This window comes from Methylobacterium sp. D54C, assembly GCF_053345595.1.
Window position 1 is genome coordinate 1 of sequence record NZ_JBKFAK010000026.1, and the last position, 55,321, is coordinate 55,321.

Annotated in this window: 50 protein-coding genes, 1 pseudogene and 2 riboswitches (1 of these 53 cut by a window edge); of the genes and pseudogenes, 24 read left to right on the top strand and 27 right to left on the bottom strand. The window is 73.4% G+C overall.

Annotation, left to right across the window (positions count from 1 at the left end):
* Together ACLBYB_RS28125 and ACLBYB_RS28130 are read left to right on the top strand one after the other, a co-directional pair.
* Positions 1 to 783, top strand: a pseudogene (locus tag ACLBYB_RS28125) (glycosyltransferase); the annotation flags it as partial.
* Complete coding sequence (locus tag ACLBYB_RS28130; RefSeq protein ID WP_042671319.1) at positions 780 to 1,499, top strand: CatB-related O-acetyltransferase; 720 nt, start codon at positions 780 to 782, stop codon at positions 1,497 to 1,499. The pseudogene ACLBYB_RS28125 and the gene ACLBYB_RS28130, both read left to right, overlap by 4 nt.
* A gap of 46 nt (positions 1,500 to 1,545) precedes the next feature.
* On the opposite strand, the gene ACLBYB_RS28135 is transcribed toward ACLBYB_RS28130, so the two are convergent.
* From ACLBYB_RS28135 to uvrA, 7 genes are all read right to left on the bottom strand, one after another.
* On the bottom strand, positions 1,546 to 2,748 hold the full coding sequence (locus ACLBYB_RS28135) for a Zn-dependent hydrolase (RefSeq protein WP_091677322.1): 1,203 nt from the start codon (positions 2,746 to 2,748) through the stop codon (positions 1,546 to 1,548).
* A 102-nt stretch (positions 2,749 to 2,850) separates the two neighbouring features.
* A complete protein-coding gene (gene trmFO, locus ACLBYB_RS28140) occupies positions 2,851 to 4,314 on the bottom strand; it encodes a methylenetetrahydrofolate--tRNA-(uracil(54)-C(5))-methyltransferase (FADH(2)-oxidizing) TrmFO (protein WP_447700742.1) in 1,464 nt (487 codons plus the stop codon).
* Between the two features lie 90 nt (positions 4,315 to 4,404).
* Entirely contained in the window at positions 4,405 to 4,551 is a 147-nt protein-coding gene (locus ACLBYB_RS28145; RefSeq protein ID WP_020095497.1) for a DUF1127 domain-containing protein, read from the bottom strand.
* Between the two features lie 283 nt (positions 4,552 to 4,834).
* Positions 4,835 to 5,104, bottom strand: a complete 270-nt coding sequence (locus ACLBYB_RS28150) for a GCG_CRPN prefix-to-repeats domain-containing protein (RefSeq protein ID WP_020095498.1) — start codon at positions 5,102 to 5,104, stop codon at positions 4,835 to 4,837.
* Positions 5,105 to 5,270: 166 nt separating this feature from the next.
* Positions 5,271 to 6,245, bottom strand: a complete 975-nt coding sequence (locus tag ACLBYB_RS28155) for a S1C family serine protease (RefSeq protein WP_447696669.1) — start codon at positions 6,243 to 6,245, stop codon at positions 5,271 to 5,273.
* 284 nt (positions 6,246 to 6,529) lie between these two features.
* Positions 6,530 to 7,510 (bottom strand): transporter, encoded by a 981-nt coding sequence (locus ACLBYB_RS28160; protein WP_020095500.1) that lies wholly within the window; start codon positions 7,508 to 7,510, stop codon positions 6,530 to 6,532.
* 613 nt (positions 7,511 to 8,123) lie between these two features.
* Positions 8,124 to 11,255 (bottom strand): excinuclease ABC subunit UvrA, encoded by a 3,132-nt coding sequence (gene uvrA, locus ACLBYB_RS28165; RefSeq protein WP_447700743.1) that lies wholly within the window; start codon positions 11,253 to 11,255, stop codon positions 8,124 to 8,126.
* Between the two features lie 286 nt (positions 11,256 to 11,541).
* On the opposite strand from uvrA, the gene ACLBYB_RS28170 reads away from it, so the two are divergent.
* The 3 genes from ACLBYB_RS28170 (at position 11,542) to ACLBYB_RS28180 (ending at position 13,345) form a co-directional block, all read left to right on the top strand.
* Positions 11,542 to 11,811 carry a type II toxin-antitoxin system ParD family antitoxin gene (locus ACLBYB_RS28170; protein WP_331318819.1) on the top strand — a complete coding sequence of 90 codons (270 nt, stop codon included), beginning with the start codon at positions 11,542 to 11,544 and terminating at the stop codon, positions 11,809 to 11,811.
* On the top strand, positions 11,804 to 12,094 hold the full coding sequence (locus ACLBYB_RS28175) for a type II toxin-antitoxin system RelE/ParE family toxin (RefSeq protein ID WP_447700744.1): 291 nt from the start codon (positions 11,804 to 11,806) through the stop codon (positions 12,092 to 12,094). The genes ACLBYB_RS28170 and ACLBYB_RS28175 overlap by 8 nt, the downstream gene beginning before the upstream one ends.
* A gap of 66 nt (positions 12,095 to 12,160) precedes the next feature.
* Positions 12,161 to 13,345: an MFS transporter gene (locus ACLBYB_RS28180; RefSeq protein WP_447700769.1), complete on the top strand. Its 1,185-nt coding sequence runs from the start codon at positions 12,161 to 12,163 to the stop codon at positions 13,343 to 13,345.
* Positions 13,346 to 13,349: 4 nt separating this feature from the next.
* Here the strand turns inward: ACLBYB_RS28180 and ACLBYB_RS28185 are convergent, their stop codons facing one another.
* A complete protein-coding gene (locus tag ACLBYB_RS28185; RefSeq protein WP_091677311.1) occupies positions 13,350 to 13,775 on the bottom strand; it encodes a cupin domain-containing protein in 426 nt (141 codons plus the stop codon).
* 10 nt (positions 13,776 to 13,785) lie between these two features.
* Complete coding sequence (locus tag ACLBYB_RS28190; RefSeq protein WP_447700745.1) at positions 13,786 to 14,805, bottom strand: zinc-binding alcohol dehydrogenase family protein; 1,020 nt, start codon at positions 14,803 to 14,805, stop codon at positions 13,786 to 13,788.
* Positions 14,806 to 14,914: 109 nt separating this feature from the next.
* On the opposite strand from ACLBYB_RS28190, the gene ACLBYB_RS28195 reads away from it, so the two are divergent.
* Together ACLBYB_RS28195 and ACLBYB_RS28200 are read left to right on the top strand one after the other, a co-directional pair.
* Positions 14,915 to 15,274 carry a winged helix-turn-helix transcriptional regulator gene (locus ACLBYB_RS28195; RefSeq protein WP_447700746.1) on the top strand — a complete coding sequence of 120 codons (360 nt, stop codon included), beginning with the start codon at positions 14,915 to 14,917 and terminating at the stop codon, positions 15,272 to 15,274.
* A 102-nt stretch (positions 15,275 to 15,376) separates the two neighbouring features.
* Positions 15,377 to 17,425: a methyl-accepting chemotaxis protein gene (locus ACLBYB_RS28200; protein WP_447700747.1), complete on the top strand. Its 2,049-nt coding sequence runs from the start codon at positions 15,377 to 15,379 to the stop codon at positions 17,423 to 17,425.
* Positions 17,426 to 17,700: 275 nt separating this feature from the next.
* Here the strand turns inward: ACLBYB_RS28200 and ACLBYB_RS28205 are convergent, their stop codons facing one another.
* Positions 17,701 to 17,955 carry a hypothetical protein gene (locus ACLBYB_RS28205; RefSeq protein WP_026605300.1) on the bottom strand — a complete coding sequence of 85 codons (255 nt, stop codon included), beginning with the start codon at positions 17,953 to 17,955 and terminating at the stop codon, positions 17,701 to 17,703.
* Positions 17,956 to 18,164: 209 nt separating this feature from the next.
* Positions 18,165 to 19,010, bottom strand: coding sequence for a TrmH family RNA methyltransferase (locus ACLBYB_RS28210; RefSeq protein WP_447700748.1), 846 nt, complete (start codon positions 19,008 to 19,010; stop codon positions 18,165 to 18,167).
* A gap of 890 nt (positions 19,011 to 19,900) precedes the next feature.
* Between ACLBYB_RS28210 and ACLBYB_RS28215 the strand changes: the two genes are divergently transcribed.
* The 3 genes from ACLBYB_RS28215 (at position 19,901) to ACLBYB_RS28225 (ending at position 22,158) form a co-directional block, all read left to right on the top strand.
* The gene (locus ACLBYB_RS28215) at positions 19,901 to 20,995 is read left to right on the top strand and encodes a replication protein RepA (protein ID WP_091677303.1); all 1,095 of its coding nucleotides are present in this window, start codon (positions 19,901 to 19,903) and stop codon (positions 20,993 to 20,995) included.
* Positions 20,996 to 21,117: 122 nt separating this feature from the next.
* Positions 21,118 to 21,777, top strand: a complete 660-nt coding sequence (locus tag ACLBYB_RS28220) for a hypothetical protein (protein ID WP_447700749.1) — start codon at positions 21,118 to 21,120, stop codon at positions 21,775 to 21,777.
* 165 nt (positions 21,778 to 21,942) lie between these two features.
* Entirely contained in the window at positions 21,943 to 22,158 is a 216-nt protein-coding gene (locus ACLBYB_RS28225) for a hypothetical protein (protein WP_103985046.1), read from the top strand.
* Between the two features lie 41 nt (positions 22,159 to 22,199).
* Here ACLBYB_RS28225 and ACLBYB_RS28230 read toward each other — a convergent pair whose 3' ends face one another.
* From ACLBYB_RS28230 to ACLBYB_RS28260, 7 genes are all read right to left on the bottom strand, one after another.
* Positions 22,200 to 22,574 (bottom strand): hypothetical protein, encoded by a 375-nt coding sequence (locus ACLBYB_RS28230; protein WP_091926290.1) that lies wholly within the window; start codon positions 22,572 to 22,574, stop codon positions 22,200 to 22,202.
* A 366-nt stretch (positions 22,575 to 22,940) separates the two neighbouring features.
* On the bottom strand, positions 22,941 to 24,521 hold the full coding sequence (locus ACLBYB_RS28235; RefSeq protein WP_244540042.1) for a SulP family inorganic anion transporter: 1,581 nt from the start codon (positions 24,519 to 24,521) through the stop codon (positions 22,941 to 22,943).
* A gap of 2 nt (positions 24,522 to 24,523) precedes the next feature.
* On the bottom strand, positions 24,524 to 25,201 hold the full coding sequence (locus ACLBYB_RS28240; RefSeq protein ID WP_020095513.1) for a carbonic anhydrase: 678 nt from the start codon (positions 25,199 to 25,201) through the stop codon (positions 24,524 to 24,526).
* A gap of 212 nt (positions 25,202 to 25,413) precedes the next feature.
* Positions 25,414 to 25,767, bottom strand: coding sequence for a hypothetical protein (locus ACLBYB_RS28245; RefSeq protein ID WP_244435330.1), 354 nt, complete (start codon positions 25,765 to 25,767; stop codon positions 25,414 to 25,416).
* 335 nt (positions 25,768 to 26,102) lie between these two features.
* Positions 26,103 to 28,028: a sensor histidine kinase gene (locus ACLBYB_RS28250; RefSeq protein ID WP_447700750.1), complete on the bottom strand. Its 1,926-nt coding sequence runs from the start codon at positions 28,026 to 28,028 to the stop codon at positions 26,103 to 26,105.
* 190 nt (positions 28,029 to 28,218) lie between these two features.
* The gene (locus ACLBYB_RS28255) at positions 28,219 to 29,085 is read right to left on the bottom strand and encodes an alpha/beta hydrolase (RefSeq protein WP_020095516.1); all 867 of its coding nucleotides are present in this window, start codon (positions 29,083 to 29,085) and stop codon (positions 28,219 to 28,221) included.
* A 67-nt stretch (positions 29,086 to 29,152) separates the two neighbouring features.
* Entirely contained in the window at positions 29,153 to 29,488 is a 336-nt protein-coding gene (locus ACLBYB_RS28260) for a hypothetical protein (RefSeq protein WP_447700751.1), read from the bottom strand.
* A 250-nt stretch (positions 29,489 to 29,738) separates the two neighbouring features.
* Here ACLBYB_RS28260 and argE point away from each other — a divergent pair, with 250 nt between their 5' ends.
* Positions 29,739 to 30,971, top strand: a complete 1,233-nt coding sequence (gene argE / locus ACLBYB_RS28265) for an acetylornithine deacetylase (protein ID WP_103985050.1) — start codon at positions 29,739 to 29,741, stop codon at positions 30,969 to 30,971.
* Between the two features lie 91 nt (positions 30,972 to 31,062).
* Here argE and ACLBYB_RS28270 read toward each other — a convergent pair whose 3' ends face one another.
* Complete coding sequence (locus ACLBYB_RS28270) at positions 31,063 to 31,860, bottom strand: glycosyltransferase family 2 protein (RefSeq protein ID WP_132367795.1); 798 nt, start codon at positions 31,858 to 31,860, stop codon at positions 31,063 to 31,065.
* Between the two features lie 471 nt (positions 31,861 to 32,331).
* On the opposite strand from ACLBYB_RS28270, the gene ACLBYB_RS28275 reads away from it, so the two are divergent.
* Positions 32,332 to 32,805 carry a DoxX family membrane protein gene (locus tag ACLBYB_RS28275; RefSeq protein ID WP_447683475.1) on the top strand — a complete coding sequence of 158 codons (474 nt, stop codon included), beginning with the start codon at positions 32,332 to 32,334 and terminating at the stop codon, positions 32,803 to 32,805.
* A 37-nt stretch (positions 32,806 to 32,842) separates the two neighbouring features.
* Here the strand turns inward: ACLBYB_RS28275 and ACLBYB_RS28280 are convergent, their stop codons facing one another.
* From ACLBYB_RS28280 to ACLBYB_RS28290, 3 genes are all read right to left on the bottom strand, one after another.
* Positions 32,843 to 33,448 carry a glutathione S-transferase gene (locus ACLBYB_RS28280; protein WP_447700752.1) on the bottom strand — a complete coding sequence of 202 codons (606 nt, stop codon included), beginning with the start codon at positions 33,446 to 33,448 and terminating at the stop codon, positions 32,843 to 32,845.
* A gap of 97 nt (positions 33,449 to 33,545) precedes the next feature.
* The gene (locus ACLBYB_RS28285) at positions 33,546 to 33,803 is read right to left on the bottom strand and encodes a hypothetical protein (RefSeq protein ID WP_026605306.1); all 258 of its coding nucleotides are present in this window, start codon (positions 33,801 to 33,803) and stop codon (positions 33,546 to 33,548) included.
* Between the two features lie 188 nt (positions 33,804 to 33,991).
* Entirely contained in the window at positions 33,992 to 34,327 is a 336-nt protein-coding gene (locus ACLBYB_RS28290) for a hypothetical protein (protein ID WP_447700753.1), read from the bottom strand.
* Positions 34,328 to 34,556: 229 nt separating this feature from the next.
* Positions 34,557 to 34,659: riboswitch (glycine riboswitch) on the top strand.
* 3 nt (positions 34,660 to 34,662) lie between these two features.
* Positions 34,663 to 34,772, top strand: a riboswitch (glycine riboswitch).
* A 65-nt stretch (positions 34,773 to 34,837) separates the two neighbouring features.
* Between ACLBYB_RS28290 and ACLBYB_RS28295 the strand changes: the two genes are divergently transcribed.
* The 6 genes from ACLBYB_RS28295 to ACLBYB_RS28320 all read left to right on the top strand — a co-directional run bounded on the left by ACLBYB_RS28295 (position 34,838) and on the right by ACLBYB_RS28320 (position 42,194).
* A complete protein-coding gene (locus ACLBYB_RS28295; RefSeq protein ID WP_447700754.1) occupies positions 34,838 to 36,100 on the top strand; it encodes a D-amino acid dehydrogenase in 1,263 nt (420 codons plus the stop codon).
* Between the two features lie 154 nt (positions 36,101 to 36,254).
* Entirely contained in the window at positions 36,255 to 37,394 is a 1,140-nt protein-coding gene (locus tag ACLBYB_RS28300) for a pyridoxal-phosphate dependent enzyme (RefSeq protein ID WP_447700755.1), read from the top strand.
* A 48-nt stretch (positions 37,395 to 37,442) separates the two neighbouring features.
* On the top strand, positions 37,443 to 38,564 hold the full coding sequence (locus tag ACLBYB_RS28305) for a DSD1 family PLP-dependent enzyme (RefSeq protein WP_447700756.1): 1,122 nt from the start codon (positions 37,443 to 37,445) through the stop codon (positions 38,562 to 38,564).
* Positions 38,565 to 38,689: 125 nt separating this feature from the next.
* Entirely contained in the window at positions 38,690 to 39,628 is a 939-nt protein-coding gene (locus ACLBYB_RS28310) for an ornithine cyclodeaminase family protein (RefSeq protein WP_447700757.1), read from the top strand.
* Positions 39,629 to 39,671: 43 nt separating this feature from the next.
* On the top strand, positions 39,672 to 40,460 hold the full coding sequence (gene cobF / locus ACLBYB_RS28315; protein ID WP_447700758.1) for a precorrin-6A synthase (deacetylating): 789 nt from the start codon (positions 39,672 to 39,674) through the stop codon (positions 40,458 to 40,460).
* A gap of 9 nt (positions 40,461 to 40,469) precedes the next feature.
* Entirely contained in the window at positions 40,470 to 42,194 is a 1,725-nt protein-coding gene (locus tag ACLBYB_RS28320) for a DEAD/DEAH box helicase (RefSeq protein ID WP_447700759.1), read from the top strand.
* Positions 42,195 to 42,996: 802 nt separating this feature from the next.
* On the opposite strand, the gene ACLBYB_RS28325 is transcribed toward ACLBYB_RS28320, so the two are convergent.
* The 3 genes from ACLBYB_RS28325 to ACLBYB_RS28335 all read right to left on the bottom strand — a co-directional run bounded on the left by ACLBYB_RS28325 (position 42,997) and on the right by ACLBYB_RS28335 (position 46,518).
* Entirely contained in the window at positions 42,997 to 43,941 is a 945-nt protein-coding gene (locus ACLBYB_RS28325; RefSeq protein WP_447683469.1) for an alpha/beta hydrolase, read from the bottom strand.
* Between the two features lie 89 nt (positions 43,942 to 44,030).
* Complete coding sequence (locus ACLBYB_RS28330) at positions 44,031 to 45,164, bottom strand: hypothetical protein (protein WP_447700760.1); 1,134 nt, start codon at positions 45,162 to 45,164, stop codon at positions 44,031 to 44,033.
* Between the two features lie 97 nt (positions 45,165 to 45,261).
* Complete coding sequence (locus tag ACLBYB_RS28335) at positions 45,262 to 46,518, bottom strand: sensor histidine kinase (RefSeq protein WP_447700761.1); 1,257 nt, start codon at positions 46,516 to 46,518, stop codon at positions 45,262 to 45,264.
* A 219-nt stretch (positions 46,519 to 46,737) separates the two neighbouring features.
* On the opposite strand from ACLBYB_RS28335, the gene ACLBYB_RS28340 reads away from it, so the two are divergent.
* The 6 genes from ACLBYB_RS28340 to ACLBYB_RS28365 all read left to right on the top strand — a co-directional run bounded on the left by ACLBYB_RS28340 (position 46,738) and on the right by ACLBYB_RS28365 (position 52,474).
* Positions 46,738 to 47,001 (top strand): hypothetical protein, encoded by a 264-nt coding sequence (locus tag ACLBYB_RS28340; RefSeq protein WP_020095533.1) that lies wholly within the window; start codon positions 46,738 to 46,740, stop codon positions 46,999 to 47,001.
* A gap of 103 nt (positions 47,002 to 47,104) precedes the next feature.
* Complete coding sequence (locus tag ACLBYB_RS28345) at positions 47,105 to 47,335, top strand: hypervirulence associated TUDOR domain-containing protein (protein WP_042673358.1); 231 nt, start codon at positions 47,105 to 47,107, stop codon at positions 47,333 to 47,335.
* Between the two features lie 116 nt (positions 47,336 to 47,451).
* On the top strand, positions 47,452 to 47,946 hold the full coding sequence (locus ACLBYB_RS28350; protein ID WP_447700762.1) for a (2Fe-2S)-binding protein: 495 nt from the start codon (positions 47,452 to 47,454) through the stop codon (positions 47,944 to 47,946).
* Positions 47,943 to 48,986 (top strand): FAD binding domain-containing protein, encoded by a 1,044-nt coding sequence (locus ACLBYB_RS28355; RefSeq protein ID WP_091677259.1) that lies wholly within the window; start codon positions 47,943 to 47,945, stop codon positions 48,984 to 48,986. Before ACLBYB_RS28350 ends, ACLBYB_RS28355 begins: the two co-directional genes overlap by 4 nt.
* 172 nt (positions 48,987 to 49,158) lie before the next feature.
* Entirely contained in the window at positions 49,159 to 51,423 is a 2,265-nt protein-coding gene (locus ACLBYB_RS28360; protein ID WP_447700763.1) for a xanthine dehydrogenase family protein molybdopterin-binding subunit, read from the top strand.
* A 115-nt stretch (positions 51,424 to 51,538) separates the two neighbouring features.
* Positions 51,539 to 52,474: a dihydrodipicolinate synthase family protein gene (locus ACLBYB_RS28365; RefSeq protein WP_100253330.1), complete on the top strand. Its 936-nt coding sequence runs from the start codon at positions 51,539 to 51,541 to the stop codon at positions 52,472 to 52,474.
* Between the two features lie 76 nt (positions 52,475 to 52,550).
* On the opposite strand, the gene ACLBYB_RS28370 is transcribed toward ACLBYB_RS28365, so the two are convergent.
* Complete coding sequence (locus tag ACLBYB_RS28370; protein WP_447700764.1) at positions 52,551 to 54,980, bottom strand: membrane-bound PQQ-dependent dehydrogenase, glucose/quinate/shikimate family; 2,430 nt, start codon at positions 54,978 to 54,980, stop codon at positions 52,551 to 52,553.
* Positions 54,981 to 55,117: 137 nt separating this feature from the next.
* Positions 55,118 to 55,321: the 3' end of an efflux RND transporter periplasmic adaptor subunit gene (locus ACLBYB_RS28375; protein WP_447700765.1), read on the bottom strand. 1,065 nt of this gene lie beyond the right edge of the window; 204 of the gene's 1,269 nt are visible here — the last part of the coding sequence; its start codon lies beyond the right edge, outside the window — the gene reads right to left on this strand; its stop codon occupies positions 55,118 to 55,120.

Genomic DNA, 55,321 nt, shown 5'->3' on the forward strand with positions numbered 1-55,321 from the left:
TGCCGGTCGTGCCTGGCGGTGGACGCGGACGGGTTCGAGGAGCCGGATCCGGGCGAGCGGCGGGCGGCGTTCGGGGCGTTCCTGGCGGGCGCCGCGCGGGTGTTCGCGCCGTCCTCCGACACGGCGGGCCGGATCCGGACGGTGTACCCGGATCTGTCGGTCACGGTGCGGCCGCACGTCGAGCCGGAGCGGTCGGTGCGCTCGACCGCCCTCCAGCGGCCCGGTCGAATCCGCCGCGTCGCCGTGCTCGGCGCGATCAGCGCCACGAAGGGCGGCCTGTTCCTGCAGGCGCTCGCCACCGACGCGCAGGACCGCGACCTGCCGCTGCACTTCGCGATCGTGGGCTACTCGGACCCGGCCCTGGCGATCGGCCTGGAGCGCGTCGGGGTCGCCCAGACCGGGCGCTATTCCGGGGACCACGAGGCCCTGGACCTGGTCTGGCGGCTCTCGGCCGACCTCGTGCTGCTGCCGGCGATCTGGCCCGAGACCTACTCGTACGCGCTGACCCTGGCGCTGCGCACCGGCCTGCCGGTGGCGGCCTTCGACCTCGGCGCGCCGGCCGAGCGGCTGCGCGCCTACCCGAACGGGCACCTGCTCCCCGGCGCGCTGGCCACCGATCCGGCCGCCTTCAACGACCGCCTGCTCGCCATCGACGTCTCGGCCGCGGGCCGGCTCACCGTGCCGATCCGGGCCGCCACCTACGGCGACCTGATGGGCGACTATTACGGCCTGGACCCGGCGCCGGCCGGGACCGGGCACCCCAGCGACGAGGACGCCGCATGATCTCCGTCAACGAGGACATGAAGCAGGAGATGCTGCGCCGCGGCATCTCGGTGCTGCACCCGGCCCCGTTCGGCCTGCCGGAGGATTGCGTCTTCGAGCCGCCGTGCAGCATCAAGTGGATGGGCGTCGATTACTGCCTCACCATGGGGGCGTTCTCGTACGCGGTCAGCGGCTACTATTTCGGGGCCGACATCGCCCGTTACTGCTCGATCGGCGAGAGCGTCCAGGTCGGGCGCGGCAGCCACCCGGTCCAGTGCGGCTCGACCTCGCCGCTGTTCTACACGCACCACTCGGCCGTGTTCGACCGCATCGACCCGCGGGCGGAGGATTACGAGATCTCCGGCCCGTATCTCTGGCCCAAGCGCGTGCGCATCGGCAACGACGTCTATATCGGCCACGGCGCCTTCCTGATGCCCGACATCACGATCGGCGACGGGGCGGTGATCGGCGCCATGGCGGTGGTGACCAAGGACGTGCCGCCCTACGCGATCGTGGCCGGCAGCCCCGCCCGGATCGTGAAGATGCGCTTCCCGGACGCGCTGATCGAGCGCTACCTGAAGGTGCAATGGTGGCGCTACGCCTTCTGGGACCTGCGCCAGTGCTCGATCACCGACCCGGAGACGTTCATCGACGCCGTCGAGGAGCGGATCGCCGGGGGCATGCAGGAATACCGGCCGGAGCTAATCCCGATCCGGTCGCTGGTGCCGGGCGCCTGAGGCCGGGCGCCCGCCGGGACGCGCCGGGGCGTCCGGAGCGGCACGCTCAGCCCGCCAGCACCCGCGCCGCCGCGTCGCCGAGGGCCCGCACGCCGAGGGCGAGGTCGGCGTCGCTGGTATCCTCCGCCCAGTGGTGGCTGATGCCGCCGATCGAGGGCACGAACAGCATCGCGGCCGGCAGGATCCGGGCGACGTTCTGGGCGTCGTGCCCGGCCCCCGACGGCATCACCTGCCACCCGCCGGGGCAGACGCTCTCGGCCGCCTCCGAGAGGGCGCGCATCAGGGCCGGGTCGCAGGGGGCGGGGATCGCCTTGGCCAGGGCCGTCAGCGTGGCCGGGCAGCGCTCGCGCCGGTTCGAGTCCCGCACCAGCGCCTCCAGGCAGGCCTCCATCCGCTCCAGCACGGGCATCGCCACGTCGCGGAACTGGAAATACACCTCGGCCCGCCCCGGGATGATGCTGAAGCCGCCGGGATCCAGGGTGATCCGTCCCGTGGTCCAGGTGCTGCGCGGCCCGCAGACCTTCGGGAATTCCCGGTCGATCGCCGCGAGCAGCCGCACCGCCGAGAGACCCGCGTCCCGGCGCTCCGCCATGGTGGTGCCGCCCGCGTGGTCCTGGTTGCCGGCGAAGTCGATCCGGAACTGCCAGATCGCCACGATGCCGCTCACCACGCCGAGATGCAGGCCGGCGGATTCGAGCTGCGTGCCCTGCTCGATGTGCATCTCGAGGAAGCCGCGGTAGCGGTCCGGGTCGAGCCGCGTCCGGGGCAGGCCGGCGAGGCCGGCGCTCGCGAGCGCCGCGCGGAGCGGCGTGCCGTCGGTGCGGTTGCGGGCCTCGTCGATCTCGGCCTCGGTCAGGTCGCCGATCGCCGAGCGGCTGCCCAGGAAGCCCCCCGAGAAGTGCCCCTCCTCGTCGGCGAAGGCGACGACGTCGACGGGCAGCCCGGCGCGGGCCAGCGCGACCCCGGCCACGACGCCCAGCGCCCCGTCGAGCCAGCCGGCCTCGTTCTGCGTCTCGATGTGGCTGCCGACCAGCAGGTGCGGGCCCGGCCCGCGGTGGCGCCCGAGCACGTTGCCGATCCCGTCGATGGAGGCCTCCAGGCCGCAGGCCTCGAGCCGGGCCATCAGCCAGCGCCGGGATTCCATGTCGTCGGCCGAGAAGGTCGGCCGGTGGACGCCGGTGCGGAACCGGCCGATCTCGCGCAGTTCGTACAGGTCGGCCAGGAAGGCCCGGGTGTCGATCGCGGTCATGGTGAGCCCAGGCGATGAGGCCGAGTGTTGTGGCCAAGTGTTGTGGCCAAGTGTTGTGGCCACGTGAGGAGGCCTCCGGCGGTGCAAGCCCCGTGCGGCCCGCTATTCCGCCGCCGCAGGTCTCGAGGCCGCGCCCTGCGCGCCACCCCGCGCATCGCCCCGCGCCCCGCCCCCCGCGCCCTCCAGCCAGGCGGCGAGATCGGCCCGGGCCCGGTCGGTGAGCGCGCGCTTCTTCAGCGCCGCCTTCTCGGGTCCGCGCAGGCGCCGGCCGGTCTCGTTGCGGGGGGCCCGCTCGAGCGGCGGGAACAGGCCGAAATTCACGTTCATCGGCTGGAACGAGCGCGGGGCGTTGGCCTCCCCGTCCGCCATCAGGTGGCCGCCGGTGATGTGGGCGATGAGCGCGCCGAGGGCCGTGCTCTGGGGCAGGGGGGCGAGGGGGGCGCCGGCCGCCTCCGCGACGGCGAAGCGGCCGGCCATCAGCCCGACCGCGGCGCTCTCGACGTAGCCCTCGCAGCCGGTGATCTGCCCGGCGAAGCGCAAGGTCGGACGGGCCCGCAGCCGGAGGGTGGCGTCGAGGAGGCGCGGGCTGTCGAGGTAGGTGTTGCGGTGCAGGCCGCCGAGGCGGGCGAACTCGGCCCGCTCCAGGCCGGGGATCATGCGGAAGACCCGCACCTGCTCGGCGTAGGTCAGCTTCGTCTGGAAGCCGACCATGTTGTAGAGGGTGCCCAGCGCGTTGTCCTGGCGCAGCTGCACGACCGCGCAGGGCTTGACCAGCGGGTCGCGGGGATTGGTGAGCCCCACGGGCTTCATCGGCCCGTGGCGCAGCGTCTCGGGGCCGCGCTCGGCCATGACCTCGACGGGCAGGCAGCCGTCGAAATAGGGCGTGCCCTCCCACTGCTTGAACCCGATCTTCTCGCCCGCCACGAGGGCGGCCACGAAGGAATCGTACTGCTCCCGGGTCATCGGGCAGTTGAGGTAGTCCGCGCCCGTGCCGCCGGGTCCCGGCTTGTCGTAGCGGGACTGGAACCACGCCACGTCCATGTCGATCGAGTCGCGGTGGACGATCGGTGCGATCGCGTCGAAGAAGGCCAGCGACTCGGCGCCTGTGAGCCCGCGGATGCCCTCGGCCAGCGCCGGCGCGGTGAGCGGGCCGGTGGCGACGATGCAGGGCCCCCATTCCTCCGGCGGCAGGCCCTCGACCTCCCCGCGGACGAGGGTGACGTTCGGGTGCTGCTCCAGGGCCCGGGTCACCGCGGCGGAGAAGCCCTCGCGGTCGACCGCCAGCGCCCCGCCCGCCGGCACCTGGTTGGCGTCGGCCGCCCGCATGATCAGCGAGCTCAAGGAGCGCATCTCCTGGTGCAGCAGCCCGACGGCGTTGCCCTCGGGGTCGTCCGACCGGAACGAGTTGGAGCAGACGAGCTCGGCCAGCCCGTCGGTCCGGTGCGCCTCGGTGCCGCGCACCGGGCGCATCTCGTGGATCACGGCGCGGTGCCCGGCTTCGGCCACCTGCCAGGCGGCCTCGGATCCGGCGAGGCCGCCGCCGACGATGTGGATGGTCTGTGTCATGTCCGAGAATAGCGAAGGACCGCCGTCCGGATCAACGGGCGGCGGTCCTTCGAGGCATTCGTCTCGGGCGCTGTGACGCGGACGCGGGGATCAGACGCGGGCGACGCCGCGGATCTCGCTGCGGTTGATGCCGAGATCGGCAAGATCGCGGTCCGACAGGCGGGACAGCTGGGTGACGGTGTCGCGGTACCGGAGATAGGCGCGGACGCGGCTCAGGACGCTACGGGCGGCGGACATGGTGTGCTGTGACCTCTGCTCGGGCAGACGATGGCGCCCCATTGCGCATCGCTGCCTCTTGTTGGTGCAACGCACATATAATCGCGCCGCAGCGCAGCAGGAGTCGTAAGGTCAAGCACCAGACCTGCGAAAATCGCATAACCGGCTTAAGAAACCGGCAAGGTTTCCGGATGGTCATTCTTTGTGCGCATGCAGGGCGAAGAAGGGCCTTCCGCACGCGCGAAGGGCGCCCCGCCGGTCGGCGGGACGCCCTGCATGCCGTCTGACGGGCTCGGACGGGGGCTCAGTAGAACGGGCGCGGCCCGTAGAAGCCGTAGGGCCGGTAGAAGGGCCGCGGCCGGTAGTAACCGCCGTACCCGCCGTAATAGACCGGGCGCCGCCAGTAGCCGTAGGGCCGGGGGCCCCAGTTCGGCCGGCAGATGCCCCACGGATTGGGATGGAAGCCGGGGCCGCAGCCCCCGGCCGCCTCGGCAGACCCCGCGAGCCCGAGGCCGCCGGCGATCGCGGCGGCCATCACGAGTGCCTTCGCGCGCGGTGCGCTCAGAATCGTCATGACTGGATCTCCTCAACGTTTCCGGCGGATCGGGAGCCGGTCGTTCGAGATTCGGTCCCGCCACCTGAACCGTCGCTGAGCCGTAGGTTGTGTCCGGTACAGGCCCGCGACGGCGCCGCGGCAACGCCGTTCGGAGCGCGAAGGTTGCACGCTCCGGGTCGCGGCCTCAGTGCAGCGAGGGCGTGCGCAGGAACCGCTCCCGATCCCCGGAGACGAGGGCGAGCTTCACGCCGCGCCCCTCCCGGCGGATCGTGAGGGGGACCCGCACGCCGGCCTCGCCCAGGGCCCAGACGCTCCGGAACAGGGCGGCGAGGTCGGCCACCGGCTCGCCGGCCACCGCCTCGATCACGTCGCCGGCCTGGAGGCCGCCGGTCTCGGCCGGGCCGTTATCGGCGAGGCCCATCACGACGATGCCCTCCTCGCTCTCGGTGGCGTAGAGGCCGAGCCAGGGGCGGGGCGGCCGGTCGGCCCGCCCGCGCGTGGCGAGGTCCTCGAGGATCGGCGTCAGCAGATCGATGGGCACGACCATGTTGATCGGCCGCGCCGCGCCGCCGCCGCCCTGCTGCAGCTGCAGCGAGCCGATGCCCAGCAGGTCGCCCTGGGGGCCGATCAGCGCGGTCCCGCCCCAGTGCGGGTGCGCGGGGGCGGTGAACAGGGCCTCGTCGAGGACGTACTCCCAGTAGCCGGCGAATTCCTGCCGGGCCACGACCTCGACGGCGACGCAGCGCTGGCGCCCGCCCGCCCCGGCCAGCACGGCCCGGTCGCCGGTCTTGAGCCCGGCCGAGCGGCCGAGCGGGAGGGCCGGCACGCCGAGATCGCCGAGCGCCTGGACCAGGCCGAAGCCCGTGGCGGCGTCGAAGCCGAGGACGTGGCCGGGCACCGAGCGGCCGTCCCGGGTGGTGAGCCAGACGCTCTCGGCCTCGGTGACGAGGTAGCCGATGGTGAGCACCAGCCCGTCCTCGCGGATCACCACGCCGTTGCCGGCGCGCTCGGTGCCGAGCGTCTCGGCCGTGAACGCGCTGTCCGGGATCCGCGCCGACAGGGCCAGGACCGCGGAGAGCGCCCGGTCGAGGTCGTAGCCGTAATCCGCGGGCCTGGGCTGGGCCTGCGCGGGGATCTTCCACTCGCCCTGCGTCGCCATGACAATCCTTCGGCTCGTCCGCCTGCGCTCCGGTCGGCCCCGGAGCCGCGCCATCGGCACACCATAGGATGTCCGCGCCACCCGCGTCACCCGCAGCCGGCTGCGACCCGTGGCACGGGCCCGCCCGGGGCGGCCGGGGCGGCCGGGTGCGGCCCGCGGCGGCACCGGCACAAAGAAAAACCGCCCGGCGGAGCCGGGCGGCGCGCCGTCCCGGAGGACGGCCTGTCGGAGATCCGGGAGCCCCCGCCGCGCGGCGGCGGGGAGCCCGGTGTCTCGGAAGGATCTCAGTACTTGCGGACCAGCGGCGCCGGGACCGGCGCGGCGGCCGGGGTCGGCGAGTAGAGCGGCACGATGAACCGGATCCAGCCGTCGGTGGAGTAGTTGTCGCGGGTGCGGCCGAACGCGTTGGTGTACTGCGCGCCGGTCACGACGTCGCGGGCAACGTAGGCCTGGACGGTGAAGATCTTGAAGTCGTAGCCGATGAGGCCGCCGAGGGCGAACCGGCCACGGTTGCCGGCCGCGGCGCTGGCCTGGCTGATGTCGAAGTTGTAGGTGCCGTAGGCGATCGGGCCGATCTCGAAGTTGCCGAACTTCTTGGTCGCCGTGAGGTCGAAGTTCAGGGCGTCCGACAGGCGGATCGGGCCGATGGCGGCGCCGACCTGGCCGGGGAAGCGGCCGGGCGAGTCGTAGATGTTGGCGGTCAGGTTGGCGGTGATGTTCCAGCCGTCACCCGTGTAGCTGCCGGCGATGCCGAAGCGGTAGGTGTTGGAGGAGAGCTGCGGCAGGACCGGGGTGGCCGTCGTGCCGTTCGCGGTGATGATCGAGCCGCGATCGCCGTTCAGGTCGTTCAGGTAGGCGCCGCCGAGCAAGCTGACGCCGAAGTTGTTGCCGAGGTCGAAGGCCCAGATGCCGCCGACGAAGGTGCCGACGTTGATCGAGATGTCCTTGTTGCGCACGCCCGCCGGGTTGCGGGTGAAGGCGAACACGGTCGGGGGCGCCACGAGCAGCTCGACGCGGCCGCCGAACGGCACGAACGGGGTCGACCAGACCAGGACCGGGATGTTGACGGCCGTGTCGGGCGAGTTCGGCGCGTCGGTGCGGCGATAGGTGAACGTGTTGATCGCGTAGAGACCCTCCGGCAGCGGCGCGCCGACCGCGAGGCCGACCTGCTCGCCCGGAACCGTCGTGGTCTGCGCCTGCGCGATCGTCGAGGTCATGCCGACCGTGAGCGCGACCGTGCCGGCCGCGAGCCAGTTCTTCATCATTTTCTCATTCCTTCCCAAGGTCATACGGCGTCCGTCCCGCATTCGGCACTTCCCTGCCGGTCTGCTCGCCTATCGCGGCTGCCGGCTTCGGACCTGCCGAGCGCCCCCACGGAGCCTGCCCGTCTCAACGTCTGCGACTATTCTACAGAGACCTGCGGAAAGACAGTGGAATGCTCGCCGAAACGCCACAACCGGCCGAACCGTTGCGCAAAAGCCGCATTTTTGCGGCGATGCAACACTGTCCACAGACCCTGCTCGGACCGCGGTTTCGGCAAAATATCGTTGAACGGTCAAGCTGTTGCCGGCCCGGGCCGCGGGAGAATCCGGCAAAGGCGGGAAGGTGATCGGGCAGGCCGCCGGTCCGGACGCGCGGGCCGGGATCCGGCTCCGAGCCGGTCGGCGGCGGGTCCGGAGCCGGATCCGGCCGCTCGAATCACCGTCCGCGGGCGCGGGGTCCGGCCGAGACCCGGCAGAAACTGCCGCGCCGGCCCGGGAGCGGGTGATCGTCGCGTCGGACCCGCGCCCGCACTGCAGGGGCGGGGGCGCGTCCGGCACGGTCGCCGGTGCGTGCGATGCCCGCCCCCGGACGGTCCGCCCCCCCTCCGCCGCCGCGCTACTCCGCGGCGCGACCGCGGCTCGCGGGTGAGGCGGGCCGCCGCTCCAGCACCTCGCGCAGGAACCGGCCGGTATGGCTGGCCTTGGCGCGGGCGATCTCTTCCGGCGTGCCCTGCGCCACCACCCGGCCGCCGCCGTCGCCGCCCTCGGGGCCCATGTCGATCACCCAGTCGGCGGTCTTGATCACTTCGAGGTTGTGCTCGATCACCACCACGGTGTTGCCCTGGTCGACCAGCTCGTGGAGCACCTCCATGAGCTTGGCGACGTCGTGGAAGTGCAGGCCGGTGGTCGGCTCGTCGAGGATGTAGAGGGTGCGGCCGGTGGCGCGCTTCGACAGCTCCTTGGAGAGCTTCACGCGCTGCGCCTCGCCCCCCGACAGGGTGGTGGCCTGCTGGCCGACATGGACGTAGTGCAGGCCGACCCGCTTCAGGGTCTCGAGCTTGTCGCGGATCGCCGGCACCGCCTTGAACAGCTCGGCCGCCTCCTCGACGGTGGAGTCGAGCACGTCGGCGATGGACTTGCCCCGGTACTTCACCTCCAGGGTCTCGCGGTCGTAGCGCTTGCCCTTGCAGACGTCGCAGGTGACGTAGACGTCCGGCAGGAAGTGCATCTCGATCTTGATGACGCCGTCGCCCGAGCAGGCCTCGCAGCGCCCGCCCTTGACGTTGAACGAGAAGCGGCCGGGCTGGTAGCCCCGCGCCTTGGCCTCGGGGAGGCCCGCGAACCAGTCGCGGATCGGCGTGAAGGCGCCGATATAGGTGGCGGGGTTCGAGCGCGGCGTGCGGCCGATCGGCGACTGGTCGATGTCGATGACCTTGTCGAGGTGCTCCAGCCCCTCCAGCCGCCCGTAGGGGGCCGGGTGCTCCAGGGCGCCGTTCAGCTTCTTGGCGACGGCCTTGTAGAGGGTGTCGATCACCAGGGTGGACTTGCCGCCCCCCGAGACGCCGGTGATGCACGTGAAGGTGCCGAGCGGGATCTCGACGTCCACGTCCTTGAGATTGTTGCCCCGCGCGCCGAACAGGCCGAGCTTGCCCTTCCGGCCCTTGCGGCGGGCGGTCGGGGTGCGCACCGCCATCGCGCCCGTGAGATACTTGGCGGTGAGCGAGGCGGGGTTCGCCAGCACCTCCGCGGGGGTGCCCTGCGCGATGATCTCGCCGCCGTGGATGCCGGCGCCCGGGCCGACATCGACCACGTAATCGGCCTGCAGGATCGCGTCCTCGTCGTGCTCGACCACGATCACCGAGTTGCCGAGGTCGCGCAGGCGCTTGAGCGTGCCGAGCAGCCGCTCGTTGTCGCGCTGGTGCAGGCCGATCGAGGGCTCGTCCAGCACGTAGAGCACGCCGGTCAGGCCGGAGCCGATCTGCGAGGCGAGGCGGATGCGCTGGCTCTCGCCGCCCGAGAGCGAGCCGGAGCCGCGGGCGAGCGTCAGGTATTCCAGGCCGACATCCACCAGGAAGCTCAGCCGGTCGCGGATCTCTTTCAGGATCCGGACCGCGATCTCGTTCTGCTTCGCGGTCAGCTTCCCGGGCAGGTCCGAGAACCAGCGGTGCGCCTCGGAGACCGAGAGGGCGGTCACGTCGGCGATGTCCGCCATGGCGACCTTCACGGCCAGAGCCTCGGGCTTCAGCCGCTTGCCGCCGCAGGCGGCGCAGGGCGTCTCGCTCATGAAGCGCCCGATCTCCTCGCGCACGGCGTCCGAGTCGCTCTCCTTGTAGCGGCGCTCCAGGTTCGGGATCACGCCCTCGAACGGCTTGTTGACCGTGTACTTGCGCAAGCCGTCGTCGTAGGCGAAGCGCACCGCCTGCTTGCCCGAGCCGTAGAGCACGATGGCGCGGGCCGTCTCCGACAGGCTCTGCCAGGGGACGCCCGTCTTGAAGCCGAAATGCTCGGCGAGCGCCTCGAGCGTCTGGCCGTAATAGGGCGAGGTCGACTTCGCCCAGGGGCCGACCGCGCCGCGCTTCAGGCTCAAGGCCGGATCGGAGATCACCAGCTCGGGATCGATCCGCATCTCGTGGCCGATGCCGCTGCAGGTCGGGCAGGCGCCGAACGGGTTGTTGAACGAGAACAGCCGCGGCTCGATCTCCGCGATGGTGAAGCCCGAGACCGGGCAGGCGAAGCGCGACGAGAAGGTGACGGTCCGCGGCGCCTCGCCCTCGGGGGCGTCGGCGAACACGATCTCGGCGACGCCGTCGGCGAGTTCCAGCGCGGTCTCGAAGGACTCGGCCAGCCGCGAGCCGATATCGGCCCGGACCACGATCCGGTCCACCACCACGTCGATGTCGTGCTTGAACTTCTTGTCGAGCTTGGGCACATCGTCGATGGCGTAGTATTCGCCGTTCACGCGCAGCCGCTGGAAGCCTTTTTTCTGATATTCGGCGATCTCCTTGCGGTACTCGCCTTTCCGCCCGCGAACCACGGGCGCCAGCAGGTAGAGCCGGGTCTTCTCCGGCAGCTCCAGCACCCGGTCGACCATCTGCTGGACGGTCTGGCTCTCGATCGGCAGGCCGGTGGCCGGCGAGTAGGGGATGCCGACCCGCGCCCAGAGCAGGCGCATGTAGTCGTAGATCTCGGTCACCGTCCCCACGGTCGAGCGGGGGTTCTTCGAGGTGGTCTTCTGCTCGATCGAGATCGCCGGCGACAGCCCGTCGATCTGGTCGACGTCGGGCTTGGACATCATCTCCAGGAACTGGCGGGCGTAGGCCGAGAGCGACTCGACGTAGCGGCGCTGCCCCTCGGCGTAGATCGTGTCGAAGGCGAGCGACGACTTGCCCGAGCCCGAGAGCCCGGTGAAGACCACGAGCTTGTCCCGCGGGATGGTCAGGTCGACGTTCTTGAGATTGTGCTCCCGGGCGCCGCGGATCGCGATGACCCGCCGGTCCTCGACGGGGGCCGGCGCGGCGTCGAACAGGGCCTCCAGCTTGGCGTCGATGGCGGCCTCGGTCCGCGCAGCGGACGCCTCGCCCTTCGCGCGGGCCGGCTTGGGCTGGGCTGCCTTGGCCGGAACTGCCTTCACAGGGGCCACCTTGGCCGGAGCTGTCTTGGCCGGGACCGCCTTGACGGGCGACTTGGGAGCGGCTTTGGCGGCGTCGGCGCGGCTTGCGGCACGACTTCCAGCTTGGGCTTTGGCCATGAGGGCGGCGGTCTTTCGAGGCGTCGACGCGGTCAGATCGGATTCGCGCGCGGGCCAGCCGCCGCAACGGCCTCATGTCGAGCCCGACGGGGCTCACGGCAAGATGCGGCCGGCGGGACGCAGGCCCGTCATGCGCCGCCCTTGCTAGAACGAAACGCGTACGGCGGCAACACTTCGGTGTAGCGGCGGTGCGGGTGACGTCATCGACGCCTCAGCCTATAAGATAATTTGTGAAAAACGCTTATCGTCGGGCGCGTGATCCTTCCGGGCGAATAACGGAGACCCCATGGCGACCATGACGATTTCCCTGCCCGACCCGATGAAGGAGTGGATCGAAGCGCAGATCAGACAGGGCGATTATGCCAGCACGAGCGACTACGTCCGCGACCTCGTGCGCCGTGACCGCGAGAGACGAGCCCAGGCCGATTTGACGCTTGAGGATCTGCGCCGGATCGTCGACGAGGCCCGCGCCGGAGGACCGAGCCGCCGCAAGGTGCCCGAGATCCTCGCCCGGGCCAGGAAGCACGCGCAGTCTGACCAACCGCTAGATGAGTGACTATACCCTCACGGCGCGGGCTGAAGCGGATCTGTTCGACATCGCTGTCTATGGTTACCGGCAGTTCGGTATCCGCCAAGCGGAAGCCTATGCTGACGGGTTGGAACGCATCTTCCAGCTTCTTGCCGACAATCCCCGCATGGGCCGGACAGCTGCCGCGATCCGGCACGGCGTGCATCGGCACGAGTACGCCGCCCACGTCATCCTGTACGAGCCGGTGGAAGGCGGTGTCTTGATCCTGGCCATCGTCCACGGCCGCAGCGTGAGGGGGCTCGACCTGTAGCGTGGGTTTTCGCTGCGCTGCCCGAGCCGCCCGAGCCCCGAGATGCGACGCGATCGACAGGTGCCGATGCCAGCATGCGACGCGACCGATCCGGCCGCCCTCCGCGGTTCCGACGACCGCACGGCCACCCAGCAGCGCCTGTCCACGCGGCTCCTGTTCCTGATCGTGGGCATCGCCAACGCCACCTGGGCGCCCCTGGTGCCGCTGGTGAAGGACCGCGCCGGCCTCGACGAGGCCGGGCTCGGCCTGCTGCTCCTCACCTTCGGCATCGGCTCGCTCCTGGCGATGCCGAGCGCCGGGGCGGCGGCCGCGCGGCTGGGATACCGGCCGGTCCTGCTCGCCGGGACGCTGGCGCTCGGCCTGGCCCTGCCGGTCCTGGCCCTGGCCTCCGGGCTCGTCCCGCTCACCGGGGCGCTGCTGCTGTTCGGGGCCGGGATGGGGGCGGTGGACTGCGTCATGAACCTGCAGGCCGTCGCCGTCGAGCGCGCCGGCGGGCGGCCGATGATGTCGGGCTTCCACGGCCTCTACAGCCTCGGCTGCATCCTGGGGGCGCTGATCGCCAGCGTCCTGCTGGCCGCCGGGCTCGGCGCGGGCTGGAGCGCGCTGCTGCTCGTCGGGGGCATCGCGGCCCTGTTCGCGGCGGCCTGGCCCGGCATCCTGCGGACCGACCGGGCAGGAGGCGGCGACAGCGGCGGTCCCGCCCTCGCGCTGCCCCGGGGCCCGGTGCTGGTCCTCGGCCTGCTCTGCTGCGTGGTGTTCCTCACCGAGGGCTCGGCCCTCGACTGGAGCGCGGTGTTCCTGATCCAGCAGCGCGGGCTCGATCCGGCCTGGGCGGCGCTCGGCTACGCTTCCTTCTCGGTCACCATGACGGCCGGCCGGCTCGGCGGGGATGCGATCGTGGCCCGCCTCGGCCGGCGGCCCGTGGTGATCCTCGGCGGCCTGCTGGCGGCGGCCGGCCTCGCGCTCTCGGTCGTCATCCCGGCCTGGGAGGCGGCGCTCGCCGGCTACGCCCTGGTCGGGGCGGGCTGCGCCAACATCGTCCCGGTCCTGTTCACGGCGGCGGGGCGCCAGACCGCGATGCCCGCGCGCGTGGCGGTGCCGGCGGTGACGACGCTGGGCTATGCCGGGGTGCTGGCGGGGCCCGCGCTGATCGGCTTCGCCGCGCAGGCGCTCGGCCTGCCCGCGTCCCTGCTGATCGTGGCGGCGCTGCTCCTCGGCGTGGCGGCGGCCGGCCGGTCCCTGCGGGTGTGACCCCTCACGCCTCGGCGTTGCGCGCCATGAAGGTGGCGGGCGTCCCGTCCTCCGGGTTCACGAAGACGATGTCGGTCGGCGCCCGCCGGGGCGTGTCGATCGACAGGAACACCACCGGGTCCCCGGGCTCGAGCGCCGGCATCGCGTGGACCGTGCCCTTCTCGAAGAACAGGAGCTGGCCCGGGCCGAACGCCGTCTCGGCGGCCGGATCGCCCAGCCAGACCCGGCCCCGGCCCGAGAGGCAGTAGAGGTACTCGTCGCAGGTGGCGTGATAGTGCGGCGGGGTCGGCCGGTAGACCCGGAACACCCGGGCGCTCGCCGCCTCCCGGTCGGTCAGGTAGGTGTCGACCAAGAGGGTCTCGGCGCTGTCGGGCAGACCCGCCGCCAGCGCCGTCACGTCGAAGAGGCCGGTCCCCGCCGCGTCCGCCATCACGTCCTCCTCAATCGGAAAACCCTTCGAGCACGATCTTCCCCCTGGCGCGCCCGCTCTCGACCAGCGCGTGGGCGCGCCGCAGGTTCGCGGCGTCGATCCGCCCGTAATGCTCCCCCAGGGTGGTGCGCAGGCGCCCGGAATCAACGAGGCGGGATATCTCGTCGAGGAGCGCACCCTGGGCGGCGATGTCGGCGGTGGCGAACATCGAGCGGGTGAACATGAACTCCCAGTGCAGCGACAGGCTCTTGCGCTTGAGGAGCCCGACGTCGAGGCGCTCCGGATCGTCGATCAGGGCGAGGCGGCCCTGCGGGGCGATCAGTTCCACGATCGCGGCGAGGTGGGCGTCGGTGCTGGTCGTGGAGAAGACGAGGCCCGGCGCGCCGATCCCCAGGGCCGCCACCTCCGCCGCCAGGGATCTGGAATGGTCGACCACGTGGTGGGCGCCGAGGTCCCGGCACCAGGCCGCCGTCTCAGGCCGCGACGCGGTGGCGATCACGGTGAGGTCGGTGAGTTCCCGGGCGAGCTGGATCGCCACCGAGCCGACGCCCCCCGCGCCGCCGACGATCAGGATCGCCGGGGCCGCGCCCGGCACCGGCTTGTCCACGTCGAGCCGGTCGAACAGGGTCTCCCAGGCGGTGATCGCGGTGAGCGGCAGGGCGGCGGCCTGCGCCCAGTCGAGGCTCTCCGGCTTGTGCCCGACGATGCGGGCATCGACGCAATGGTATTCGGCGTTCGTCCCCGGCCGGGTGAGGTCGCCCGCGTAGAACACCGCGTCGCCCGCGGCGAAACCCTGGACCTCCGCGCCGGCGGCGACGACGGTGCCGGCCGCGTCCCAGCCGAGCACCTTGGTGCCGCCTTCCTCCGGCTCGGCCCGCCGCCGGACCTTGGTGTCGACCGGGTTCACCGAGACCGCCTCGACCTTCACCAGCAGGTCGCGCGGGCCGGGCTCGGGCTGGGGCAGGTCAAGGTCGACCAGGGCCTCGGGATCGGTGATCGGCAGGGACTTGCGGTAGCCGACGGCGCGCATGGTGATCTCCTCGGAGTGTCGCCGCAGGAGATGCCGCCCGCCTTCACGGGCCGCAAGTACGCACATAAAACGCCACTAGTGCCGGAAATGATACCGTCGGAGACAGCCCATGCCCCGCACCCGCCGCCACACGGGCGCCTGCAGCCCCGGCTGCGCCGTCGAGGCGACGCTCCGGCTCATCGACGGCAAGTGGAAGGGCGTGATCCTCTACCACCTGCTGGAGGGGACCCTGCGCTTCAACGAGATCCGGCGGCGCCTCGCCAGCGTGACCCAGCGCATGCTCACCAACCAGCTGCGCGAAATGGAATCCGACGGCCTGATCACCCGGACGGTCTACGCCGAGGTTCCTCCGAAGGTGGAATACAGCCTGACCGAGCGGGGGCGGTCCCTCGATCCGGTCATCCGCGCGCTGAAGACCTGGGGTGATCTGCACGCGGAATTGGCAGATACGGCTCAAAACGCCGCCTGATTGGGCAAACCGGTGCCGAATATGGGCGCGACCACATAACCGGATCTTTATGACTTGGCCGGAAGGTGGCGCATCTCCCGCCGGACGGTTCCAGAACTTCCGATGCCGATCCTCGCCTCGCTCCGCGCCCGCATCCTGGCGGTGGCGCTCGCCCCGTGCCTCGCCTTCGCGGGGGCGGCGGGCCTCGCCGTGTCGGACCAGTGGGCGCGCCGCGCCGAGATAGGCCGGGTGGAGGGCCTGGTCGGCCTCGCCTCCCGGATCAGCGCCTTCGTGCACGAGGCCCAGCGGGAGCGCGGCGCCTCGAGCCTGTTCCTGGGCGCGAAGGGCGCGCAGTTCGGCCCGGAACTGGCGGCCCAGCGCGAACGCACCGACGCGGCGCTTGCCGGGCTTCCCGAGGCCATGAAGGCCGCGACGGGCTTCGGGCCGGTCTTCCAGGCGCGCGGTGAGGGCTTCGCGCGGGCGCTCACCGGGCTGGCCGCGCAGCGCCGGGCGGTCGACGCCCTGACGGCGGCCCCGCCGCAGGCCGTGGCCTACTACACGGGCCTGATCGGGGAGGGGCTCGGCCTGGTGCGGGCCATGGGCGGCGCGATCGACGAGGCCGGCCTCGCCGCCCGGGCGAACGCCTACGCGGCCTTCCTGGCGCTGAAGGAGGCCGCCGGCCAGGAGCGGGCCGCCGCCTCGGCGGTCTTCGCCTCCGGCACCCTCGACCTCGCGGCCGCCCGCGGCCTCGCGACCCTCGCGGCCGACCAGGCGACCTATGCCGGCCTGTTCCGGGCCGGCGCCGAAGCGGGGCAGGCGAGCCTGCTCGACGCCGCGGAGGCGACCGAGCCGTCCCGCGCGGTCGCCCGCCTGCGCGCGGGCGTGCAGGAGACGATGCCGGGGACGCCCCCGGCCTTCCGCGACGCGCCGGGGTGGTTCCGCCTCGCCACGCAGCGGATCGACGCCCTCAAGGGCGTGGAGGATCGGCTCACCGCCGACCTGGTGGCGGCCGCGGGGGCGGCGCACGCCCGCGCCGAGCGGATGCTGGCCCTCTGGGCCGCCGGCGGGCTCGCCCTGTTCGCCCTCTCGGCCGGCCTCGCGGTCTGGCTCGGCACGGCCATCGCCCGGCCGCTCTCCCGGATGGCCGGGGTGCTGACCGCGATCGGCCGGGACGCGGGCACGGCCGACCTGACCATCCCGACCGGCGGGCCGCGCGAGGTCCGGGCGATCGCCGCGGCCGCCCTGGCGTTCCGCGACAGCGTCGCCGAGCGCCGGGCGGCCCGGGCCGCGCAGGAGCGGCTCGCCGCCGAGACCGCGGCGGCCCAGCGCGCGGCCGCCCTCGGCCTCGCCGACAGCTTCGAGCGCCAGGTCGGCGGGATCGTCGAGGCCGTCTCGGCGGCGGCGGCCCAGCTGGAGGCCTCCGCGCACGGGATGGCGCGGGCCGCCCAGGACACGACCGATCTGAGTCGGGCGGTGGCGGTGTCGGCCGATTCGGCCGCCCGCTCGGCCGACACGGTGGCGGCGGCCACCGAGGAGCTCACCGCCTCGGTCCGGGAGATCGGCGTGCAGGTCGGGTCCTCGGCGGACCTCGCGGCGAACGCCACGCGGAGCGCCGACGGCATGGCCGGGGAAGTCCACCGCCTCGCCCAGGCGGCCGGCAGCATCGGGGAGATCGTCGCGATCATCTCGCAGATCGCCGGCCAGACCAACCTGCTGGCGCTCAACGCCACCATCGAGGCGGCCCGCGCCGGGGAGGCCGGCCGCGGCTTCGCGGTGGTGGCCGCCGAGGTCAAGACGCTCGCGGAGCAGACCGCCAAGGCCACCGAGGAGATCGCCCGCAAGGTCGCGGAGATCACCGGATCGACCGAGGCCTCGGTCCGGTCGATCGGCGGCATCACGGCGGTGATCCGCGACCTCGCGCGGATCGGCGCCGAGATCGCCGCCATGGTCGAGCAGCAGGGGGCGGCCACCGCGGAGATCGCCCGGACCACCGCGCAGACCTCGCAGGACACACGCGGCGTCTCGGGCCACATGGCGGGTGTCGGCGCGGCGGCCGGCACGGCGAGCCAGGGTTCCGCCCAGGTGCTGCGGGCGGCGGCCGACCTGTCCCGGCAGGCGGGCGACCTGCGCGGCGCCGTCGAAGGCTTCCTGGCCCGGGTCCGCGCGGCCTGAAGAGAGGCTTCCGGCGGGTCGAGCCCCCTGGCGGTGTCGGGAACCGTCTCGGCGCGAGGCGGCCCGGGGATCCGATGACGGGCTTGCGGCCGCCACGACACGCCGCGCTCCCTGGGCGGCACGGCGATCCAGGACTTCGAGGCCGAACGCGCCGACCGCCACGAAGGCTCCGCGCCGGCCGCGAGAGGGCACGGGGACGGTGCACGCCCGGAACCCCGGGGCTTCAGCGCGGGATCCGGGCCGGATCGCCTCCGGGTTTCCGGCCCCGTCGGGAATCAGTCGGGAATCGCGAAGCCGATCGACAGACACAGGGCCGCGACGGCCGTCAGGGCCATGGCGGCCTGACGGACCTGACGCCAGCGCGCGCTGCGCGCGCGCTCCTCCGGGCTGGCGCCGAGCTGGAGCTCGTCGTCGAAGCCCGTCACGAAGGATTCGAAACTCGGGAAGGCGCGCCGCGCGAGCCAGATCCACACGCCGACGGCGATCAGGCCGAGGACCCAGCCGCCGTAGGTAAACGCATCGTCCAACATCCGGCGCAGCCCTCGAGACGACGCCCCCCTCGCGACTTATTCTACGGGAAGTTGCGAAGATTGCCTAGGCGGAAGAAGGGCTTCCGGTGGCGGTTCCGTGTTTCCGAACGTGTCTCGCCGGGACCGATCGGGTGCCGGTCCGGCCGCGTCCCCGTCGCGCGTCCGTCACGGCCCCGGCGGGTTCCTGTCGCTCCCCTGTCAGTCTCTTGTCAGTCTCTCGCGCGGCCGAGGGCGTAGAGGGTGATGGCGGCGGCGTTCGAGACGTTGAGGCTGCGGATCGCGCCCGAGAAGGGGATCCGGGCCAGGACGTCGCAGCAGCCCCGGGTCCGCTCGCGCAGGCCCTTGCCCTCGGCACCCAGCACGATCACCAGCGGCCGCGCGATCGTCAGCGCGTCGAGGCTCTCGGGCGCGTCCGAATCGAGGCCGACCCGGGTGAAGCCGCGCTCGCCCAGGGCGATCAGGGCCTCGGCGAGGTTCCGGACGGTCACGAAGGGCACGTGCTCCAGGCCGCCGGAGGCGGATTTCGCCAGGACCCCGGTGGCGCCCGGCGCGTGGCGCGCCGTGGTGACGATCCCGGCGACCCCGAAGGCCGCGGCGGTGCGCACGATCGCCCCGACATTGTGCGGGTCCGTGATCTGGTCGAGCGCCAGCAGCAGCGCGTCGGCGGGCAGGTCGTCGAGGCCGGGCGCGGGCAGGGGCTCGGCCTCCAGGTACAGGCCCTGGTGGACGGCGTCCGGCCCGAGCAGGCGGCCGATGTCGCTCGGCCGCACCAGCTCCGGGGTGATCCGCACGGCGCCCCCGAACTCGGCCTCCAGCCGCGCGGCCGCGTTCTCGGTGGCGAGCAGCCGGTGCAGGCCGCGCTGGGCGTTGCCCAGGGCCTGCACCACGGGATGCCAGCCGTAGAGTACGGTCGGCCCGTCGCCGCCCTCCTCCCACGGGCGGGACGCCCCGCCCGGGCGACCTCCGGACCGGGGGGCGGGGCGCCGGGGCCCGTGCGGGCGGGGCCGGGCGGGGCGTCCGCCGGGCGGCCGGCCGTCGTCGCGGCGATCCGTCATCGGGCCGCGATCGGCGAAGGGGCCCTGGATCGGGCGAGGCTGGGTCGGGCGAGGCTGGGCCAGACGAATTCGGGCAAGGGGGGCATCGGCGCGCTCTTCTCTGAGGGCCCTGTCGGAAGGAGCCGAGAAACCGGGCGGCATCGCGCGCGTCAAGCCGGCATCACACCGGGAGCTGCCGGCAGCCCTCGGGGATCCAGGGCCAGGACGATCGACGGAGCGCGCCGGCACGGCACCGGATTCCGTCGCCGACCCGTCAAGTCGGGACGGTCCTCCCGCGTAGGAATGTGGAAAACGAACTCATATTCCCTTTGTGACCTGTGCATGTGCGGGCGCGACACGGTCGTTCGTCAGAACGAACGGGCTGGTCCGCAGTAGGAAGATTATCTGGGAGAATCTCTCAGAGAGTCAGTTCAGCAAGTTATATGGGGTTGCGAATTCCGCATCTGTGCCAGGGCCTTGGCCTGCGTTCGCGCATTCGACTCTGCGCCGGCCCGCATCGGACTCTGCGTCGCGGCGTATCCGATTCTGCGCCCGGAGGGCCGGTCGGCGTATCGGAATCTGCGCGGCGGCGTATCCGATTCGGCGCGAATCCGGGCCCGGAGCGGTGAATAACGGGGACGGACACCGAGCGGTCCCGCGTATCGGACTCTGCGTGGGATCGCCGGGGGAGCGGGGCCCGTATCGAACTCTGCGCGTGCCGGCCCGGGAGCCGGCCGTGAAGGGAGCAGTGTCGGCCCGCTTTCGGGCGTATCCCCGCGACCGGGGAAGCGTGGATAGCCGGGACAAGGCCGATCGGACGGGGGCCGCGGCGGGCGAATCGTGGCATGGCAGGATCGGGCCGTCCGTCCGCCTGGCGGATCGACGGCCCGTGTACCGCGGGCCGAGGGGCGATGAGCATCGAGGAGAAGATCGCCGGGATCCACGACCCGGACCTGCGGGCCGAGATCGAGGCGGCGCGCGGCGGCTTCCTGTTCGCGCAGATCGTCGAGCACGTGCTGCACCGTCAGCGCGAGCGCGACGCACAGGCCGCCCTCCTGGGGGAGGAGGAGAGCCGCCGGGCCGGGCTGTCCCGCGACCAGCGCCGCCGCGACGCGGTGCGCCTCGTGATCGAGAACGAGCCGGCCGTCCCGTCGAGCCTCCAGCACATCCACTCGGTCCTGGCGCTGTGCGGCCTGCCCTACCGGGACCCCGGGCCGGTGCGGGAATTCTCCCGCAGCTACGGCCGCAACTCGCTCAACCTGATCGCCGGCCGGATCAAGGACCCGGAGACCGGCGCCTTCGAGCCCCAGGGGCTGCCCTACGGCCCGAAGGCCCGGCTGGTGCTGCTGCACCTCTGCACCGAGGCCGTGCGCCAGCGCAGCCCCACCGTGAAGGTGGCCGAGACCCTGTCGGGCTTCATGCGGGAGATGGGCTTCGCGGTCACGGGGGGCGAGCGGGGCACCATCCGCCAGTTCAAGGAGCAGCTGAACCGGCTGGCCGCCTGCTCCATGCAGATCGGCCTCTGGGACGGGCGCGACAGCGCGACCACCCTCAACGTCCCGCCGTTCCGCAGCCTGGAACTGTGGCGCCCCCGCGCCGGGGAGGGGGACGACGAGGCCGGCCGCACGGTGCGCTTCGATCCCGAATTCTACGAGACCCTGATCCGGCACGCCCTGCCGGTGGACCTGCGGGCGGCCCGGGCCTTCTCGGGCTCGGCGCGCAAGCTCGACCTGCTGTTCTGGACCGGCTACCGCCTGCGGTCCCTGCAGCGGCCGCTCCGCCTGACCTGGGCCAACCTCCACGCGCAGTTCGGGGCCGAGAACGCCTCGATCCGCAGCTTCCGCCAGGCGTTCAAGGCCGATCTCGCGCATCTGCGCGAGGTGTTTCCGCGGCTGCCGCTGGTGCTCGACGACGGCGGGCTGACCCTGCACCCGGCCGATCCCAGCACGCTGCTCGTGCCGCCTCGCCCTGCGGCTAAGGGAATACGGAAGCGCCTCAAGGAATAGAACAGGGATCGCTGCCTCTCATTCCCTCAGGGAATGGCTGCCTGACGGAATATGTGACGGTGGCTATTCCCTGAATGGCGCGGAATGAGATATGTGTTCCGTCCGCCTGGAAGGAACATCACGTGGCCCTGTCGGATTCCGAGATCGCGGCGCGGCTCGCCGCGCTGCGACGCCAGCGCGAGGCGCTCGATCGGGAGATCGCCGATCTCGTCCTCTACCAGGAGCTCGGCCGCCGGCTCGCGGCCGGCGGAGCGGACGCGCGGCCGGACCCGGCCCCGAAGCCCGAACCGCCGGCAGGGCCACGCCGAGACCCGGCCGACGAGCCGCCGCGGGGGCGGGACGTACGGGACGTCCTAGAGGCCCGGTCCGGATCGCTTGCCGACGCGGCGGGCGCGGACCCCGGGCACTGGGGCGCGCGGACCGGTCCGGCGGCGCGGTCCGCGGGGGCGCCCGGTCCCGTCGGCGCCGCCGGACCGATCCCGCCGGCGATCGCCTTCACGGAGGACGCCGCCGGCGCCCGCCGCTACGGCCGGGCCTTGGTGCAGGCGGCCTGCGCGGCGATCGCGCGGGCGGGCCGGCCGCTGCACGCGGCCGAGATCCTGGAGGTGCTCGCCGGGCAGGGCTTCACCCTTCCCGGCCGGGATCCGGTGGCGGCCCTCAACACGCGCCTGTGGAAGCGGTCCGGGCCGGGCGGCCCCCTGAACCGGGTCGCCGAGGCCACCTACGCCCTGGCATCCATCCCGGGATCCGCCCCGGCATGGCCGGGGCCGGAGCCCGCCTGAGGGGCGCCGGTCACGAAGACGTGAGGCCGGACCCCGCCGGCTCCCCCATATTGGGGGGGCGCCGCGACGGGCGATCTGCTTGGCTGCGCGCCGGCAGACGGCGTCCCGGCCGGGGAGGACGTGCATGGACAGGATCGGCCGTGATCGGATGATCGGGCGGGCGCGATGACCGCGGCGCTCGCCGCGCCGGCCACGCAGGTCTGCGCCTTCATGCTCGGCTGCGCGCTGATCCACGTCGCCCGCGGCCACGCCGATCTGATCACGCGGCTCCTCGCCGTCACGGCGGTCGGCGCGGCCGTGCTGGTGCTTCTCGTCGCTTCCCTCGACTACGCGCCGGAAGGCGGAACCTTCGACGAGGTCACCGTCTACGCGGCCTCCTGATCCGGCCGCCCGATCCGGCCGCTTGGCCCATCAGGGGCCGCTCAGTTGACCAGGCAGAAGCCCTGACCGGTGCCGATCCGGCGCTCCTGCGCGCACCAGGGCTTGGACGCGCCGGGGCCGGTCGCCGGAACCTTCAGGCTGGCGGTCGTCTGCGCGGGGTCGGCGGCGGTGCCGCGGAGGGTGAGGCTGCCGACGGGCACCCGGCCGGGCGCGGGCCGGAGCGCGACCGGATCGGGGCCGGCCTCCGCTCGCGATCCCGGCGCGACCGCGCCGTCCGGTGCCGGGAGCGCGGGGCTCGCCGCCACCGGTTGCACCGGGTCGGGCGGGCTCAGGGTCGCGAGGCCGGGCATGTCCTGCGCCGCCGCGGCGCCGCACAGGACCAGGCAGGCGGCCGAGGCCGCAAGGAACCTGATCATCGACGAAGCTCCTGACGAGAACCATTCCGCCGGCCGGTCCCGCGGGCCGGACCTGCCGTGAGGCTGAGTCTGGCCTCCCGCTCGTTAAAGGGGCGCGAAGATTCAGGATTAACCGGTTTTGAAGATCGCCGTCTCCCCGGAGGCGGACAGCCTTGACGGCCCGCGCGGCGGGCCGCCGTCGTCCGGGAATGGAGGCCCGGCGACCGGGTGCGGACGCGGCGCGGAGCCGCTCCCGATCGCGCCGGGAACGGCTCCGTGCCGTCGTTTCGGGCCGTCGGTTCGGGCCGTGTCGCCGCGAACCGCCCCGGGTGGGCGGCGCGCCCTCCGCCCGACGGGTCTCGCCGCCGGCGGAGGGCGCCAGGGTCCTCAGTGCGCCGGGGCCGCCACCGCGGCGGCGAGCCGGTCGTGCGGGACACCCGACCCGCCCACCACCGCGATCCGGCTGCCGCCGGCGCTGCGCCGGCTCGCCCAGTCGCCGATCATCTCCAGGCAGGTGTGGTCGATGGCCGCGAGGTTGTCGGTGGCGAGGCGGACCTCGCCGCCCGCGGGGGTCCGCTCCAGGGCCGCCGTGAGGCTCGGCAGCTGCAGGAAGGTCGCCGCCCCCGACAGGCGCAGCTCCGGCACGCCGGGCACTTCGGGGGCCGCCGCGTGCTCGATCCGGAGCCGTCCCTTGCGCAGGCTTGGCAGGGCCTGGATCAGGCTCAGGGCGAGGCCGGTGAGCACCCCGGTGAGCAGGTCCACCGCCACCACGGTGGCCATCGTGGCGAGCCAAATCGCCGCGGTCAGCCAGCCGTAGCGGGCCTGCAGGTGCAGGGCGTGGGCCGGGCTCGCCAGCCGCCAGCCGGTGACCACCAGGATGCCGGCGAGGCTCGCGGTCGGCACCAGGGCCAGCAGCCAGGGCAGCACCAGCAGGAACGCCAGGATCCAGGTCCCGTGCATCACCGTGGCGGCGCGGCTGACGGCGCCCGCCTGCACGTTGGCCGAGGAGCGCACGATCACCCCGGTCATCGGCAGCGCGCCGGCGAGCCCGCAGATCAGGTTGCCGATGCCCTGCGCGCCGAGTTCGCGGTTGAACTGGGTGCGGGGGCCGTCGTGCATCCGGTCGACGGCGGCCGCCGAGAGCAGGCTCTCGGCGCTGGCGATCACCGCGATGACCAGGGCCATGATCAGGATCTCGGCCTCGGCGAGGCGCGCCCAGGATTCGGCCGCCGGCAGGGCGAGGCCGGAGAACAGGGCCTCCGGCACCGCCACGCGCTTGACGGCGAGATCCCCGAATCCCGCCACGAGGCTGCCCGCCAGCACGCCGACGAGCGCCCCGGGCAGGAGCCGGAGCCGCGCCGGGCGCAGCCGCTCCCAGGCGATCATCGCCGCGATGGTGATCCCGCCGACGATCACGGCCCCGGTGCGGTCGCCCGTGCCGCTGACGAAGTTGAAGAACGCGGCCGGGATCGCCACGAGGTTGTCGAGGCCGCTCGCCCGGGGGAGGGCGTCGGTCAGGACGTGGATCTGGGCCAGCACGATCAGGATCCCGATGCCGGCCAGCATGCCGTGCACCACGGCCGGCGAGATCGCCCGGAACCAGCCGCCGACCCGCAGGGCGCCGGCGACGAGCTGGACGAGGCCCGCCACCACCAGGACGGGACCCAGGGCGTCGAGACCGTGCGCCTGCACGAACCCGTAGACGATCACGGCGAGCCCGGCGGCGGGCCCGCTGACCTGGAGCGGCGAGCCGGCGAGGAGGCCGACCACGATGCCGCCGACGATGCCGGTGATGAGGCCGCGCTCCGGCGGCACGCCGGACGCGATGGCGATGCCCATGCACAGGGGCAGCGCCACCAGGAAGACCACCACGGAGGCGGGCAGGTCCCGGGCGAGGCTCGCCCGGACGGCGCCGTCCGGGGCGAGGGCGCTCTGCAGGCTCGTGGTCAGGCGGCCGGGGGCGCGCATGGTCAGGCCGCCTGCAGGCGGCTGCTGGCGGAGGAATCCTGCGCCACGGGCATGTCGGCCCCGGCGATCGGCCGGAATTGCCCGCTCGCGCCGTCGTAGGCCAGGAGGGCACCGGTCTCGATCTCGAAGAACCAGCCGTGCAGCCGCAGGGATCCCTTGGCCAGGGCGGCGGCGACGCTCGGATGGGTGCGCAGGTTGGCGAGCTGGACCACCACGTTCTCCAGGGCCAGGGCGTGGTGGCGGGCCTGCGCGTCCATCCCCTCCGGATAAGCCTCGCAGACGATCCGCTCGGCGGCCTCGGCGTGGCGCAGCCAGGCGGCGACGCTGGGCATCCGCTTGAGCAGGTCCCGGTTCATCAGCCCCTTCATGGCGCCGCAATCCGAGTGGCCGCAGACCACGATGTCGCGCACGCCGAGGGCCACCACGGCGTACTCGATCGCCGAGGAGACGCCGCCGACCACGTCGGAGGCCGGGGGCACGATGTTGCCGGCGTTGCGGCAGACGAACAGGTCTCCGGGTCCCGCCTGGGTGATGTGCTCGGGCGAGACCCTGGAATCCGCGCAGGCGATGATCAGCGCGCTCGGGTGCTGACCGTCGCGCACCAGCTGCTGGTACATCTGCCGCTGGCCGGGGAAGACGCTGCCCTGGAAGCTGGCGATGCCCTGGATGAGGTTGTTCATGAAGGGTCCCTGAGGCTGGGAGAACCGGAAGGCGAGAACGGGGAAGGGCGATGCGCCGGAGTGCGCCTGCCGGACGGCGGCGCGGGACGGGAGCGCGGAGCGGTCTCCCGTCGGCTCCGCCCGGCCGGAGGGGCCGGGCGGCGGGTCTCGGTGTCGGGTGATGTGTCGGGTGTCGCGTCGGGTGTCGCGTCGGAGGCCCGGCCTCCGACGTCTCAGCGACGGACCCGGCGGCGCTCCGCGGTTCCGGAGGCCCAGTGCGGGTCGACAACCTGGCCGCGCGCCACGGTGGCCCCGGCCCTGTCGTGAATCATCGGCGCCCCGAGGAGCTGCCCGGACCCGGAGCGCTGCGAGTGCAGCGAGCGCGGGTCGTGGTGCGGGTCGTTGATGTAGGAACTCATGTGGCCGCCGCCGGCGGCCTGCCGGCTCCCGCCGCCGCCTTCGCCCGCCTGCGCCGCCAGGGGCGCTCCGAGGATTCCGACCACGAGGCCGAGGGCGAGGCCGAAGGCGGGACCGGCCGCGTGGCCGCGAACCGGGAGATGTCGGGACTGGGTGCGGGACTGGATCATGACGTTTCCTCGCTGTTCGACTTGTGGCGAGGGACACCGCATCCCTGCCGATAAGTCGACCCTAGTCTACATTTTCGGAATAGCGTGTGCGCATCGGCACATTGTATCTACGAAAGCTTTAATCCGTGGCGTAAGTACTATCGTGTGCGTCCGCGCACGTCTTTGTCCATCTTGAGAGAGGGGCCGGGATTAAGGACAGGTCTGGCGCCGACGGCGCGGAGCGTGTCCTTCCGGCGCGAGTCCGCGGCGCGCAGGGCCGCGCGGCCGCCCTCGCACCGCGGACGCGCGCGCTGTCGGGTGCGGTCGGGACGACGGTCGCCCGGGCCGGAGCGGGGTCAGGCCCGTCCGGTGTGGAGACGCGTCGCGGGCAGGGGATTGGCCGCCACGTAGACGAGGCCGCCGGCCTCGTAGGTGAGGCTGGCGGTCCTGCCTCCGGCGAGGCCCCGCTCGAGCAGGCGGGTGCCGAACCCCCTCCGCGACGGCGAGACGACCGGCGGGCCGCCGCACTCGCGCCAGGTCAGCCGCAGGGTCTCGGTGTCCGGACCCGCCTCCACCGTCCAGGCCAGCGCGGCCCGCCCGCCCGGAACCGACAGGGCGCCGTGCTTGACCGCGTTGGTGCACAATTCGTGCAGGATCATCGTGAGCGCGAGGGCGCCCTCGGGCGGCAGCCGCAGGTCGGGGCCGTCCAGGGTGATGCGCGGGGTGTTCGCACCCGGAGCGTCCCGGTCCGCAGGGTCACGATCCGAAGTCTCCCGACCGGAGGAATCCCGGTTCGACGGATCGCCGCCCGCGGGGTCCGGACCCAGGAAGGGCCGCACCGCCTGGGCGGCGATGCCGCGCAGATCCGCGCTCGCCCAGCTCTCGCGGGTCAGGATGTCGTGGGCGCGCGACAGGGCGAGGAGCCGCGCCTCGAAGGCGTCGCGCCCGGCCGCCGCGCCGGCGCCCAGATTCTTCAGGCTCTGCGCCGCCATCGCCTGCACGGTGGCGAGGGTGTTCTTCACCCGGTGATTGAGTTCGTCGATCAGCAGCCGGTGGGTCTCGGCGCGCCGGGCCCGCTCGTCCGCCGCCGCCGCGAGGGCGTCGGCGATCGTCGCGCCCTCGCGCACGAGGGAGCGGGGCAGCGTCGGCAGGGGCTGGTCGCGGCCCAGGGTCTCGGCGGCGACCGCCAGATCCAGCAGGGGGCGGGCGATCAGGCCCGCGAGCAGCCACGCGAGCAGCGCCGCCGCGAGGGCCACCGCGCTGCCCGCCGCCAGGATGCCCCCGCGCAGGGCCGCCACCGAGGTCAGGGCCCGGTCGGCCGTCTGCCGCACCACCACCTGCCAGCCGAGGCCCGGATAGTCGCGGTGGCCGGCCGTGGACGCGCGGGCGCTGAGATACGCGGCGTCGTCCGGCCAGGGGCCGACCCGGCTCGTGCCCTCCGGATCGAGGGGCCGGCCGCCCGCCAGGACCGAGCGGGGCAGGGGGGCGCCCTGCAGGGCGGGCGGCCCGAGGAGCACGGTGCCGTCGCGGGACAGGATCAGGATCTCGGCGCCCTGGCGGTGGCCCCGGAGGCCAGCCTCGAGGATGCGGGCCATGTCGCGCGCCCAGGTCCAGTCGAGATGGGCGGCCAGCACCCCGAGGACGCGGCCGTCCGGCGCCCGCACCGGCGCCGCGACGTCGAGGAGCCGCAGGGGCTCGCGCGACGCCGCGCGCGCGGCGGCCTCGTCCGGGGGCATCAGCGCCTCGAGGAGCTTGGCCGGGTGCACGTCGCCCACGTAGGGGCCCGCGCGGCCGCCGCGGAAATAGTCGCGGCCGGAGACGTCGGCGCCCTCCAGGGCGCCGGTGCTGGTGACGGAGAAGCGCCCGTCGGCGTCGATCAGCCCGATGATCGAGTAGGCCGGGTAGGTCGCCTGGAGCCGCTCCATCACGGCGCGCTTGGCGGCCGTTCCGGTCCCGGGATCGCGCAGACTGTCCGAGGCGGCGGCGATCTGGATGTCGCGCCAGCGCTCGAACATCCCGATATCGAGGCCCCGGGCCATCTGACCGGCGATCTCGGCGAGCTGGCCGCCGACCTCCGCCTCGAGCCGTCGGGTCGCCTCGCGGCTCACCAGGGCGGCGAGCGTCAGGGTCGTCAGGAAGCCGAGCGTGCCGAAACCCAGGGCCAGCACGACGCGCAGCCGCGGCGCGCGCCACCGGTCACGCCATCCGCCGCGGCGGCCGGCCCGGTCCGCGGGGCCGGCGCAGGGCGCCGCAAGGGATTCCGATCGCGCGACCGCTTGCATCCGATCTCCCTGGGATCGGCCGGCTCCCGGTGGAGGGAGATCGTGCCCGCGATCCCGTCTCAGCACGCGGGGCAGGCCTCAGCAAGGCGGAAACGGGCCTCGGCGATGCAGAATTTCTATCGGGAGTTGCAAATCTGCACGCCGTCGTCCCCCCGGCGTCTGGGTGCAGTCCGGGCTGCCGGCCGGGGCCTCAGTCCTCGAGAAGGGCGTGGGCCGCCCGGACCAGGAGCCCGCCCGGCCGGCGCAGGGCGTCGAGCACCGAGAAGTGCTCGGCCCCGGGGACCGGCAGCAGGGAGCCGGGGGCGTGGGCCGCCGCCCGCAGGGCGTGCAGGTTGCGGGCGTCGTGGATCAGCGCCGGCAGTTCGCGGGAGCCGTAGGCGATGCAGAGCGGCTTCGCGATCACCGGGAGCCGCAGGGGCGACAGGGTCTCGATCTCGCCGTCGGTGAGGCTCAGCTTGGCGTCCAGGGAGGTCTGGCGGATCGGCGCGAGGTCGTAGACGCCGGAGATCGCCAGGCCCGCCGCCACCGCCGGATGGCCGAGCTGCATCGCGGTGAGCAGCCCGCCCGCCGACCAGCCCGACAGGATCAGGGGACCGCGGATCCCGCGCGCGGCCCCGTGGGCGGCCAGCCAGTCGAGGGCCGCGCCGATCTCCGCCACGATCCGGGAAAGGCTCGCCTCCGGCGCCAGGGTGTAGCCGACCATCGCCACCGACCAGCCGGCGGCGTTCGGGCCCTCCGCGAAGCAGGCGAACAGCTCCCGGGCGCCCCGCTGCCAGTAGCCCCCGTGGATGAAGACCAGGCAGGGCGCCGCCGCGTCCCGCGCCGGGTAGAGGTCGAGGGCGTTGCGGGCGCCGGGGCCGTAGGGCACGTCGAGGCCGGCCGGATGCGCCGCCCGATAGGCGGCCGAGGCCGCGTCCCGGGCGGCCACCTGGGCGGCGCTGTCGGCCACCGCGCGGGTGTTGTCGTAGCAGGCGTCCCGCGCCTCCTGCGCGAGGGTGTCCCAGCGGCGGCGCGGATCCGCGGGGGTCGGATCGTCCAGGCGGAACTCCAGCACCATCGTGTCCGTCTCGGGCCGCTGCGGTCGCCCGCACCATGGCAGGCGGCCGGGCCCGGGTCGAGGCGGTTCAGAAGCCGGGCGCGGCACCCGGGACGGTGCCGTCGTAGCCCCAGCCCGTGAGCGGCGGCGCCGCGACCCGCTCGCGCGTCGCCGGGGCGACAGTGCGGGCGAGGGGCCGGGGCCGCTGCCAGACCCGCCAGAGCGGCCGGTCGCGCGCCGCCATGCGGGCGAGGGTCAGGTCCATGTCGGAGGCCGCGCGGTGATGCGGTCGCCCGGCAGGGGGCGCGGCCTGCCGGCGGGCCTCGGCCGGGGCGGCCAGCAGCGGGGCCGTCGGCAGGAGGAGCGTCGGCAAGAGGAGCGTCGACAGGAGGACGGCGAGGATCGGGGCGGGACCGGGACGCATGGTCGGGGCTCCGGGACGAGCGGGCCGAAGGGGCCCTACCCGGCGGCTACGCCCGAACGTCGTCCCGGTTCCGGAGCGGCGCCGGCCGGGCCGGGCATTGCCCTGGATCCCCGGAAGGCCGAGAACTCCGGCGGACGCCGCGTCCCTCCGAAACCGATTCGGGAGGGGCGGTGTGCCGGCCGCGGCCTGGCCGAGACCCAGCCAAGACCCAGCCAAGACCTCCCTACGGCCTCCCCACGACATGGGATCCATGACAGAGTCCGCACAGACCGCCACGCCGCGCCCCGGCACGCCCGATCCGGCGGCGCTGCTCGCCGCGCTCGTCGCCTTCGACACGGTGAGCGCCCGCTCGAACCTGCCTCTGATCGACTGGGCGGAGGCCTATTGCCGCGACCTCGGCGCCGCGGTCGAGCGGGTGCCGGATCCGACGGGCCGGAAGGCGGCGCTGCTGGTCAGCGTCGGGCCGTTCGAGACGCGCCCCGGCTACGTGCTCTCCGGCCACAGCGACGTGGTGCCGACCGACGGCCAGCCCTGGTCGTCGGACCCGTTCGTCCTGCGGGAGGAGGGCGGGCGGCTCTACGGGCGCGGCACCTCCGACATGAAGGGGTTCCTCGCGGTCTGCCTCGCGCTCCTGCCCGAGATGGTCGCGGCGGAGCTCGCCACCCCGATCCACATCGCGATCTCGTACGACGAGGAGATCGGGTGCCTCGGCGTGCGCCCGCTGATCGCCCGGATGCTCGAGCGCGTGCCGCGGCCGCTCGGCTGCTTCGTGGGCGAGCCGACCGGAATGGACGTGGTGGTCGGCCACAAGGGCAAATCGGCCGCCCGCCTCACCTTCCGCGGCAAGGCCAGCCACTCGGCCCTGGCGCCCCAGGGGGTCAACGCGGTCGAGTACGCCGCCCGCTTCATCGAGCATGTCCGCCTGTCGGCGGAGGCCATCGCCCGGGACGGCGCCCGCGACGCGCTCTACGACGTGCCCCACACCACCGGCCTGTCGAGCGTGGTCCGGGGCGGATCGGCGCTCAACATCGTGCCCGACAGCTGCAGCGTCGAGTTCGAGTACCGGGCGATCGGCGCGGACGATGCCGCCGCGCTGGCGGCGTCCGCGATCGCCTACGCCACCGGGACGCTGGCGCCGCTGATGCGGGCCGGCGATCCGGCCTGCGGCGTCGCGGTCGAGCCGCTGATCGATTATCCGGGCCTCGACACCGATCCGGAGGCGGCGATCGTGACCCTGGCCAAGCGCCTCGCGGGCCGCAACGGCCACGCCAAGGTCTCGTACGGCACGGAGGGCGGGCTGTTCGAGCGGCTCGGCGGCGTGCCGGCCGTGGTGATCGGGCCGGGCTCGATCGCGCGCGCCCACCGGGCGGACGAGTACGTCACCCGGGACGAACTCGCGGCCTGCGCGGGCTTCGTGCGGCGGCTGATCGGCGCCTGCGTGACCGGCTCCGCGGCGGCGTCCCAGGGTGCGCTCCCGGGCTGAACCGGCCTCCGCGCCGGTCGGGCGCGCCGCCGGTCCGCGGAGCCTCCGCCGCGCGGCGCGATCTCACCAGGGCGATCTCACGAGGGCGATCTCACCAGGGGATGCGGCCGAAGCGGTCGACCAGCCGCCGGTACTCGGCCTCGCTCTCGGCCCTCGACGTCCCGCCCTGGCCGACATCCGAGCTTCCGGAGCCCGGATGCACGAGGCGGCACACCAGCGGCAGGACGAAGCCGTGGCGCGCGAGCTGCACGTTGGGGCCGCCGAGCTGGAGGACGTTGGCGAGCCACGGGCGGACCAGGGCCGCGTGCTGCAGCGTGACGGGCGCCGTCGCCTCGACGAGGTGGGCGCGGCGCAGGCCGGTCTCGGCGAGGCGGCCGAGCCACTCGTTGTCGTAGTGCCACTTCGCGGCCGGGCTGATCGCGCCGACCTGCGCGAAGGTGGTCCGCCGCATCAGCCAGCCCGACGGCGTCGCGAAGTCGTTGATCCGCACCACCTCGCCGGCCTCGTCGGTCTCGAGCTGGGTCGAGGAGACGAAATCGAAGCGGTCCAGGGCGCGGACGGCGACGCCCAGATAGGGCGGCAGCCAGCGATCGTCGTCCTCGAGGAAGCCGACGAGGTCCCAGCTGTCGTCGACGGCGGCGATGGCGGCGTTCAGCGCGGGGATCTGGCCCTTGCGCGCGCCGCGCGCGAAGGTGACCTGCGGGTGCGCGGCGAGCCGTGCCGGGATCTCGGTCCCGGGATCGGTCCCGACGAAGAAGTGGATCGTCGCCGGCCGGTCGAGCTCCTGGGCGTTGGCGCTCGCGATCGCGTGTTCCAGGAAGTACGGGCCGGCCTCTCCGGCCAGGGTCGAGGGTTTGAGCCGCGACGGCGTGATGATCGCGATTCGCATGGTCAAGGCTCGCCGGTTCTGCAGATACGGTTTGCGGTCCGGTTCCCCCGATCTGCGCGCCGTCACGCGTGATCACCGCGCGTCGACCGAGAGAGACTTGCAGAACTGGAGCCGAGACGGGACCGTGCCTGTCAAGTCTCGGCCGGTCGGTTCGGGTTGAGTTCAATAATGGTCGAAAAGATTTCGAGCTACTGTATACATCGCGATCGATCAATCGACCGAGAATCGATCCGAAATTCTGAAAATTTCCGGTGTTCCATTATTTTCGCGAAACGGCTTGAATCATTGTTGCCGCGATGCCACCCTTCGCTGGAAGAAGCGCGGCATGCCGGGCGGCGGAGCCCCTCCCGGCCGGCACCGGCCCGTCGCGGAGGAAACCTTCGCGCCGCTCGCGGCTTGGATCAGCGCCTTGGATCACCGCCTTGGATCAGCGGTCCGCACCGGGCCGGGTTGAGGGAGACCCTTCAGAGCATGGCCAGCCTCAGCGTCGCGATCGCGTTCGGCGTCCGCCTGCTCCTCGTGCTGCTGTTCCTGCCGTTCAGCGCCCTCGACAAGATCCTGAACTTCAGGGGCGCGGTCGGGCAGGCGCGGCAGGCCGTGCACGCCACCGCGCCCGCGGTGGCGCTGATCCTGATCGGGCTCTGCGTCGAGATCGGGATGTCGCTGTGCATCCTGACCGGGACCGCCGACCGGGCCGCCGCCTTCGTGCTCGCCGGCTATTGCGGGGTGACGGCGCTGCTGTGGAAGCAGTTCTGGGTGCCGGGGGATTTCTGGGCCGGGGGCAGGGGCCGCGAGCTGTTCTGGGACTTCCTGAAGAACTTCGCGCTGGCGGGCGGCTTCCTGCTCATCACCTTCGGCACCGGCGCCGGGACGGTCCAGGACTTCCTCGCCGATCCGCTCGGATCGACCCATCCCTACGCGATCGCCGACCGGGCCCGGCCGTAGCGGGGCGCGGTCTGCGCGGCTCGGCGCGGCGGGGCCCTCAGCCCTTCGGCACGGTGGCTTCCATGGACGGGCGGCGCTCGAACTCCGCGTACCAGGCGGCGACCGCCGGGCGGCCCTCCCGCCACGCGAGATCGGGGAAGCGCAGGTCCAGGTAGCCGAGCGCGCAGCCCAGCGCGACCGTGCCGATATCCAGCGCCGGCATCCCGCCGACCAGGCTCTCGAACCGGTCCAGCGCCGCGCGGATCTTGCCGACCTGACCGGCCTCCCAGGCGTCCCAGCGGTGGGGCTCGGGACGCAGCACCCGCTCGTAGCGGGTGAGCAGCGCCGCATCGAGCAGGCCGTCGGCGAGCGCCTGCCGGGTCAGCGCGTCCCAGCGGGCGGCGCCCTCGGGGAACAGGTGCGGGCCGGCGGAGAGGCCGTCGAGATACTCGCAGATCACCCGGCTGTCGTAGAGGGCTGTGCCGTCCTCCAGCACCAGGGCGGGGATCTTGCCCAGCGGATTGTGGGCGGCGACCTCCGCGGAGGGGCCGGTCGGCGAGGCCCCCGCGACGGTGACGGCGATCCGGTCGATCAGGCCCGTCTCGTGGGCGAGGACCAGCACCTTGCGGGCGTAGGGAGAGGCGGGGGAGTAGAGGAGCTTCATCGGACCGTCCCGGTTTGGTCTCAGGCGCCGTGATCGCGGCGCCGGGACCTTGCACCGATACCGCGGGGAATCCAGTCCCCGGCGCCCCGCCGGAGGCTCAGACCTTCCGGGTCACCCTGGAGCCGGCATGGACCACCCGGCTGCGGCTCCGGCCCGAGCTCGGGCGTCGCACCCGCACCCGCTGGCGCCAGACGAGGATGGCGCTCGCCACCCGATCGAGGACGAGCATGCACAGGCTGCCGACGATGGCGAGCACGCAGGCGGCCCCGATCAGGACGCCCCAGATCCCGGGGGCCGGGATGATCATCAGGCACAGGAGACCGAAGACGGCCGCGCCAGGTATCCACTTCGCCATCGCGCCGTCCGCCTGAACCAAGGGTGTCGCTCGGGCACAAGCTGCACCGAGACCCTTAAGAGGGTTGGTTCGACTGGTGTGTAGGCGAATAGTTTTGTCTCTAGAAGATATGAATCTGTCGGTCTCGGTTTATGTACGGTAAATACGGCGGTGAATATGGTCGGTCAGCGGCGTCCCGGGACCTGATCTCAATCCACCAGCGACAAGGTCCGTCCGGCGCTGACCAGATGGTAGAATCGGCCGTCGAACATCTGCATCACCGCCTCGGTGGCGGCGTGCGATTGCGGGCGGATCGACGAGGCGAGGCAGGCGTCCAGGGCCGCCTGGTCGGGGAAGTCCATCTCCAGGATCATGGCGATCGGCCGCGCGTCGTCGTCCTTGGAGACGAGGCGCTGGACCCGCACGGCGGTGACGCCCGGGAACCGCCGCCAGAACGGCTCCAGCTCGTCCCGGACCCGGCGGAAGAACTCCTCCTCCCGCCCGTCGCGCACCGTGCCCTCGTAGATCGCGGTCCTGGTCAGCATCGGCCGTCCCCCGGAAGTCCCCGTCAAACCCCCGGGTCAACCGCCGGCGGCGGGGATCGCTCCCCGCGATGATCCGGCAGCGCTCCGGCAGCGCTCCGGCAGCGCTCCGGCAGCGCTCCGGCAGCGCTCCGGCGGTGACAACGCGCACCGGCTGTCGGCGGAATCGGCCGCCGGCGGGACGGACGGGCTTCTCCCCCGCGGCCGGTCGGCGTATCCAGGGACAGCCCATCGTGACGATGCGGGAGAGACCGGGATCTTCCCAGCAGAGGGGACCCGGCGCCGACGGAGCAACCGCCCCGGAAACTCTCAGGCACCGGAACCGTGTCGTCAGGGCGATCTGGAGAGTGGTGCAGCGGGCTGAAACCGTGGGCACCCGCCGAAGGGGACGTCCGTGCCTCGCCTCGCCAGGGCGGGTCGGATCAAGCTCTCAGGCACCGGGACAGATGGGGCGCGCAACCGGCCGACCACTCGAGGGCGGCCTCCACGCGTCCAGTCCCGGAGTCCAAGCTCATGACCCACATCGCCGTGATCGGCGCCGGCATCACCGGCGTGACGACCGCCTACGCGCTCGCCCAGCGCGGCTACCGCGTCACCGTCCTCGACCGGCAGCGCTACGCCGCCATGGAGACCTCCTTCGCCAATGGCGGCCAGCTCTCGGCCTGCAACGCCGAGGTCTGGAACAAGCTCTCCACGGTGGTGCAGGGCCTGCGCTGGATGCTGCGCCGGGACGCGCCGCTGCTGATGAATCCCAGGCCCTCCTGGCACAAGCTGTCGTGGATGGCCGAGTTCGTCCGCGAGATCGCCCATTACCGGGAGAACACCGTGGAGACGGTGCGGCTGGCCCTGAAGGCCCGGGAGGCCCTGTTCGCCATGGCCGAGGCCGAGGGGATCGACTTCGACCTGAAGACCCGCGGCATCCTGCATTTCTACCGGGACCGGGCGAGCTTCGAGAAGGCGACCGCCGTCAACGCCCTGCTGCGGGAGGGCGGCCTGGAGCGCTACGCCGTGACCCCCGAGGAGATCCGGGCGATCGAGCCGACGCTGGCCGGGCGCTACCACGGCGGCTTCTTCACGCCCTCGGACGCCACCGGCGACATCCACAAATTCACCCGCGGCCTCGCGGCCGCCTGCGCGCGCAAGGGCGTCCGCTTCGTCCAGGACGCCAGCGTCGAGACGATCGCGCCCGGGGAGGGGGGCTACGCCGTCGGCTGGCGCGAAGCGGGCCGGCCGGCCGGCGACGCGCGGGTCCTGCGGGCCGACGCGGTGGTGATCTGCGCGGGCTGCGCCAGCCGGCACTTCGCGGCGATGCTCGGCGACCGGGTCAACGTCTACCCGGTGAAGGGCTACTCGATCACCGTGAACCTGCTGACCCCGGAGGCGCAGGCGGCGGCCCCGGAGGTGAGCATCCTCGACGAGGCGGCCAAGATCGTCACCAGCCGCCTCGGCGACGAGCGCCTGCGGGTCGCCGGCACCGCCGAGTTCAACGGCTTCAACCGCGACATCCGCCACGACCGGATCGAGCCGCTGGTCGACTGGACCCGCGAGCAGTTCCCGCGCGTCGACACCGACCGGGTGGTGGCCTGGAGCGGGCTGCGACCGATGCTGCCGACCATGCTGCCCAAGGTCGGCCGCGGCCGACTGCCCGGAATCTTCTACAACACCGGGCACGGCCATCTCGGATGGACCCTCTCGGGCGCCACCGCCGAGCTCGTCGCCGGGGCGGTCGCCGCCGAGCACGCCCCGGAGCCGACGATCCTGCCGCTCGCGGCCTGACCCGGGTCTCCGAAGGGCCCGAGGCCCTTCAGCAGGTTGTCAGGGCGGAGCCCTGACGCGCAGCGCGGCGCGCCGTCCCATCCTCGAACAGGGGGCGCGCCGTCGAAGATTATTTTGTATTCTCTTTCCGAACCACCCCGGAACCCGAGCCGCGATGCCCTCGTCTCCCGCCTATCTCGACCCCGCGACCGGGGCGACCTACCCGATCGAGACGCCGCGCTGGCGCTCCGAGACGGGCGGTCCGCTGATGATCACCGACCTGCCGGGAATCGGGCGGGCGGAGATCGACACAGGCCGGCGCTCCCTCTGGCGCTACGCCGCCGCCCTGCCGGTGGCGGTGGCCGACCCGGTCACGCTGGGCGAGGGCTGCACCCCGCTGGTGCGCCGGCCCTGGCGGGGCGGCCACGCCCATTTCAAGCTCGAGTGGTTCGCGCCCTCCGGCAGCTTCAAGGACCGGGGCGCCGCCGTGATGCTGTCGATCCTGCGCCAGCAGGGGATCGACGCGGTGCTGGAGGATTCCTCCGGGAACGGCGGCGCCGCGGTGGCGACCTACGCGGCGGCCGCCGGGATGCGGGCCAAGATCCTGGTCCCGGCCTCGACCTCGCCGGCCAAGACCGTCCAGATGCGGGCCGCCGGCGCCGAGGTCGAGCTGGTGCCCGGCACCCGCCAGGACACCGCCGACGCGGCCGTCGCCCAAGCGGAGTCGATCTTCTACGCCAGCCACAACTGGCAGGCCCATTTCCTCCAGGGCACCAAGACGCTGGCCTACGAGCTGTGGGAGGATCTGGGCTTCACCGCGCCCGACGCCGTGATCATCCCGTGCGGGGCCGGCAGCAACATCCTCGGCTGCGATATCGGCTTCTCGGAGCTGCTGCGCCGGGGGGCGATCGCCCGCCTGCCGCGGCTCTACGCGGTCCAGCCGGCCCATTGCGCCCCCCTGCACGCGGGTTTCGAGGCCGGCGCCGCGGATTTCGTGCCGATCACCCCGCGCCCGACGCTGGCCGAGGGCGCCTCGATCGCCCAGCCGGTCCGCGGCCGGGAGGTGCTGGCGGCGCTCCGCCGCTCCGGTGGCGGCACCGTGGCGGTCTCCGAGGACGCCATCGAGGCGGCCCTGATGGAGCTCGCCCGGTCGGGCCTCTACGTCGAGCCGACCTGCGCCATGGCGGCGGCGGCGCTCACCGACCTCACCGCGCGCGGCGCGATCCGGCCCGAGGAGACCACCGTGGTGGTGCTCACCGGCACCGGCATCAAGGCGACGCCGCGCATCGCCGAGCTTCTGGGCCTCGCCCCGTAACCCGGCTCCCCCCGCCACGAGATCCGCACCCGTTCAGGAGGACACACCATGCGCAACAACATCCCCGCCACCGTCGGGATGCCGGTCGAGGAGGTGGACACCCCCTGCCTGCTGGTCGACCTCGACGCCCTCGAGCGCAACGTCGACACGCTCGGACGCTTCATGAAGGCGCACGGCCTGCGCCACCGGGCGCACGCCAAGACCCACAAGTCGTCCGACATCACGGTCCTGCAGATGGAGCGGGGCGGCGCCTGCGGCGTCTGCTGCCAGAAGGTCAGCGAGGCCGAGGCGCTGGTGAGCGCCGGCATCCGCGACGTACTGGTCTCCAATCAGGTGGTGGCGCCGAAGAAGATCGAGCGCCTCGCGGCGCTCGCCACCCGCGCGCGGGTGCTGGTCTGCGTCGACGACCTCGGCAATGTCGACGACCTCTCGGCGGCGGCGGTCCGGTACGGCGTCACCCTCGAGTGCCTCGTGGAGATCGACGTCGGCGCCGGCCGCTGCGGCGTCGCGCCGGGCGAGCCCGCTCTGGCGATCGCGAAGAAGATCGCGGCGGCGCCGGGCCTGCGCTTCGCGGGCCTGCAGGCCTACCAGGGCAAGGCCCAGCACGTGCGCGATTTCGGCGAGCGGAAGGCCCTGATCCAGACGGCGATCGACGAGACGAAGCGCACCGTCGACCTGCTCAAGGCCGAAGGGCTCGACTGCGCCATCGTGGCGGGGGCCGGCACCGGCAGCTTCGCCATGGAGGGCGGCAGCGGCGTCTACAACGAGCTGCAATGCGGTTCCTACGTCTTCATGGACGCCGACTACCAGCGGGTGAAGGACGCGGACGGGCGACCGATCGCGGAGTTCGAGAACAGCCTGTTCATCTACACGGCGATCATGAGCAAGGCGAAGGCGGACGTCGCGATCTGCGATGCCGGCCTGAAGGCGCAGAGCATCGACAGCGGCCTGCCGGTGGTCTTCGGCCGGGACGACGTCGAGTACGTCAAGTGCTCGGACGAGCACGGGGTGATCAGCGATCCCGGCAACGTGCTGAAGCTCAACGAGCGCCTGAAGCTGATCCCCGGCCATTGCGATCCGACGGTCAACGTCTACGACTGGTACGTGGGCGTGCGGAACGGCCGCGTCGAGGCGATCTGGCCGGTCACCGCCCGCGGCATGACATTGTAACGGGATTCCGAAGGGCCGAGGCCCTTCGGCGGGGCGTCGGGGCGGCGCCCCGACATCGGGCTCCGCCCGATACCCGCGAAAGGTCTCGACCTTTCGAAACCATGACTCGGGAGATCCCTGAATCCATGCGCTTCATCTCCGAGGAGGACTCCGCCGCCCTGGTCGATCACGCCCTGGCGTTCGACGCGGCCCGCGCGGCGCTGATCGCCGCGGTGGCGCCGGGGACCACCCTGTTCCCGGCGGTGCTCGGCCACGGCTCGGAGCCGACCAACCGGTTCTCGATCAAGTCGGGCTCCACGGCGGACTATGCCGGCCTGAAGGTCGGCTCGTTCTGGCCCGGCAATCCCGATCGGGGCCTGCCCCGGCACAATTCGGTGATCCTGCTGTTCGACCAGGCCGTCGGCCGGGTCGACACGGTGATCGAGGCCGGGCGGGTGAACGCCTACCGGACCGCCGCCGCCGACGCGGTGGCGGCGAGCGTCCTGGCGCGGCCGGACTCGGCGGTGCTGGCGGTGTTCGGGGCCGGCAACCAGGCCGAGTTCGAGTGCGCGGCGCTCGCCCGGGTCCTGCCGATCCGGACGGTGCTGGTCGTCGCCCGGGACGCCGCCAAGGTCGCGGGCTTTGCCGAGCGCCTGGCGGGGCAGGGGGCCTCGGGGATCGACGTGCGGGCGGCCGCGCCCCGGGAGGCCTGCGCGGCGGCCGACGTGATCGTCACGGCGACGCCGGCCCGCGCGCCGCTGTTCGAGGCCGATTGGGTCCGTCCCGGCACGCACGTCGCCGCCATGGGCGCGGACGCGAAGGGCAAGCAGGAGCTGCCCCCGGCCCTGCTGGAGCGGGCGGCCCTGTTCTGCGACCTGCCGGAGCAGTCGCGCACCATCGGCGAGTTCCAGCACGCCTCCGCGGACGCCCAGGCCGGAATGCGGGCGCTCGGCGACGTGCTCCGGAGCGGGGAGGGGGGTCGGACGGGTCCGGAGGCGATCACCGTGTTCGATTCCTCCGGCATCGCCCTGCAGGACCTGACCATCGCCCGGGCGATCCTCGCCAAAGCCGACGCGCGCCTGTAGGGGGAGGCCGGCGCCGGCCCTCCCCGCCCCGGCGGAGGACGGCATGCAGGACAGGCAGATCCGGGTCATCGGCATCGGCACGGGCGATCCCGAGCACCTGACCCTCCAGGCGGTGCGGGCGCTCGCCGACGTCGACGCGGTGTTCGTCCTCGACAAGCGCGCCGAGACCGCCGACCTCGTCGAGATCCGCCGCCGGATCTGCGCGGCCCATATCGCCAAGCCACACCGGTTCGTCACCGTCGAGGACCCGCCCCGGGAGCGCCGCCCGGCCGATTACGGGCGCACCGTCGAGGCCTGGCACGCGGCCCGGGCCGAGCGGCTGGAGACGGCCTTCGCGGCCCATCTCGGGGCCGGGGAGGTGGGGGCGATCCTGGCCTGGGGGGACCCGGCCCTCTACGACAGCGTCCTGCGCATCCTCGACCACATCCTCGCCCGCGGGCGCGTGCCGTTCCGGCGGCTCGTCGTGCCCGGGCTGTCCAGCGTGCAGGTCCTCGCCGCCCGCCACGGCGTCCCGCTGAACGGCATCGGCGGGTCGGTGCTGATCACCACCGGCCGGCGCCTCGCCGCGGGGTGGCCGGCGGAGGCGGAGAGCGTCGTGGTGATGCTCGACGGCGACCCGGCCTTCGCGCATCTCGACCCGGACCTGACGATCCACTGGGGCGCCTATCTCGGCAGCCCGGACGAGATCCTGGTCTCGGGCCGGCTCGGCGACGCGGGCGAGGAGATCCGCCGGGTCCGCGCCGAGGCCCGGGCCCGGCACGGCTGGATCATGGACATCTACCTGCTGCGCCGTGACCGCGCCGCCACGGACAGGGCCGGCGCGGCCGGCTAGACCGCCGCCATGCTGCGCCTGCGGGACTACCAGCGCGCCAGCCTCGACGCGCTCTCGGCCGCCTGGGCGCGGGGAGGGGCGGACGACGCGGCGCCCGGCCACCTGATCGTGCTGCCCACCGGGGCGGGCAAGGCGCTCGTGATCGCGGCGCTGGCCCGGGAAACCCTTGAGGAGAACCCCCTCGCCCGGGTGGCGATCGTCACCCACAGCCGCGAGCTGGTCGCCCAGAATTTCTCCGAGCTGACCCGGTCCTGGCCGGGGGCGCCGGCCGGGATCTTCTCGGCCGGGCTCCGGCGGCGGGAGGCCGAGGCGCAGGTGCTGGTCTGCGGCATCCAGTCGGTGGCCGACCGGCTCGACACGGTGGGCCCGCGCGACCTCGTGATCGTCGACGAGGCCCACCTGATCCCCCGCGCCGCCGACACCCGCTACGGCCGCTTCCTGGCTGGCCTGCGCGCGCGGACCCCCGGGCTGCGGGTGGCGGGCTTCACGGCCACGCCCTACCGGCTCGATTCGGGCCGGCTCGACGAAGGCGAGCACCGGCTGTTCTCCGGCATCGCCTACGAGGCCGACACGTTCACGCTGATCCGGCGCGGCTACCTCGCGCCCCTCGTCTCCAAGGCGACCCTCACCCAGCTCGACGTCTCGGGGGTCGGCCGGCGCGGGGGCGACTACATCCCGGGCGAGCTGGAGGCGGCGGTCAACCGCGACTGGATCACCCGGGCGGCGGTCGCGGAGCTCGCGGAGTACGGGCGTGCCCGCCGGGCCTGGCTCGCCTTCTGCGCCGGCCTCGCCCACGCGGACGCCGTGCGCGACGCGGTGCGGGCGGAGGGGCATTCCTGCGAGAGCGTCTCGGGCGAGACACCCCGCCGGGAGCGCGACCGGATCGTGGCGGCGTTCCGGGCGGGAAAAATCCGCTGCCTGACCTCGGTGGGCGTGCTCGGGACCGGTTTCAACGTGCCCGAGGTCGATCTCGTGGCGCTGCTGCGCCCGACCCGCAGCACCGGCCTCTACGTGCAGCAGGTCGGCCGGGCGCTGCGCTGCGCGCCCGGCAAGGCCGACGCGCTGATCCTCGATTACGCCGGTCTGGTGCGGATGCACGGGCCCGTGGACGCCGTGACGGTCCGGAGCGCCACCCAGGGACTGGGCGGGGCAGGGGCCCCGCGCGCCAAGCCCTGCCCCGGCTGCGGCGCCCTGATCGCGCTGAACGCCTCCACCTGCGAGGCGTGCTGGACCGAGCCGGAGGCGGACCCGGACGCCGAGGCCCCGCACGAGGCCGCCGCCGACGACGAGCTGGCGATCCTCTCGGCGGATCCCGGGCTGCCCGGTCCCGAGCCGGCGGGCCCTGCCCCGGTGGCGGAGGCCGGCGGGCAGGAGGCTGCTCGGCAGGAGGCCGCCTGGCATCCGGTCACGGCCCTGAAGCTCGAGGCCGCACCCGACGGGCTCGACCTCGTCCTCGGCTGGCGGGACGGCCCCGCCGAGGCGGCGTGGCGCGTCCGCCTGCGGCCCGAACGCAGCGGCTACGAGCGGGAGAAGGCGGTGTCCTGGTGGCGCGGCCTCGGCGGCGGCCGGGACGCGCCGATGAGCGCCGCGGAATTCCTGGAGCGCGCCGCGCTCCTGGCCCGGCCGGCCTCGATCCGGATCCGGCCGGGCCGGCTGTCGGAGCATATCGACTGTCGGACCCGGGATGGCCGGATCCTCGGCGACGTGCGCCGCCTGGGCGGGCGCGCCGCGTGAGGCGGCGCGAGTCGCGGCGGGGAGGGGGCTCGGACCGCCCTCGCCCGATCCGGATGCCGCCGAGCCGAGCGGGCCTCGACGCCGGGCCGCACCGCCCGGATCCGGAGGCGGCCGGAGACGAGATCCCATCCGGGCTCGCAGCCGGCCACTCACAGCGGCTCAGCCGGCGGATCACCCCTCACCCAGCCCGATTTGCTCGTTGCATTCCATAATATATCTTATGCGAACATCGTGGACGCGTGTGGGGGCCGGATTGTCGGGTGCTGGGCGCCTCGCCCTGGAGGCCGCGCGGTTGGATCAGGGCTGTTGATCGGACGTCAGGTCGAGGCCGGGGATGAAAGGGTGCGCGCGCCGACGCCGGGCATGTTCGGCTCCGACCCGGGCCGCGACGCGCCCGTCGTCGCGCGCGACGCGGCGTGATCGCCGCGGCGGGCGCGGGGACGAAGGGGCCGACGGGCGCCGAAGTCCGACGCTCCCGGGCAGGGCGGTCGGGTCAGGGGCCGGAGGCCCCTCCCCGCGGCGGACGGACTGGAACGACGCACGGCCGAGCGCTGCCGCGGCGCTCCGGCTAGCTCAGCGTCGCGCGCGGTGGCTGCCCGGCTCTTCGGGCGTGGCCGCCCGCGAACCCGGCGGCGATCTCCGACGCGCCCGGCGCGGTCCTGTCCGCGCGGGCGAGGGCACCTGCGCGTCCGGCCGGGCTCACCGGTCCCCTGCCCTGCCTGTCTGACCTGCCGGTCTGACGGCTCCCGAGCCGGATGGCCAACCCGGCGGGGCCATCCAGGCCGGCGGTGCGCGCACCGCGTCAGCGCATCACCGACACGCTGGTCAGCCAGAGCCGGCAGAGCCGCGGCCAGAGGGCGACCGGCGCCTCCGACCGGCCGATCCCGAAACCGTGGCCGCCGACCGCGAAGCGGTGGTACTCGACCGGTACGCCCGCTTCGCGGCAGGCCGCGTCCAGGATGCGGCTGTGCTCCGGGCTGATGACCGCGTCGTCGTCCGCCTGCACGAGGAACAGTGTCGGGCAACCGGACCGGATATGGGTCTGGAGCGACCAGTCCCGGCTCGCCGCCGGGCTCGGGGTCTCGCCGACGAGGGACCGCCGGGTGGTCGTGCGGTCGTAGGGCGGCTCCAGGCTCACCACGGGGTAGATCAGCGTCGCGAAGTCGGGCCGCGCCGACAGGTCGTCGGCCGCGTCGACGGGGTCGTAGGCCCGGAACGTGGAGCGCGCGGCGATGAGGCCGCCGAGGTGCCCGCCGGCGGAGAAGCCGAGCACGCCGACGCGGGCCGGGTCGATCCGGAAGCGCGCGGCCGCGGCGCGGATCAGGCGCAGGGCCCGCTGCCCGTCCTGGAGCGGCGCCAGGGGGCCCGCCGCCCAGCCCTCGCCCGGCAGGCGGTAGGTGAGCACGAAGGCCGTGATGCCCTGCGCGGCGAGCCAGAGCGCGGCGGGGAGCGCCTCCTTGACCATCCCGATCCGGGCGTAGCCGCCGCCGCCGGCGACGAGGACCGCCACGCCGGTCGGCGTCTCCGGGGCGTACACCTCCAGGACCGGCACGGCGACGTTCTTCACGGCGCCGCTGTCGTCGCGGACCGGCGGACCCCGCGGACCGCCGCCGCCCGGCGGCTCGCCCGGCCAGAGCGGGATCCGCTCCGGTGCCCCGACGGCGTCGGCCCCCCGCGCGGACAGGACGGCCGAACCCGCGGCCAGGGTGAGGAGCAGAGAGCGGCGGTCGGGCACGAAACCGGTCATGGGCCCCCTCGCGACGGGCGCGGTCCCGTGCGGCCCGGTAGGCAAGACCGCCGTGCCGGATCGGTTCCCGGTCGGGCGCCGGTCCGGGTCTACAGGACCCGCGGCAGCAGCCGGCCGAGGAGATCCCGGCCCGGGAACCGGACCGGAGGCATCCGCAGCGCCGGCGCCGGCTCATCGCCGGGGATCGGCCCCTCGGCGAAGCGGGCCCCGGCGGACCAGAACCCGTCCCGCCGCGTGCCGATCATGCCGAGCCCGACGGGTTCCCGCGCCGCGTCGGGGCGCAGCCGTCCCGCCGCCCAGACGCGCTGCCAGCACCGGCGCCGCGACAGGTCGGCGTCCCGCCAGCCCAGCCGCGCGTAGCCGGCCGCCGCGAAGACCCGGTCCCCGGCGAAGTCCTCCGGAATCCACACCCAGCTCGAGAACACGTGGACCGTGTCGGCGCGGAAGCCGGCCGGGTTCACCGCCCGCGTGTAGGCGCTCAGAGCCTTCGCCCGGTGCCGGCCGACATGCCGGCGCAGGCGCCCCGGGAGCGCCAGCGCCTCCGGGAAGGCGGCGGCGTCGAGGCGGGTCGGTGCCGCGCCGCGCTCCAGCGCGTAGGCGCTGTCCACGAGGTGCATCCAGGGTTCGAGATCGACCTCCCAGGCCTGCTCCACCGGCGCGAACCGGCGGACCCGTCCCGCGATCAGCCGGTCGGCGACGCGCCGGGCGGGCTCGGGAACCCAGTCCGGCCCGGCCTCGGTCACGCGGAGCAGCGTCGCGGGCCCGTGCGCACGGACCGCCTCGGCCAGGCGGGCGAAATCGGCCTCGGGCTCGTCGCGGCCGGCCTTGCGCACCAGGATCTTCGACCCGTCGGCGAGCTCGTCCAGCAGCTTGCGCTTGAGATGGGCCAGCCGGCCGTACTCCCGCTCCAGCAGCACCTCCGGCTCGATCGAGCCGGCCGGGTGCCCGGTATTCGCCCAGATGTTGTAGGCGACGCTGTGGCAGTAATAGGTGCCGCCGGAACTCACGGAGAGCCGCAGGTCGCCCGGCACGCCGAAATCCGCGAAGCCGCAGCGCAGGCCGCGGATCAGGTCCTCCATCGGCGTGTAGGAGAAGCGCAGCAGGCCGGAAGGCTCGACCCCGCCGTAGCGCTGCACGAACCCGAACTCGCAATTGTCGCCGAGGCTCCGAAAGGCGTGGAGCCGTTCGGCGAGGAGCACCGCCGTCGTCCTGTTCTCGGTCACTGCATCCGCTCTGTCTCGCCGCGCCCGTCGCACCTCGATCGCGGCGGGGTAGGGCCATTGTCCAGTCCCCGCCCCGTCGTCGGGGCGCGCCCCACGCTCAGCCGGCCGGGGGCGCCTCCGGGGTTACCTCCAGGGGCACTTCCAGGCGGAAGCAGGCGCCCTTCTCTCGGGCCGGGATCGTCAGGCTGCCGCCGAGCTGGCGCGTGAGGCTGCCGACCACCCGCATGCCCAGGCTCTTCGAGCTGCGCCCGATCTCGAACCCCGCCGGAAGGCCGATCCCGTCGTCGGCAACCTCGACCACGAGCCCCTCCGGCCGCCGCTCGGCGCGGACCCGGATCTCGCCGCCCGCCGGGTGCGTCTCGGTCGGGTAGGCGTATTTCAGCGCGTTGGTGACGAGTTCGTTGACCAGGAGGCCGATGGGAATCGCCCGGTCGGCCGAGATCCGCTGCGGGCAGGCCGTGCAGGTAAGCCGCTGGCCCGGCACGCCGCTGGCGAGGTTGGCCACCAGCTTCTCCAGGAAGGGCGCGAGGTCGAGCTCGCCCGGCACCCCCTCCCCTTCACCCTCTACCTTGTCACCCTGCCGCCAGAGCTGGTCGTGCACGCCCGCGATCGCCTCGACGCGGCTGCGCGCGTCCGCCAGGGCCGCCTGAACGGCGGGTTCCTCGGCGGCCCGGGCCTGCAGGGCGAGGAGGCTCGCCACGATGGCGAGGCTGTTCTTGACCCGGTGGCTCATCTCGCGGGCGAGCAGGTCCTGCCGGGCGAGGGCGGCCCGCAGCAGGCTCTCGGTGCGCTGGCGCTCGATGGCGCCGCCGAGCAGGTTGGCGAAGCCCTGCATGAAGGCGATGTCGGCCTCCGCGAACATGCCCTCGCGGGTGTCGTCCACCTCCAGCACCCCGAAGGCACCGTCCCGGTTCTCGATCAGCACGTTGATCGCCCGGCGGATGCCGTGCTCGGCCATGAGCTGCGGCGTGCGGAACCGGGTCTCGTCCGCGAGGTGGTTGGAGATCACAGGCCGGCCGGTCTTGAGGGCGAATCCGGCCGGGGAGGCGAGATCGGCCCCGATCCGGGCCTTGCCGATCACGTCGGGCCCCCAGCCGACACCGGCCCGGACCAGCAGGGTATCGGCGCCGCGCCGATATTCCAGGGCCTTGCAGAACTCGGCGCCCATGCCCTGCGCGCACAGTTCCGCGGCCCGCTGCAGCAGGTGGTCGACATCGGTGCCGCGCAGGGCCTCGACACCGAACTCCGACAGGATCGCCTGCTGGCGCAGGCGATAGTCGAGATCGGGCGGCGCGGGCGCGCGGCGCGGCTCGGGGCTCGGTTCCACTTCGGTCTGGTCGGTCTGCGGAGTCATGGAGGGCGGCAGGGTAGCAGGAAGGTGGCCCCGGCGCGAAGCGTCGTCGCCCGGAGGAGCGCACGCGTCCTCGCACCCGTCGCCGCGAGTGTCGTCGTACGTGTCGTCGCACGTGTCGTCGCACCCCGGCGGCCGCCCGGACCCCCCGGCCCCGTACGGCGTTCGTCCGTCGAGCACGCTTCGACGAATGCGTGGAGAAACGCGCGGAGGAACGCACGCATGGCCGACGACCTGAACGGACTCTCCGACAAGGCCCTCTCGATCCTCGCCTTCGCGGCCTATCACCGGCTCGTCAGCGGCGAGACGGTCACCTCGGTGATCCGCCGTGACGGCGCCGGCCACGAGGCCGACCCGGAGGGCGTGAAGGAGCTGGAGGGGCGCGGCCTCGTCACCGCCGGCGAGAGCGCCATCGACCTCGGCGAGACCGCGCAGGCGGCGGTCGAGACGATGGTCACCGCCCTGCGCCGGGAGGTCGGCCGCTGAGTGCGGCATCCCGGCCGTGGAAACCCGGGAACGCGCCCGCCGCCGGGCGCCTTTCCCCGCATCCACGCCCTCATTCACGCTCATATCCACGATGGAGACGCGCATGACCGCCAAGGCGAAGGTGAAGACCGGGGACGACGTCACCTACAAATGGGGCAAGGGCACCGTCTCGGGTGAGGTGACCAAGGTCCACACGCGGGACGTGGAGAAGACCATCAAGGGCAACACGGTGAAGCGCGAAGCCTCGAAGGCCGAGCCCGCCCTCGAGATCAAGACCGCCAAGGGCAAGACCGTGCTGAAATCGGCCTCTGAGGTCCGGGTCAAGTCGGCGTAAGCGCGCAACCTTCGCGTGCCGTGATCTTGCGCACATCGCTTTCTGCTTAAGGTCTCGCCGGAAGCGGGGCGGCGGCTATCTGTAACGGTTCCAGCCTTGGAAGCCGGGACCCCCGCATGACCATTCCCCTCAGGCTCACCCTGAACGGGCAGCCGCGCGAGATCGCCCTCGACGATCCGCGCGTCACCCTCCTCGATCTCCTGCGCGAGCGCCTCGGTCTGACGGGCGCCAAGAAGGGCTGCGACCGCGGCCAGTGCGGCGCCTGCACGGTCCTGGTGGACGGGCGCCGGATCAACAGCTGCCTGACCCTCGCCGCGAGCCTCGACGGTGCCGAGATCCTCACCATCGAGGGGCTCGCCGAGGGTGACCGGCTGCACCCGGTCCAGGCGGCCTTTATCGCCCATGACGGCTTCCAGTGCGGCTTCTGCACCCCCGGCCAGATCATGAGCGCGGTCGGCCTGATCCGCGAGGGCCACGCCGGTACCGATCCGGAGCGCATCCGCGAGGGCATGAGCGGCAATCTCTGCCGCTGCGGCGCCTACGCGGGGATCCTGGACGCCGTGCGGGACGCGGCCGCCCGGACCTCGGAGCAGCGGGAGGACGCGGCGTGAGGACCTTCGACTACATCCGCCCCGCGAGCGTGCCCGAGGCCGTGGCGGCCGGCCAGCAGCCGGGCACCGCCTTCCTCGCCGCCGGCACCAATCTCGTCGACCTGATGAAGGGCGGTGTCGCCACCCCGGAGCGGGTCGTCGACATCACCCGCCTCCCCGGCCTCTCGGCCATCGAGCGGCTGCCGGACGGCACCGCCCGGGTCGGGGCCCTGGTCCGCAACAGCGACCTCGCCCACGACCCGGCCTTCGCCAAGGCCTACCCGATGGTGGCCGAGGCCCTGCTGGCCGGCGCCTCGGCGCAGCTGCGCAACGCCGCCACGGTCGGCGGCAACCTGATGCAGCGCACCCGCTGCCAGTACTTCACCGACGCGGTCTCGCCCTGCAACAAGCGCGCGCCCGGCTCCGGCTGCGCGGCCCTGGGGCACGCCACCCGCATCCACGCGGTCCAGGGTTGGAGCGAGCACTGCATCGCCACCCACCCGTCCGATTTCTGCGTGCCGCTCGCCGCCCTCGACGCGGTGGTCGAGATCGCCGGGCCGGACGGTGCCCGGGAGGTGCCGCTCACCGCGTTCCACCACCTCCCCGGCGACCACCCGGAGCGGGAGACCGAGCTGCGGCCCGGCGAGCTGATCACCGCCCTGCGCCTGCCCCCCGAGGCGGCCGCGTTCCGGGGCAATGCCCGCTACCTCAAGGTCCGCGACCGCACCTCCTACGCCTTCGCGGTCGTCTCGGCGGCGGCCGCCCTCACCCTGGAGGCCGGCGGCCGGATCGGCCAGGCCCGGCTCGCCCTGGGCGGGCTGGCGCTCAAGCCCTGGCGGGTGGCGGAGGCTGAAGCCGCGCTCGCCGGGCAGGCACCCTCCCCCGAGGCCTTCGCGAAGGCCGCCGAGGCCGCGCTCGCCGGCGCCAAGCCCACCGGTGAGGCCAACGCCTTCAAGGTCGAGCTCGCCCGCCGGGTGGCGATCCGCGCGCTGACCCAGGCCGCCGCGGGCACGCCCGCACGGATCCCGGCCCTCCCCGCTTCCCCGTTCGGCATCGTCTGACCCTGCCCCCGGTCGGCGGCTCCAGGGCCGTCTTTGCGAGCGGAGCGAAGCAACCCAGGCGGCGCCACGATGCCCGGTGTCGCGCTGCCCTGGGTCACTTCGCTGCGCTCGTGATGACGGAGCGGGTCACCGCAACCGAAGGCTTCAACCGGAACCCTTTGAGGAGACCCGCATGACCGCGACCTCCACGCCCGCCCCGAATCTCCCCGCCGGCGCGATCCGGCACGGCTCCAGCATCGGCCAGCCGCTGACCCGGCGCGACGGCCCGCTCAAGGTGACGGGCCAGGCCCGCTTCTCCGCCGACAACCTGCCGCCCGGAACCCTCCACGCGGCGCTCTGCGTCGCCCGGATCGCCCGCGGACGCGTCACCGGCCTCGACGTGGCCGCCGCGGAGGCGCATCCCGGCGTCGTCGCGGTGATGCGGCCGGGGCACGCCCCGACGCTGGCCAAGGACCCGGACGCCAAGGACGGGCCGTTCACGTTCCGCCTCGACCTCCTGCAGAACGACCGCGTCCGCTACGCCAACCAGCCCATCGCCGTGGTGATCGCCGAGACCCTGGAGGCGGCCACCGAGGGCGCCCGGCTGCTCGCCCCGACCTACGCGGCCGAGACGCCGCGGATCGGGCTCGATTCCGGCGAGGCCTTCACGCCGGATTCGGTCGGCGTCGGCGCGCCGCCCGTCGAGACGGACGGCGATGTCGAGGCCGGACTCGCGGCCGCGTCCAAGGCGATCGCCGCCACCTACGAGACGCCGGCCCAGTATCACAACGCCATGGAGCCCCACGCGGCGGTGGCGAGCTGGGACGGGGACCGGCTGACGCTGTTCATGCCGACCCAGGCGCTCGCCATGTCGCAGGCAAGGCTCGCCGGGCTGTTCGGCATCGGCCCCGACGACATCCACATCGAGAGCCCCTATCTCGGCGGCGGCTTCGGCTCGAAGGGCGTCCCCGCCGGGCCGCAGGTGCTCGCCTGCATGGCGGCGAAGCTCGTCGGCCGGCCGGTGAAGCTCGTCCCGACCCGGACCCAGATGTACGGCCCGATGGGCCATCGCGGACCGACCCGGCAGACCCTCCGGCTCGGCGCCGACGCCTCCGGCAAGCTGACGGCCCTCGACCACCACATCCGCACCGCCTCGTCGAGCTTCGACGACTTCTTCGAGCCGGCGGGCCGGGCGACCAGCACCCTGTACGCGAGCCCGGCCATCGCCATCCGGCACGAGGCCGTGCGCCTCGACACCGGCACGCCGCTGTTCATGCGCGCGCCCGGCGAGGCGACCGGCAGCGTCGCCCTGGAGAGCGCGCTGGACGAGATGGCCCACGAGCTCGGCATGGACCCGCTGGAGTTCCGGCTCGCCAACTACGCCGAGGTCGAGCCGATCACCGGCAAGCCGTTCTCCTCGAAGGCCCTGCGGGACTGCTACCGGCGCGGCGCCGAGGCCTTCGGCTGGGCCGGTCGCCCGCTGCAGCCCCGCCAGACCCGCGACCGGGACGGGTTCCTGGTCGGCACCGGCATGGGCACCGCCACCTTCCCGGCGCTGATCTTCGAGGGGATGGCCCGGGCCGAGATCCGCGCCGACGGCACCGGCACGGTGGAGCTCGGGGCGATCGACATGGGCCAGGGCTCGTGGACGGCGCTCGCCCAGATCGCCGCCGACGGGCTCGGGATCGGGATGGACGCCCTCACCTTCCGGATGGGCTCGTCAGACCTGCCGAATGCCGGCATCGCGGGCGGCTCGGGCCACACCGCCACGGCGGGCGGCGCGGTCCACGCGGCGGCCGGCGACGTGATCCGGCAGCTCGCGGAGCTCGCCACCAACGACCCCGCCTCCCCGCTCTACGGCGCCGGCAATGCCGGCGTGACCGCCGCGGGCGGGCGTCTGACCCGGCGCGACGACCCGGGCCGGAGCGAGTCCTTCACCGACATCCTCCGGCGGGCCGGCCGGTCGCGCATCGAGGGCCAGGGCAAGGCCGGCGCCGACCCGGCCGCGCAGGCCTCCTACGCCATGCACGCCCACGGCGCGGTCTTCGCCGAGGTGAAGGTCGATCCCGATCTCGGCCAGATCCGCGTGAGCCGCCTCGTCGGCGCCTTCGCGGCGGGCCGGGTGATCAACCCGCGCCTCGTCCAGAGCCAGTATTACGGCGGGATGATCTGGGGCCTGTCCTTCGCCCTGCACGAGCGGGCCGAGATGGACCCGCGCACCGGCCGCTTCCTCAACGACAATCTGGCCGAGTACCACGTGCCGGTGAACGCCGACGTGCCCGCCCTGGAGGCGATCCTGGTCCACGAGGACGACGCGGTGGTGAACAACCTGGGCGTGAAGGGGGTCGGCGAGATCGGCATCACCGGCACGGTGGGCGCCATCGCCAACGCGGTCTGGCACGCCACCGGCGTGCGGGTCCGCGAGATGCCGATCACCCTCGACAAGCTGCTGGGCTGATCCAGCGCGTCGGTCGCGTGGAACCGGTCCCGGGCGCGTCGCGCCGCCCGGGTTTTTTTAGTATGGGGCATGCCACCCGGCGGCCGGCGGCCGCCGCAGCAGCGCGGAGACCGGCATGCCCCTCACCAGCGACATCGGCGGCGTCGTCCCGATCGCGCCGACCCCGTTCCATCCGGACGGCCGGATCGACGAGGTCTCCCTCGACCGGATGACCGACTTCTTCGGGGCGGCCGGCGTCGACGGCCTGACGATCCTCGGCCAGCTCGGCGAGGCCGGCAAGCTCGACCACGCGGAGGGCATCGCCGTGGCGCGGCGCGTTCTCGGGCGCACCCGGCTGCCGGTGATCGTCGGTGTCACGGCGCCGGGCTTCGCGGCCATGCGGTCGCTCGCCCGGGAGGTGATGGAGCTGGGCGCGGCCGGCGTGATGATCGCGCCGCCCAACACGCTCCGCACCGACGACCAGGTGGTCGGCTATTATCGGAATGCCGCCGAGGCCGTGGGCCCGGACGTGCCCTTCGTGCTTCAGGACTATCCCCTCACCTTCTCGGTCCAGATGACCCCCGGCGTGATCCGCCGGATCGTGTCGGAGAACCCCTCCTGCGTGATGCTCAAGCACGAGGACTGGCCGGGACTGGAGAAGATCTCGACGCTGCGCGGCTTCGAGGCGGACGGCTCGATGCGCCACATCTCGATCCTGGTCGGCAACGGCGGTCTGTTCCTCGATTTCGAGACCGAGCGCGGCGCCGACGGGGCCAATACCGGCTACGCCTTCCCGGAGATGCTGGTCGACGTGGTCCGCCTCGGCCGGGCCGGCGAGCGCGACGCCGCCCACGACCTGTTCGACGCCCACCTCCCCTATCTCCGCTACGAGCAGCAGCAGGGCCCGCTGGGGCTCGCGGTCCGCAAATACGTGTTCATGCGCCGGGGGATCTTCGCGTCCGACGCGCAGCGCAAGCCGTCGCAGGCGCTGACCGCGCAGGCGAAGGCCGAGGTCGAGTACCTGCTGGCCCGCCTCGCCCGCACCGACGCGCGGGCCCGTCTCGCGGCCTAGACCGCCCTGCCCCGGCCGGAAGGCCGGGGCCTCGCCGAAGCCGCCTCGCCCGCTCCGGCGGGCGGGGCGCCACGGCTCACTCGAGCCTGTAGGCGATGACCGAATCGCCCGGCGTGGTGCCGAGGGCGCCGTGCCCGCCCGCCGCGATCACCACATACTGCCGGCCGTCCCGGCCGCGATAGGTCATCGGGGTGGCCTGGCCGCCGGCCGGCAACGTCGTGGTCCACAGGACCTCGCCGGTCTGCATGTCGTAGCCGCGGATGCGGTCGTCGAGCGTGGCGGCCGTGAACGCGACGCCGCCCGCCGTGGTCAGGGTGCCGCCGTGGGCCAGCATGCCCATCTCCAGGGGGAGCGGGACCGCCAGGCCGCCGACCTTCTGCCCCGCGACCGTGCCATTGCGGCGCTTCCAGGCAACGGTGCCGTCGGCGAGATTCACGCCGACCCGCACGCCCCAGGGCGGCGCGCTGCAGGGGATGCCGAGGGCGGAGCGCATGTGCGCGATCGAGATCGCGTAGGGGCCGCCGAGATTCTCGTTGACCGGGCTCGCCTCGGGATCGGCACCGAGGAGGCGCCTCTCCGGCTCGCCCGGGGGGCGCGGGAGCAGGCGGTAGATGTAGGGCAGGTATTGCGGCGTCGCGATCATCCAGTGATGGACCGGATCGACCGCCACCGACCCCCAGTTGAACACCCCGATATTGCCGGGCCAGACGATCGCGCCCTCCGACGCCTGGGGCGGCGTGAACGGGTTGCCGTCGTAGCGGTTCGACCGGAAGGCGAGGCGGCACTGGATCTGGTCGAAGGGCGTGACGCCCCACATGCCGGCCTCCGTCAGCGGCGCCGGCGTGAAGCGGAGGGACGACATCGGCTGGATCGGGGACGGCGTCTCCCCCGGGATGTCGGTCCGGGTCGAGACCGGAACCTCGGAGACCGGCCGGACCGGGGCGCCGGTGCGGCGGTCGAGGACCCAGACGTTGCCGACCTTGGTGGGGATCAGGATCGCCGGCACCGTCTCCTCGCCCCGCGGCAGGCTCAGGAGGACCGGCTGGGACGGGTTATCGCGGTCCCACAGGTCGTGATACGCGGTCCGGAACGCCCAGCGCAGCGTGCCCGTCTCCAGATCCAGCGCCGCCAGGGCGTCGATGAGGGCCTCGTCCTCTCGCGACCGGGCCACGCCCACCTGATCGGGCGCCCGGTTGCCGAACGGCACGTAGACGAGCCCCAGGGCCTCGTCGGCCGAGAACTGCGTCCAGGCCACCGCCGAGTTGGGTTCGTAGCGTTCGTCGGGCCGCAGCGGCGCGGTCGCGTCGGGCTTGCCGGCGTCGAACTTCCAGACGATCGCGCCGGTGCGCACGTCGAAGGCGCGGATCACGCCCGAGGGGTTGTCCGCGTAGTAGTTGTCGGCGATGGCGCTGCCGAGGACGATGAGGTTCCGGGTCACCAGCGGTGCCGAAGTCTGCTGATAGGCGGCGCGCCGGAGGTTCGGCATCTGCGCCGTCAGATCGACGAACCCGTCCGCCCCGAAGGTCCTGCACGGGGCGCCGGTCTCGGCGTTCAGCGCGTAGAGGCGGGCGTCGACCGAGGCCGCGATGATCCGGCGCGGGCACTCGGCGACCGCGGCCGCGACGGCGGCGGCCCGGTCGGCGTCGGTCTCGGCGGGCGGCGCGTAGCCGGCCGAGTCGTTGTAGGATACGCCGCGGCAGGTCTGGTGCTGGTACTGGCCGTCCCGCGCCATCTTCGGGTCGAAGGCCCAGACCAGCCGGCCGGTCTCGGGCTCCAGGGCCTGGACGATGTTGTGCGGCGTGCAGAGGTAGAGCAGCCCGTTCACCTTGATCGGCGTGGCCTCGAAGGTGAATTCCTTCGGATCCGCCCGGCTGTCGCCGCGCAGGTCGCCGGTATGGTGCTCCCAGGCCACGGCGAGGCCCCGGACATTGGCGGTGCCGATATCCGCCAGCGCCGAGTAGCGCTGGCCGAGATTGGTGCCGCCATAGGCGACCCAGTCGTCGGCCGGAAAGGGAACGCCGCTCGGATCGACGGCGGCCGGCCCCGCCCCCGCGACCTTCGGCAGGCTGCCTCGCGTCTCGACCGGGTCGACGAACCAGGACGCGGCGCCCGAGGCCGCGATCAGCAGGACGACGACCCGGAGGGCGAGCGGACCGTTCCCGAGACCGGGCTTCCAGGGCCGTTCGGGCGCGTCGCGCAGGCGCCGCACCACGGAGGGCAGGCAGAGCACGAGGCCGACGAGGAGGAGCAGGGCCCCGCGCGGGATCCATTGCCACTTGTCGAGCCCGACCTCGCCGAGCGTCCACACGAAGGCCGCCGCCAGCACCAGGGCGTAGATCCGGAGGCCGTTCTGGCGTCGCCGGACCAGTTCGACGCCGGAGACCAGCACGCCCAAGCCCAGGGCCACGTAGAACCAGGACCCGCCCGCGAGGGCCAGTGTCAGACCGAAGCTCGCGAGAGCGAGGCCAAGCAGCGCGATCGACAGCGCTATCGTTCCGAGTGCCACGGCGGTGGTATCCGCTTCCTGAGCCGGCCGGTCACGGCGGCGCCGGAAGCTGAGCCCCCACGGCGCCGCCGCATACCCGACGGCTTATCGCCGCCGTAGCTGTCCCAAGGCTGGACAAGGCTGCCGGGCGCCGCCGCTCACGCCCCGGCCCGGTCCTCCGGACGCAGGCTGACCCTGTCGCCGTCGCGCAGCGAGGCCGCCGGGCCCACGACGACGCGCTCGCCGCCGTTCAGACCGTCGCGCAGCTCCAGGAGCGTGCGGGTCTGGCGGAAGATCGTGACGGGGCGCATCCGCACCACGCCCCCCCCGTCCCCAGCCGCCTCGACCACGGCCACGCGGGT

Coding starts and splice junctions, on each gene's coding strand:
- ACLBYB_RS28250 (WP_447700750.1), bottom strand. CDS start 28,028: ATGCAAGCGGTCGCGCGATCGGAATCCCTTGCGGCGCCCTGCGCCGGC.
- ACLBYB_RS28365 (WP_100253330.1), top strand. CDS start 51,539: ATGCCCCTCACCAGCGACATCGGCGGCGTCGTCCCGATCGCGCCGACC.
- ACLBYB_RS28225 (WP_103985046.1), top strand. CDS start 21,943: ATGACCGCGGCGCTCGCCGCGCCGGCCACGCAGGTCTGCGCCTTCATG.
- ACLBYB_RS28230 (WP_091926290.1), bottom strand. CDS start 22,574: ATGATCAGGTTCCTTGCGGCCTCGGCCGCCTGCCTGGTCCTGTGCGGC.
- ACLBYB_RS28130 (WP_042671319.1), top strand. CDS start 780: ATGATCTCCGTCAACGAGGACATGAAGCAGGAGATGCTGCGCCGCGGC.
- ACLBYB_RS28295 (WP_447700754.1), top strand. CDS start 34,838: ATGACCCACATCGCCGTGATCGGCGCCGGCATCACCGGCGTGACGACC.
- ACLBYB_RS28275 (WP_447683475.1), top strand. CDS start 32,332: ATGGCCAGCCTCAGCGTCGCGATCGCGTTCGGCGTCCGCCTGCTCCTC.
- ACLBYB_RS28240 (WP_020095513.1), bottom strand. CDS start 25,201: ATGAACAACCTCATCCAGGGCATCGCCAGCTTCCAGGGCAGCGTCTTC.
- ACLBYB_RS28170 (WP_331318819.1), top strand. CDS start 11,542: ATGGCGACCATGACGATTTCCCTGCCCGACCCGATGAAGGAGTGGATC.
- ACLBYB_RS28285 (WP_026605306.1), bottom strand. CDS start 33,803: ATGGCGAAGTGGATACCTGGCGCGGCCGTCTTCGGTCTCCTGTGCCTG.
- ACLBYB_RS28160 (WP_020095500.1), bottom strand. CDS start 7,510: ATGATGAAGAACTGGCTCGCGGCCGGCACGGTCGCGCTCACGGTCGGC.
- ACLBYB_RS28255 (WP_020095516.1), bottom strand. CDS start 29,085: ATGGTGCTGGAGTTCCGCCTGGACGATCCGACCCCCGCGGATCCGCGC.
- ACLBYB_RS28350 (WP_447700762.1), top strand. CDS start 47,452: ATGACCATTCCCCTCAGGCTCACCCTGAACGGGCAGCCGCGCGAGATC.
- cobF (WP_447700758.1), top strand. CDS start 39,672: ATGCAGGACAGGCAGATCCGGGTCATCGGCATCGGCACGGGCGATCCC.
- trmFO (WP_447700742.1), bottom strand. CDS start 4,314: ATGACACAGACCATCCACATCGTCGGCGGCGGCCTCGCCGGATCCGAG.
- ACLBYB_RS28310 (WP_447700757.1), top strand. CDS start 38,690: ATGCGCTTCATCTCCGAGGAGGACTCCGCCGCCCTGGTCGATCACGCC.
- ACLBYB_RS28180 (WP_447700769.1), top strand. CDS start 12,161: ATGCCAGCATGCGACGCGACCGATCCGGCCGCCCTCCGCGGTTCCGAC.
- ACLBYB_RS28345 (WP_042673358.1), top strand. CDS start 47,105: ATGACCGCCAAGGCGAAGGTGAAGACCGGGGACGACGTCACCTACAAA.
- argE (WP_103985050.1), top strand. CDS start 29,739: ATGACAGAGTCCGCACAGACCGCCACGCCGCGCCCCGGCACGCCCGAT.
- ACLBYB_RS28245 (WP_244435330.1), bottom strand. CDS start 25,767: ATGATCCAGTCCCGCACCCAGTCCCGACATCTCCCGGTTCGCGGCCAC.
- ACLBYB_RS28145 (WP_020095497.1), bottom strand. CDS start 4,551: ATGTCCGCCGCCCGTAGCGTCCTGAGCCGCGTCCGCGCCTATCTCCGG.
- ACLBYB_RS28155 (WP_447696669.1), bottom strand. CDS start 6,245: ATGGCGACGCAGGGCGAGTGGAAGATCCCCGCGCAGGCCCAGCCCAGG.
- ACLBYB_RS28320 (WP_447700759.1), top strand. CDS start 40,470: ATGCTGCGCCTGCGGGACTACCAGCGCGCCAGCCTCGACGCGCTCTCG.
- ACLBYB_RS28215 (WP_091677303.1), top strand. CDS start 19,901: ATGAGCATCGAGGAGAAGATCGCCGGGATCCACGACCCGGACCTGCGG.
- ACLBYB_RS28270 (WP_132367795.1), bottom strand. CDS start 31,860: ATGCGAATCGCGATCATCACGCCGTCGCGGCTCAAACCCTCGACCCTG.
- ACLBYB_RS28200 (WP_447700747.1), top strand. CDS start 15,377: ATGCCGATCCTCGCCTCGCTCCGCGCCCGCATCCTGGCGGTGGCGCTC.
- ACLBYB_RS28185 (WP_091677311.1), bottom strand. CDS start 13,775: ATGGCGGACGCGGCGGGGACCGGCCTCTTCGACGTGACGGCGCTGGCG.
- ACLBYB_RS28175 (WP_447700744.1), top strand. CDS start 11,804: ATGAGTGACTATACCCTCACGGCGCGGGCTGAAGCGGATCTGTTCGAC.
- ACLBYB_RS28280 (WP_447700752.1), bottom strand. CDS start 33,448: ATGAAGCTCCTCTACTCCCCCGCCTCTCCCTACGCCCGCAAGGTGCTG.
- ACLBYB_RS28325 (WP_447683469.1), bottom strand. CDS start 43,941: ATGACCGGTTTCGTGCCCGACCGCCGCTCTCTGCTCCTCACCCTGGCC.
- uvrA (WP_447700743.1), bottom strand. CDS start 11,255: ATGGCCAAAGCCCAAGCTGGAAGTCGTGCCGCAAGCCGCGCCGACGCC.
- ACLBYB_RS28360 (WP_447700763.1), top strand. CDS start 49,159: ATGACCGCGACCTCCACGCCCGCCCCGAATCTCCCCGCCGGCGCGATC.
- ACLBYB_RS28190 (WP_447700745.1), bottom strand. CDS start 14,805: ATGCGCGCCGTCGGCTACCGCAAGTCCCTGCCGATCACCGATCCCGAG.
- ACLBYB_RS28260 (WP_447700751.1), bottom strand. CDS start 29,488: ATGCGTCCCGGTCCCGCCCCGATCCTCGCCGTCCTCCTGTCGACGCTC.
- ACLBYB_RS28235 (WP_244540042.1), bottom strand. CDS start 24,521: ATGCGCGCCCCCGGCCGCCTGACCACGAGCCTGCAGAGCGCCCTCGCC.
- ACLBYB_RS28300 (WP_447700755.1), top strand. CDS start 36,255: ATGCCCTCGTCTCCCGCCTATCTCGACCCCGCGACCGGGGCGACCTAC.
- ACLBYB_RS28195 (WP_447700746.1), top strand. CDS start 14,915: ATGCCCCGCACCCGCCGCCACACGGGCGCCTGCAGCCCCGGCTGCGCC.
- ACLBYB_RS28305 (WP_447700756.1), top strand. CDS start 37,443: ATGCGCAACAACATCCCCGCCACCGTCGGGATGCCGGTCGAGGAGGTG.
- ACLBYB_RS28150 (WP_020095498.1), bottom strand. CDS start 5,104: ATGACGATTCTGAGCGCACCGCGCGCGAAGGCACTCGTGATGGCCGCC.
- ACLBYB_RS28290 (WP_447700753.1), bottom strand. CDS start 34,327: ATGCTGACCAGGACCGCGATCTACGAGGGCACGGTGCGCGACGGGCGG.
- ACLBYB_RS28210 (WP_447700748.1), bottom strand. CDS start 19,010: ATGACGGATCGCCGCGACGACGGCCGGCCGCCCGGCGGACGCCCCGCC.
- ACLBYB_RS28135 (WP_091677322.1), bottom strand. CDS start 2,748: ATGACCGCGATCGACACCCGGGCCTTCCTGGCCGACCTGTACGAACTG.
- ACLBYB_RS28335 (WP_447700761.1), bottom strand. CDS start 46,518: ATGACTCCGCAGACCGACCAGACCGAAGTGGAACCGAGCCCCGAGCCG.
- ACLBYB_RS28340 (WP_020095533.1), top strand. CDS start 46,738: ATGGCCGACGACCTGAACGGACTCTCCGACAAGGCCCTCTCGATCCTC.
- ACLBYB_RS28205 (WP_026605300.1), bottom strand. CDS start 17,955: ATGTTGGACGATGCGTTTACCTACGGCGGCTGGGTCCTCGGCCTGATC.